General features: G+C 70.2%; 51 protein-coding genes, 2 pseudogenes and 1 riboswitch (2 of these 54 cut by a window edge). Of the genes and pseudogenes, 28 read left to right on the forward strand and 25 right to left on the reverse strand.

Features of this window, described 5'->3' with window-relative positions:
- A protein-coding gene (locus ABZ154_RS14740; protein WP_356832491.1) for an aminopeptidase P family protein crosses the window boundary here: on the forward strand, positions 1-644 show its end. It extends 838 nt beyond the left edge of the window; the window shows 644 of its 1,482 coding nt (coding positions 839-1,482); its start codon lies beyond the left edge, outside the window; the stop codon is at positions 642-644.
- 32 nt (positions 645-676) lie between these two features.
- Here ABZ154_RS14740 and ABZ154_RS14745 read toward each other — a convergent pair whose 3' ends face one another.
- Positions 677-1,318, reverse strand: coding sequence for an ATP-binding protein (locus ABZ154_RS14745; RefSeq protein WP_356832493.1), 642 nt, complete (start codon positions 1,316-1,318; stop codon positions 677-679).
- A gap of 294 nt (positions 1,319-1,612) precedes the next feature.
- On the opposite strand from ABZ154_RS14745, the gene ABZ154_RS14750 reads away from it, so the two are divergent.
- From ABZ154_RS14750 to ABZ154_RS14790, 9 genes are all read left to right on the forward strand, one after another.
- Entirely contained in the window at positions 1,613-2,476 is an 864-nt protein-coding gene (locus ABZ154_RS14750) for a hypothetical protein (protein WP_356832495.1), read from the forward strand.
- A 193-nt stretch (positions 2,477-2,669) separates the two neighbouring features.
- Positions 2,670-3,440: a YcnI family protein gene (locus ABZ154_RS14755; protein WP_356832497.1), complete on the forward strand. Its 771-nt coding sequence runs from the start codon at positions 2,670-2,672 to the stop codon at positions 3,438-3,440.
- Between the two features lie 110 nt (positions 3,441-3,550).
- Positions 3,551-4,210, forward strand: coding sequence for an SCO family protein (locus ABZ154_RS14760; RefSeq protein ID WP_356832499.1), 660 nt, complete (start codon positions 3,551-3,553; stop codon positions 4,208-4,210).
- Positions 4,207-4,656, forward strand: coding sequence for a copper chaperone PCu(A)C (locus ABZ154_RS14765; RefSeq protein ID WP_356832501.1), 450 nt, complete (start codon positions 4,207-4,209; stop codon positions 4,654-4,656). Before ABZ154_RS14760 ends, ABZ154_RS14765 begins: the two co-directional genes overlap by 4 nt.
- 10 nt (positions 4,657-4,666) lie before the next feature.
- Positions 4,667-6,571: a copper resistance protein CopC gene (locus tag ABZ154_RS14770; protein ID WP_356832503.1), complete on the forward strand. Its 1,905-nt coding sequence runs from the start codon at positions 4,667-4,669 to the stop codon at positions 6,569-6,571.
- Positions 6,572-6,614: 43 nt separating this feature from the next.
- Complete coding sequence (gene efeB / locus ABZ154_RS14775) at positions 6,615-7,895, forward strand: iron uptake transporter deferrochelatase/peroxidase subunit (RefSeq protein WP_356832592.1); 1,281 nt, start codon at positions 6,615-6,617, stop codon at positions 7,893-7,895.
- Between the two features lie 129 nt (positions 7,896-8,024).
- Positions 8,025-8,960, forward strand: coding sequence for a prephenate dehydratase (gene pheA, locus ABZ154_RS14780; protein WP_356832505.1), 936 nt, complete (start codon positions 8,025-8,027; stop codon positions 8,958-8,960).
- Between the two features lie 671 nt (positions 8,961-9,631).
- Positions 9,632-10,909: a serine--tRNA ligase gene (gene serS / locus ABZ154_RS14785; protein ID WP_356832506.1), complete on the forward strand. Its 1,278-nt coding sequence runs from the start codon at positions 9,632-9,634 to the stop codon at positions 10,907-10,909.
- Positions 10,906-11,730: an HAD family hydrolase gene (locus ABZ154_RS14790; protein WP_356832508.1), complete on the forward strand. Its 825-nt coding sequence runs from the start codon at positions 10,906-10,908 to the stop codon at positions 11,728-11,730. The genes serS and ABZ154_RS14790 overlap by 4 nt, the downstream gene beginning before the upstream one ends.
- Before the next feature lie 75 nt (positions 11,731-11,805).
- Here ABZ154_RS14790 and ABZ154_RS14795 read toward each other — a convergent pair.
- From ABZ154_RS14795 to ABZ154_RS14815, 5 genes and pseudogenes are all read right to left on the reverse strand, one after another.
- Positions 11,806-12,508, reverse strand: a pseudogene (locus ABZ154_RS14795) (hypothetical protein); the annotation flags it as partial.
- 324 nt (positions 12,509-12,832) lie between these two features.
- On the reverse strand, positions 12,833-13,552 hold the full coding sequence (locus tag ABZ154_RS14800; protein ID WP_356832510.1) for an ABC transporter permease: 720 nt from the start codon (positions 13,550-13,552) through the stop codon (positions 12,833-12,835).
- A gap of 30 nt (positions 13,553-13,582) precedes the next feature.
- Positions 13,583-14,494 (reverse strand): ABC transporter ATP-binding protein, encoded by a 912-nt coding sequence (locus ABZ154_RS14805; RefSeq protein WP_356832512.1) that lies wholly within the window; start codon positions 14,492-14,494, stop codon positions 13,583-13,585.
- Positions 14,491-15,399 (reverse strand): ABC transporter permease, encoded by a 909-nt coding sequence (locus ABZ154_RS14810; protein WP_356832514.1) that lies wholly within the window; start codon positions 15,397-15,399, stop codon positions 14,491-14,493. Before ABZ154_RS14810 ends, ABZ154_RS14805 begins: the two co-directional genes overlap by 4 nt.
- Positions 15,396-16,466, reverse strand: coding sequence for an ABC transporter ATP-binding protein (locus ABZ154_RS14815; protein ID WP_356832516.1), 1,071 nt, complete (start codon positions 16,464-16,466; stop codon positions 15,396-15,398). The genes ABZ154_RS14810 and ABZ154_RS14815 overlap by 4 nt, the downstream gene beginning before the upstream one ends.
- A 252-nt stretch (positions 16,467-16,718) precedes the next feature.
- Here ABZ154_RS14815 and ABZ154_RS14820 point away from each other — a divergent pair, with 252 nt between their 5' ends.
- The 4 genes from ABZ154_RS14820 to ABZ154_RS14835 all read left to right on the forward strand — a co-directional run bounded on the left by ABZ154_RS14820 (position 16,719) and on the right by ABZ154_RS14835 (position 21,088).
- Complete coding sequence (locus ABZ154_RS14820) at positions 16,719-17,594, forward strand: M24 family metallopeptidase (RefSeq protein ID WP_356832518.1); 876 nt, start codon at positions 16,719-16,721, stop codon at positions 17,592-17,594.
- Entirely contained in the window at positions 17,591-19,363 is a 1,773-nt protein-coding gene (locus ABZ154_RS14825; protein ID WP_356832520.1) for an SDR family oxidoreductase, read from the forward strand. Before ABZ154_RS14820 ends, ABZ154_RS14825 begins: the two co-directional genes overlap by 4 nt.
- A gap of 122 nt (positions 19,364-19,485) precedes the next feature.
- Positions 19,486-20,397 (forward strand): MerR family transcriptional regulator, encoded by a 912-nt coding sequence (locus tag ABZ154_RS14830; protein WP_356832594.1) that lies wholly within the window; start codon positions 19,486-19,488, stop codon positions 20,395-20,397.
- Between the two features lie 148 nt (positions 20,398-20,545).
- A complete protein-coding gene (locus ABZ154_RS14835) occupies positions 20,546-21,088 on the forward strand; it encodes an RNA 2'-phosphotransferase (protein WP_356832522.1) in 543 nt (180 codons plus the stop codon).
- 13 nt (positions 21,089-21,101) lie between these two features.
- On the opposite strand, the gene ABZ154_RS14840 is transcribed toward ABZ154_RS14835, so the two are convergent.
- Complete coding sequence (locus ABZ154_RS14840; protein WP_356832524.1) at positions 21,102-21,995, reverse strand: LLM class flavin-dependent oxidoreductase; 894 nt, start codon at positions 21,993-21,995, stop codon at positions 21,102-21,104.
- A 103-nt stretch (positions 21,996-22,098) separates the two neighbouring features.
- Here ABZ154_RS14840 and ABZ154_RS14845 point away from each other — a divergent pair, with 103 nt between their 5' ends.
- The 3 genes from ABZ154_RS14845 (at position 22,099) to ABZ154_RS14855 (ending at position 24,808) form a co-directional block, all read left to right on the forward strand.
- A complete protein-coding gene (locus ABZ154_RS14845; protein WP_356832526.1) occupies positions 22,099-22,458 on the forward strand; it encodes a hypothetical protein in 360 nt (119 codons plus the stop codon).
- Positions 22,418-23,623 (forward strand): hypothetical protein, encoded by a 1,206-nt coding sequence (locus ABZ154_RS14850; protein WP_356832528.1) that lies wholly within the window; start codon positions 22,418-22,420, stop codon positions 23,621-23,623. The genes ABZ154_RS14845 and ABZ154_RS14850 overlap by 41 nt, the downstream gene beginning before the upstream one ends.
- 339 nt (positions 23,624-23,962) lie before the next feature.
- Positions 23,963-24,808: a Cof-type HAD-IIB family hydrolase gene (locus ABZ154_RS14855; protein WP_356832530.1), complete on the forward strand. Its 846-nt coding sequence runs from the start codon at positions 23,963-23,965 to the stop codon at positions 24,806-24,808.
- A gap of 12 nt (positions 24,809-24,820) precedes the next feature.
- Here the strand turns inward: ABZ154_RS14855 and ABZ154_RS14860 are convergent, their stop codons facing one another.
- The 5 genes from ABZ154_RS14860 to hisC all read right to left on the reverse strand — a co-directional run bounded on the left by ABZ154_RS14860 (position 24,821) and on the right by hisC (position 34,133).
- The gene (locus ABZ154_RS14860) at positions 24,821-26,527 is read right to left on the reverse strand and encodes a GAF domain-containing protein (protein ID WP_356832532.1); all 1,707 of its coding nucleotides are present in this window, start codon (positions 26,525-26,527) and stop codon (positions 24,821-24,823) included.
- Positions 26,528-26,598: 71 nt separating this feature from the next.
- Entirely contained in the window at positions 26,599-30,156 is a 3,558-nt protein-coding gene (cydD, locus tag ABZ154_RS14865; protein ID WP_356832534.1) for a thiol reductant ABC exporter subunit CydD, read from the reverse strand.
- 90 nt (positions 30,157-30,246) lie between these two features.
- Complete coding sequence (gene cydB / locus ABZ154_RS14870; protein WP_356832536.1) at positions 30,247-31,248, reverse strand: cytochrome d ubiquinol oxidase subunit II; 1,002 nt, start codon at positions 31,246-31,248, stop codon at positions 30,247-30,249.
- Positions 31,249-31,266: 18 nt separating this feature from the next.
- Positions 31,267-32,778, reverse strand: a complete 1,512-nt coding sequence (locus tag ABZ154_RS14875; RefSeq protein WP_356832538.1) for a cytochrome ubiquinol oxidase subunit I — start codon at positions 32,776-32,778, stop codon at positions 31,267-31,269.
- 275 nt (positions 32,779-33,053) lie between these two features.
- A complete protein-coding gene (hisC, locus tag ABZ154_RS14880) occupies positions 33,054-34,133 on the reverse strand; it encodes a histidinol-phosphate transaminase (protein WP_356832540.1) in 1,080 nt (359 codons plus the stop codon).
- Positions 34,134-34,524: 391 nt separating this feature from the next.
- Here hisC and ABZ154_RS14885 point away from each other — a divergent pair, with 391 nt between their 5' ends.
- The 3 genes from ABZ154_RS14885 (at position 34,525) to ABZ154_RS14895 (ending at position 37,978) form a co-directional block, all read left to right on the forward strand.
- Positions 34,525-35,637 (forward strand): LacI family DNA-binding transcriptional regulator, encoded by a 1,113-nt coding sequence (locus ABZ154_RS14885; protein ID WP_076967683.1) that lies wholly within the window; start codon positions 34,525-34,527, stop codon positions 35,635-35,637.
- A 174-nt stretch (positions 35,638-35,811) separates the two neighbouring features.
- Positions 35,812-36,975: a metallophosphoesterase gene (locus ABZ154_RS14890; RefSeq protein ID WP_356832543.1), complete on the forward strand. Its 1,164-nt coding sequence runs from the start codon at positions 35,812-35,814 to the stop codon at positions 36,973-36,975.
- Between the two features lie 181 nt (positions 36,976-37,156).
- Complete coding sequence (locus tag ABZ154_RS14895) at positions 37,157-37,978, forward strand: hypothetical protein (RefSeq protein ID WP_356832545.1); 822 nt, start codon at positions 37,157-37,159, stop codon at positions 37,976-37,978.
- 108 nt (positions 37,979-38,086) lie between these two features.
- On the opposite strand, the gene ABZ154_RS14900 is transcribed toward ABZ154_RS14895, so the two are convergent.
- Together ABZ154_RS14900 and thiC are read right to left on the reverse strand one after the other, a co-directional pair.
- Positions 38,087-38,443 carry a DUF805 domain-containing protein gene (locus ABZ154_RS14900; protein WP_356832547.1) on the reverse strand — a complete coding sequence of 119 codons (357 nt, stop codon included), beginning with the start codon at positions 38,441-38,443 and terminating at the stop codon, positions 38,087-38,089.
- Positions 38,444-38,749: 306 nt separating this feature from the next.
- Positions 38,750-40,567: a phosphomethylpyrimidine synthase ThiC gene (thiC, locus tag ABZ154_RS14905; protein WP_356832549.1), complete on the reverse strand. Its 1,818-nt coding sequence runs from the start codon at positions 40,565-40,567 to the stop codon at positions 38,750-38,752.
- Positions 40,560-40,693: riboswitch (TPP riboswitch) on the reverse strand. Its footprint overlaps the gene before it by 8 nt.
- Before the next feature lie 70 nt (positions 40,694-40,763).
- Here thiC and ABZ154_RS14910 point away from each other — a divergent pair.
- Positions 40,764-42,116 carry a YibE/F family protein gene (locus ABZ154_RS14910; RefSeq protein WP_356832551.1) on the forward strand — a complete coding sequence of 451 codons (1,353 nt, stop codon included), beginning with the start codon at positions 40,764-40,766 and terminating at the stop codon, positions 42,114-42,116.
- A gap of 29 nt (positions 42,117-42,145) precedes the next feature.
- Here ABZ154_RS14910 and ABZ154_RS14915 read toward each other — a convergent pair whose 3' ends face one another.
- The 4 genes from ABZ154_RS14915 to ABZ154_RS14930 all read right to left on the reverse strand — a co-directional run bounded on the left by ABZ154_RS14915 (position 42,146) and on the right by ABZ154_RS14930 (position 44,377).
- Positions 42,146-42,583, reverse strand: a complete 438-nt coding sequence (locus tag ABZ154_RS14915) for an SsgA family sporulation/cell division regulator (protein WP_026241793.1) — start codon at positions 42,581-42,583, stop codon at positions 42,146-42,148.
- Between the two features lie 101 nt (positions 42,584-42,684).
- The gene (locus ABZ154_RS14920) at positions 42,685-43,455 is read right to left on the reverse strand and encodes a helix-turn-helix domain-containing protein (protein ID WP_356832596.1); all 771 of its coding nucleotides are present in this window, start codon (positions 43,453-43,455) and stop codon (positions 42,685-42,687) included.
- 270 nt (positions 43,456-43,725) lie between these two features.
- Positions 43,726-43,938 (reverse strand): DUF5326 family protein, encoded by a 213-nt coding sequence (locus tag ABZ154_RS14925; protein ID WP_356832598.1) that lies wholly within the window; start codon positions 43,936-43,938, stop codon positions 43,726-43,728.
- A 121-nt stretch (positions 43,939-44,059) separates the two neighbouring features.
- A complete protein-coding gene (locus ABZ154_RS14930) occupies positions 44,060-44,377 on the reverse strand; it encodes a cupin domain-containing protein (protein WP_356832554.1) in 318 nt (105 codons plus the stop codon).
- A gap of 87 nt (positions 44,378-44,464) precedes the next feature.
- Here ABZ154_RS14930 and ABZ154_RS14935 point away from each other — a divergent pair, with 87 nt between their 5' ends.
- From ABZ154_RS14935 to ABZ154_RS14950, 4 genes are all read left to right on the forward strand, one after another.
- Positions 44,465-44,842 (forward strand): phage holin family protein, encoded by a 378-nt coding sequence (locus ABZ154_RS14935; RefSeq protein WP_356832556.1) that lies wholly within the window; start codon positions 44,465-44,467, stop codon positions 44,840-44,842.
- A 49-nt stretch (positions 44,843-44,891) separates the two neighbouring features.
- Positions 44,892-46,016, forward strand: coding sequence for a cystathionine gamma-lyase (locus tag ABZ154_RS14940; RefSeq protein WP_356832558.1), 1,125 nt, complete (start codon positions 44,892-44,894; stop codon positions 46,014-46,016).
- Positions 46,017-46,060: 44 nt separating this feature from the next.
- On the forward strand, positions 46,061-46,540 hold the full coding sequence (locus ABZ154_RS14945; RefSeq protein ID WP_356832560.1) for an NUDIX hydrolase: 480 nt from the start codon (positions 46,061-46,063) through the stop codon (positions 46,538-46,540).
- Between the two features lie 125 nt (positions 46,541-46,665).
- A complete protein-coding gene (locus tag ABZ154_RS14950) occupies positions 46,666-47,589 on the forward strand; it encodes a GNAT family N-acetyltransferase (protein WP_356832562.1) in 924 nt (307 codons plus the stop codon).
- A gap of 87 nt (positions 47,590-47,676) precedes the next feature.
- Here the strand turns inward: ABZ154_RS14950 and ABZ154_RS14955 are convergent.
- Both ABZ154_RS14955 and ABZ154_RS14960 read right to left on the reverse strand, forming a co-directional pair.
- Positions 47,677-47,811 (reverse strand): annotated as a pseudogene (locus ABZ154_RS14955) (heme-binding protein); the annotation flags it as partial.
- Between the two features lie 110 nt (positions 47,812-47,921).
- Positions 47,922-49,133 (reverse strand): MFS transporter, encoded by a 1,212-nt coding sequence (locus tag ABZ154_RS14960; protein ID WP_356832564.1) that lies wholly within the window; start codon positions 49,131-49,133, stop codon positions 47,922-47,924.
- Positions 49,134-49,274: 141 nt separating this feature from the next.
- Here ABZ154_RS14960 and ABZ154_RS14965 point away from each other — a divergent pair, with 141 nt between their 5' ends.
- Together ABZ154_RS14965 and ABZ154_RS14970 are read left to right on the forward strand one after the other, a co-directional pair.
- Positions 49,275-49,733: a MarR family transcriptional regulator gene (locus tag ABZ154_RS14965; RefSeq protein WP_356832566.1), complete on the forward strand. Its 459-nt coding sequence runs from the start codon at positions 49,275-49,277 to the stop codon at positions 49,731-49,733.
- A 28-nt stretch (positions 49,734-49,761) separates the two neighbouring features.
- Positions 49,762-50,214 carry a GNAT family N-acetyltransferase gene (locus tag ABZ154_RS14970; protein ID WP_356832568.1) on the forward strand — a complete coding sequence of 151 codons (453 nt, stop codon included), beginning with the start codon at positions 49,762-49,764 and terminating at the stop codon, positions 50,212-50,214.
- A 101-nt stretch (positions 50,215-50,315) separates the two neighbouring features.
- On the opposite strand, the gene ABZ154_RS14975 is transcribed toward ABZ154_RS14970, so the two are convergent.
- On the reverse strand, positions 50,316-51,695 hold the full coding sequence (locus ABZ154_RS14975) for a serine hydrolase domain-containing protein (RefSeq protein WP_356832570.1): 1,380 nt from the start codon (positions 51,693-51,695) through the stop codon (positions 50,316-50,318).
- Between the two features lie 243 nt (positions 51,696-51,938).
- Positions 51,939-53,417, reverse strand: a complete 1,479-nt coding sequence (gene dnaB / locus ABZ154_RS14980) for a replicative DNA helicase (RefSeq protein WP_030563034.1) — start codon at positions 53,415-53,417, stop codon at positions 51,939-51,941.
- Positions 53,418-53,875: 458 nt separating this feature from the next.
- Between dnaB and ABZ154_RS14985 the strand changes: the two genes are divergently transcribed.
- Positions 53,876-55,213 (forward strand): MATE family efflux transporter, encoded by a 1,338-nt coding sequence (locus ABZ154_RS14985; RefSeq protein ID WP_356832573.1) that lies wholly within the window; start codon positions 53,876-53,878, stop codon positions 55,211-55,213.
- 150 nt (positions 55,214-55,363) lie between these two features.
- Here ABZ154_RS14985 and rplI read toward each other — a convergent pair whose 3' ends face one another.
- The 3 genes in view from rplI to ABZ154_RS15000 are tightly spaced (at most 43 nt apart) and all read right to left on the reverse strand, a layout consistent with a single transcriptional unit that may run on beyond the window.
- Positions 55,364-55,810 (reverse strand): 50S ribosomal protein L9, encoded by a 447-nt coding sequence (gene rplI, locus ABZ154_RS14990; protein ID WP_018513854.1) that lies wholly within the window; start codon positions 55,808-55,810, stop codon positions 55,364-55,366.
- Between the two features lie 18 nt (positions 55,811-55,828).
- Positions 55,829-56,065, reverse strand: coding sequence for a 30S ribosomal protein S18 (rpsR, locus tag ABZ154_RS14995; protein ID WP_003967857.1), 237 nt, complete (start codon positions 56,063-56,065; stop codon positions 55,829-55,831).
- Between the two features lie 43 nt (positions 56,066-56,108).
- A protein-coding gene (locus ABZ154_RS15000) for a single-stranded DNA-binding protein (RefSeq protein ID WP_355122469.1) crosses the window boundary here: on the reverse strand, positions 56,109-56,628 show its 3' portion. Its footprint extends 119 nt past the window's final position; the window shows 520 of its 639 coding nt (coding positions 120-639); its start codon lies beyond the right edge, outside the window; it ends in the stop codon at positions 56,109-56,111.

Consider the following 56,628-nt stretch of genomic DNA (forward strand, 5'->3'; position numbering starts at 1 on the left):
CGATCTGCGCCGCCGGACCGCACGCCACCACCCTGCACTGGGTCCGCAACGACGGTGCCGTCCGCTCCGGCGATCTGCTGCTCCTGGACGCCGGCGTGGAGACGAACGAGCTCTACACCGCCGACGTGACGCGCACCCTGCCGATCAACGGCACGTTCTCGCCGCTGCAGCGCAAGATCTACGACGCGGTGTACGAGGCCCAGGAGGCGGGCATCGCCGCCGTGAAGCCCGGTGCCACCTTCCGCGACTTCCACGACGCCTCGCAGCGCGTGCTCGCCGAGAAGCTCGTCGCGTGGGGCCTGCTCGGCGACCTGTCCGTGGACAAGGTCCTGGAGCTCGGCCTCCAGCGCCGCTGGACCCTGCACGGCACCGGTCACATGCTCGGCATGGACGTCCACGACTGCGCCGTCGCGCGCACCGAGGCGTACGTCGACGGCATCCTGGAGCCGGGGGTCTGCCTGACCGTGGAGCCGGGCCTCTACTTCCAGGCCGACGACCTGACCGTGCCCGAGGAGTACCGGGGCATCGGCGTCCGGATCGAGGACGACATCCTCGTCACCGAGGACGGCAACCGGAACCTGTCCGACAAGCTGCCCCGGCGGGCCGACGAGGTCGAGGCCTGGATGGCTCAGCTGAAGGGCTGACCCCTTCTCCGCCTGACGGCAGGGCGCGCTGCTCACACCATGAGCAGCGCGCCCTCCCGCCATTTCAGGACCTTGTCGAAGCTGACCACCGCGCCCCGGCCCGGCCGGTTGCCGAACTGGACGTGGTCGGCGAGCTGCTCGATGAGGTCCAGCCCGCGGCCGCTCTCGGCGACGCAGGGGATGTACGGGGCGAACGTGGGCTGGGCACCGACGGGCTCGGGGTGATGGGACCGTTCGACGTACTCCGGTTGCTGGGCCCGTTCGATGTGCTCCGGCTGCTGGGCCCGTTCGACGTACTCCGGTTGCTGGGCCCGTTCGATGTGCTCCGCGTGTTCGGTGTGCGCGGCTGGGCGAAGCGCGCGCCGGGCGGGGAAGCCCGGGCCCGAGTCGGCCACCTCGATACGGCATTTCTCGCCGTCCAGATAGGCCGTGACCCGGTACTGCCCGGAGTCCGCCGGGGGCCTTTCGGGTCCGCGATCCCCGTGCTCCTCCAGGCCCGGCCGGTCGCCGCCGTGTTCGACGGCGTTGGCACAGGCCTCGCTGAGCGCGACCGAAAGGTCGAAGGAGATGTCCGGGTCCACCCCCGCGGTTTCCATGGTGCCGAGCAGAAAACGACGGGCGAGCGGAACACTCGCAGCTTCGCGCCGCAAATGGAGTGACCACCAGATGCTCATGCTCCAGCCTCCTGGCTGCGGCTCGACGTACCGATACGTATTGCCGCACAAGGCACTTCGTAAGCACGGATCGGCCGTGAGAGCCCTCATTCGGCGGATGCGGATATTCCGCGCACCCGTGTATGGCCGCCCCGTGGGCCACCCCGGCGGAGGTGGGGGCGGGTTCCGGAAGCGGCGCGTCCACAGTCCGTACATCCCCCGCCAACAGCCACAACAAGCGCGCTTGTGGACGGAGACTGATCTTCCGGACCTGCCGTACCGCGGAGGGGTGCGCAGTGCGATGATGTTCGGGCCATGTCCACGCCTGTCGCACACGCCGGAGCCGGTCTGCGGCTCATGAGGGCCGCGGTGTTCACCGCGGTCTGCGTCGTGCTGTCCGCGGCGGGGCACGCGTTCGCCGCCGGGGCGCCCGTCCCCGCGTGGACCCTGCTCGCCGGATTCCTCGGCGTCCTCGCCGTGGCTTCGGCCCTCGCCGGACGGGAACGCTCCCTGCCGTCGATCGCGGGTGCGCTGGCGGGCGGACAGGTCGCCCTGCACGTCCTCTTCGCGTACGGCAGCCACGGCAGCACGCATGCCGTCGCCGCCGCGGCACCCCGGGGCAGCGGCGAGAACCCCTTGATCCGTTTCGCCGCCGGGCTGGTGTGCGGCGGAGGACCGGGGCAGATCGACGCCGCCGACGCCCATCGCATCGTCACCACGGCGGGCATAGACCCCTCCGTGGTCGCGGGCCACAGCCACCTCGCATCGGCGGGGGCTGCGGGAGCCGCCACCGCGGCGGCTCCGGACGGTGGTTCCGGCGTGGCCGCGGCGTACGCCTCGGCGGCCGCGCTGCTGCCGGGCCTGCCGATGTTCCTGGCTCACCTGCTGGCCGCGCTCGCCGCCGGCTGGCTGCTGCGACGCGGCGAGGCCGCCCTCTTCCGGCTGGCCCGGCTCTCGGCGTACGGCGCCCAGGCGCTGGCGGCCGGCGCCCGGCTGCGCTCCCTGCGCGCCGCGCTCGCGCTCGTACGCGCCCTGCGCGCCGGAGCGCGTGAGCAGCTCGCGAACGGCCCGCGCGCCCTGCGTACGGCCGACGACGAACCGGCACCGGCCACCGGGGACCCTCTGCAGCACCTGGTGATCAGGCGCGGGCCTCCGGCCCCGTACGCCCTCGCAGCCTGACGCGACACCTGCGCCCACCGCCGTACGGACCATCACCGTGCACAAGGGGCCTCCTTCATGGACGGCTCTCGCGGACATGGCCGGATTCCTCACGGACCGGACGAGGTGTCGTGCCACCGTCGCGCACCCGCGCGCCGGACCACTGTGTTCCTCTTCCGCCGTATTCCTCTTCCTCCGTGGAGTGATTCCTGCCATGAGCGCCACCAACGTCTCCCGCATCGCCATCGCCGCCGGCGTCGCCGCGTCCAGCGTCCTGCTGCTCGCCGGTCCCGCCGCCGCGCACGTCACCGTCCAGCCGCAGGGCGAGGCGGCCAAGGGCGGTTACGCCACGCTCAACTTCAAGGTCCCCAACGAGCGGGACCAGGCCTCCACGGTCAAGCTCGAGGTGAACTTCCCGGCCGACCACCCGCTCTCCTCCGTCACCCCGGAGGCCGTGCCGGGCTGGAAGATCGCGATCACCAAGGGCAAGCTCGACAAGCCCCTGGAGGTGCACGGCCGGAAGATCACCGAGGCCGTCACCAAGGTGACCTGGACCGCCGACGGCTCCGAGATCGCGCCCGGCTACTTCCAGCAGTTCCCGGTCTCCGTCGGGCGGCTTCCCGAGGACGCCGACCAGCTGGTCTTCAAGGCCGTCCAGACGTACGACAACAAGGAAGTCGTCCGCTGGATCGAGGAGCCCAAGGGCGGCGAGGAGCCGGACAGCCCCGCCCCGGTCCTGAAGCTGACCGCCGCGACCGAGGACCACCACGGCGGCGCGGCCGACAAGGCCGGCGACGACGAGCCCGAGGCCGGCCACGAGGCCGATGACAAGGCCGCGTCGGCGGAGGGTGACAAGAAGGAGACGCACGCCGCGTCCTCCTCCTCCAGCGACACCACGGCCCGCACCCTGGGGATCATCGGCATCCTCATCGGCGTCGCGGGCGTCGCGTTCGGCGTGCTCGCCGGCCGCCGCCGTACGACCTGATCCAACGGGTCGCGCCGTCGCCGTACGGCCCGACGCGCCCGGGTCCGGCCGTCGCCGTACGGCCGGGCCTGCCGGTTCCACCACCCGCACCACATTCAGGACACCCTCACATGCGCAACAGAAATGCAGTGACGGCCGTGGCGTTCGCCGCCGCGGCCGCACTGGCCCTCTCGGCCTGCGGCAGCAGCGGTGACAAAGCGGGCTCCTCGTCGATCGCCGATGTCGAGGCCTCGCCGAAGACCCAGGCCGCGACCGTTCTCGACCGGCCGTTCACCAAGCCGGACCTCGTCCTCACCGACACGGACGGCAAGGAGTACGACCTCCGCGAGGTGACCAAGGGCAAGCCGACGCTCATCTACTTCGGCTACACCCACTGCCCCGACGTCTGCCCGCTGACCATGAGCAACATCTCCATCGCCAAACGGGGCCTGCCCGAGGCCGACCAGGACAAGCTCCAGGTCGTCTTCGTCACCACCGACCCCGAGCGCGACACCCCCGCCTCGCTCGGCGAGTGGCTCAAGGCCCAGGACCCCACCTTCACCGGTCTCACCGGCGACTTCCCCACCATCCAGGCGGGGGCGCGCCAGATCGGCATCGGTATCGAGCCGGCGACGAAGGACAAGGACGGCAAGCCCGTCTCGATGCACGGGGCACAGGTCGTCGCCTTCTCCCCGAAGACGGACGGCGGATACGTGCTGTACGGCGAGGACACCACCGCCGAGGAGTACGCGAAGGATCTCCCCAAGCTGCTCAAGGGGGAGAACCCGTGAACCGGCGTACGGTCCTCGCCGGCGCCCTCGCCCTCACCACGGGGCTGGCGCTGGCGGGGTGCTCCACGGAGAGCGACGAGCCCGAGCTGAAGGTCGTGGGCGCGTATCTGCCGCAGCCCGTCAGCGACATGGCCGCCGGCTTCCTCGTCGTACAGAACAGCGGTTCCTCCCCCGACCGGCTCACCTCGGTGACCAGTCCGCTCTCCGACGACGTCACGATCCACGAGACGAAGAACCAGCAGATGCGCGAGGTCGCGTCGTTCGAGGTGCCGGCGAACGGCGAGCTCGACCTCGAACGCGGCGGCAACCACATCATGTTCATGAAGCTCAAGAAGAAGCCCAAGCAGGGCGAGAAGGTCTCCGTCGAGCTGCACTTCGAGAAGGCCGACCCCATCACGGTCGACCTGCCGGTGAAGGAAACCACCCACAACCCGAAGAAGCAGTGAGGGTCCGACCGTGACGACTGCCACCGCCCCGCGCCCCGGAGCGTCCCCGATACGGCGGCCGTTCGCCGCCGCCGCGCTCGTCGCCGCCCTCGTCAGCCTGGTGTTCGGGCTGTTGCTGGCCGGCGCCGGGCCGGCGTCCGCGCACGCCGCCCTCACCGGGAGCGACCCGCGGGACGGGGCGGTGGTGGCCACCGCGCCGAAGGAGGTCACCCTCACCTTCTCCGAGGCGATCGCCGTCGGCGACGGGTCGATCCGGGTCCTGGACCCCAGCAGCAAGCGCGCCGACACCGGAGCCGAGCCGAAGGACCTGTCCGACGGCTCCACCGTCCGGTACGGCGTGGAGCTCCACTCCGGCCTGCCTGACGGCACCTACACGGTGGCCTGGCAGGCGATCTCCGCCGACAGCCACCCCATCTCCGGCGCCTTCACGTTCTCCATCGGCGCCCCCTCCGAGACCACCGTGGCCCTGCCCTCCGACGAGGTGGGCGGCGGCCCGGTCGGCACGGTCTACGGCGTCGCACGGTACGCCGCGTACGCCGGGTTCGTCCTGCTCGTGGGCGGGGCGGCCTTCGTCCTGGGCTGCTGGCCCCGGGGGGCGACCGCCCGGCCGATGCAGCAGCTCGTGGTCCGCGGCTGGATCACGCTGACCGCGGCGACCCTGGTCATGCTGCTGCTCCGCAACCCTTACACCGGCAGCGGCAAGTTCGCCGACGCCTTCGACCTGGAGGGGCTCCAGGCCGTCCTGGACACCAAGCCGGGCGCCGCCCTCGTCTCGCGGCTGCTGCTGCTCGGCGCGGCCGCCCTGTTCATCGCCGTCCTGTTCGGTACGTACGCCCGGCGCGAGGACGCCGTCGAGAAGAGGGACCTCACCTTCGGCCTGGCCGTCGGCGGCGGGGTAGTCGCGGCGGGCATCGCCGCCACCTGGGCCATGTCCGAGCACGCGTCGACGGGCATCCAGGCGGAGATCGCCATGCCGGTGGACGTGTTGCACCTGCTGGCCGTCGCCGCCTGGCTCGGCGGTCTCGTCTCGCTCCTGGTGGCGCTGTACCGGACGCCGGACATCGCAAGTGATGCCGTACGGCGGTTCTCCCGGGTCGCGTTCGGCAGCGTCCTCGTCCTCGCGGCGACCGGGATCTACCAGTCGTGGCGGCAGGTCGGATCCTGGTCGGCGCTGACCGGGACGCGGTACGGGCAGCTCCTGATCATCAAGGTCGCGCTGATCGCGGTCCTGCTCGCCGTGGCGTGGTTCTCACGGCGGTGGACGGGGCGGCTGACGGATGCCGGGTCTTCCCGGCCTCCCGAGGAGGCGGCCGGCCCGGTGGAAACCGTGGACGACGTCGCCCCCGAACGCGCCGCCCAACTGGCTCGTCAGCAGGCCGTCCTGACCGCGACGAAGAAGAAGCGGATACGGGACGCCGACCCGGAGCGTTCCGGGCTGCGCCGCTCGGTCCTGGCCGAGGCGGCGATCGCCGTGGTCCTGCTGGCAGTCACCACCGTGCTGACGTCGACCGAGCCGGGACGTACGGAAGAGGAGGCCGCGAGCGCATCCACCGCGGCGACCACCCCGGCGGCGGGGCCCGTCAACCTGAGCCTGCCCTTCGACACCGGCGGCCGGAAAGGCAAGGGAACCGTCCGGATCGACATCGACCCCGCGCGCACCGGCTCCAACGAACTGCACGTGTGGATCGACGGCAGCGACGGCAAGCCGATGGATGTCCCGGAGCTGAAGGTGGCCCTCACCCTGGAGGCGCAGGAGATCGGCCCGCTGCCCATCGCACCCGACCGGCTCGCCGAGGGGCACTGGTCGGCGAGCGGCGTCCAGATCCCCATGGCGGGGGAGTGGAAGGTCGACGTGACGGTACGGACGTCGGACATCGACCAGGTCACCATCGACAAGAACGTGAAGATCGGCTGAGTACGTGAGCAAGACCAGGAAGCAGAACCAGGACCCGGGCGGAATGGGTACGGCCTCCTCCCCGGAAGCCGGCCCCTCCGGTGTATCGCGGCGGCGGCTGCTGGGCGGTGTGGGCGCGGCGGGTGCCACCGGGCTGGTGCTGGGCGCTGCGGGCGGGGCGGCCGGATACGCCGCGACCCGTTCCGAGGCACCGACCGCGCTGACGGCTGTCGGCTCCACCGAGGCGATGTTTCACGGGAAACATCAACCGGGGATCACCACTCCGCTTCAGGCCCGGGGCCACCTCATCGCCTTCGATCTGGTGCCGGGCGCGGGCCGCAAGGAGGCCGTGGCCCTGATGCGGCGCTGGTCGGCGGTGGCCCGGGAGCTGATGGCGGGCCGCCCGGCGGCGGGTTCGGCGGACGGGCCCGGCCACGACACCGGCATCGCGCTGGACGCGGGGCCCTCGTCCCTCACGGTCACCTTCGGCTTCGGCCGTACGTTCTTCGCGCGTACGGGCCTCAGCTCCCGGCTGCCCGCCGCGCTCGACCCGCTGCCCGCGTTCTCCTCCGACCAGCTCGACGCGAGGCGCTCCGACGGCGACCTGTGGGTGCAGATCGGCGCCGACGACGCACTGGTCGCCTTCCACGCCCTGCGGGCCGTACAGAAGGATGGCGCGGGAACAGTAAAGGTGCGGTGGCAGATGAACGGCTTCAACCGCACCCCTGGGGCCACGGCCCGGCCGATGACCGCCCGCAACCTGATGGGCCAGATCGACGGGACCGGCAACCCGAAGCCGGCCGACGAGGACTTCGAGCGGCGCGTGTTCGTGCCGGCCTCCCCCGGTACCCCGCATGCGTGGCTGGAGGGCGGTTCGTACGCCGTCGTCCGCCGGATCAGGATGCTGCTGGACGACTGGGAGAAGCTCCCGGTGGACCGGCAGGAGCGGGTCATCGGGCGGCGCAAGGCGGATGGGGCCCCGCTGAGCGGCGGGAGCGAGACCACGGAGATGGATCTCGACAAGGCGGGCCCGGACGGCCGGCTCCTGATCCCCGACAACGCCCACGCCCGGATCTCCTCCCCCGAGAAGAACAGCGGGGCCGCCATGCTGCGGCGGCCGTTCTCGTACCACGACGGGATCTCGGAGGACGGCACCCCGGACGCCGGGCTGCTCTTCGTCTGCTGGCAGGCGGACCCGTTCAAGGGGTTCGTGCCCGTGCAGCGCAAGCTCGACCGGGGCGACGCGCTGTCGCCGTTCATCCGGCACGAGGCGAGCGGGCTGTTCGCGGTGCCGGGCGGGGCGGCGGAGGACGAATACGTGGGACAGCGGCTGCTGGAGTCCTGAGGCCGGGGCGCCTCATGGGGCCGGGGCACCTCATGGGGCCAGGGGCGCTCGGCCCTGACCGGATTCCGCTGCCCCGACCGGATTCTGAGACGGCAAGGCCCCCGTCGTACGGCGCAATAGGGTGAGCGTATGTCAGCCACGCGCTACGCCTATCTCGGTCCCGAGGGCACCTTCACCGAGGTCGCCCTCCGCACGCTCCCGGAAGCCGCCACCCGCGAGCTCGCCCCGATGGTCTCCGTACCGGCGGCCCTGGACGCCGTACGCAACGGGGAGGCGGCGGCGGCTCTCGTGCCGATCGAGAACTCCGTCGAGGGCGGCATCACGGCCACGCTCGACGAGCTGACCAGCGGCGAGCCGCTCATGATCTACCGCGAGGTGCTGCTCTCCATCACCTTCGCGCTGCTCGTGCGGCCGGGCACCAAGCTGTCGGACATCAAGACGGTCACCGCGCACCCGGCCGCCCAGCCGCAGGTGCGCAACTGGATGGCGGCCCACCTCCCGCAGGCCGCGTGGGAGTCGGCGGGGTCCAACGCGGACGGCGCCCGGCTGGTCCAGGAAGGGCGTTACGACGCCGCGTTCGCCGGTGAGTTCGCCGCCGCCACCTACGGGCTCGAGCCCCTGGTCACGGAGATCCACGACGCGGAGAACGCCCAGACCCGCTTCGTCCTGGTGGGGCGCCCGGCCCGGCCGTCCGCCCCGACCGGGGCCGACAAGACGTCCGTGGTGATCTGGCTGGGCGACGACCACCCCGGTGCGCTGCTGGAGCTGCTCCAGGAGTTCGCGGTGCGCGGCGTCAACCTGATGCTGATCCAGTCGCGCCCGACCGGCGAGGGGATCGGCAACTACTGCTTCGCCGTGGACGCCGAGGGGCACATCGCGGACCGGCGGGTGGGGGAGGCCCTGATGGGGCTGAAGCGGATCTGCCCGAAGGTGCGGTTCCTCGGTTCGTACCCGCGGGCGGGCGTATCCGCCGACGAGGTCCGGCCGCTGCGGGCGGGCACCTCGGACAGCGCCTTCACCGAGGCCTCCGACTGGCTGGCGCGCAGCCAGGACGGGCGGATCTGACGGCGCTCGGCGGCGACTCATCCCCGGAGTGGAGCGTTCCGCTCCGGGACGCTCCGTGCGCTGCGCTGTGGTCCTACCTACAGATAGTCATTCACCCACAGAGTTATCCACAGGCTGGCTTCTCGACCTGGGGACAAGTCGACACCCCAATGCGACATCGTCGACAAATCAACGCCGTGGCTTTGGGTGCGTCCACAGAGGGTGGCCTCGGCACGAACCTTCCCGGATCGCGCGAATTCCCTTGATCAACTCCCCAGAGCGACGAATTGCCACTCGAATGAGCGTACGGGGGAGGTTTCGACTGTGCAGACAGGGGGGTCGACGCACCTTCGCCCGGCTGCCGGAACATTCCGTTCCATCATCCACAGAACTTCTTCACAGCCTGTGGATAACTATTCGGGAGCACCCCCTCCTGTGGACAACGCTCGGCAGAACGCCTCCAACTCCCCCTCCGCCCAAGGCTCGTACGCCAAGAGGGCCTGCACCTTCTGCCCTGTTCAGGGGAGTTAACCGCCGTTATCGACGCAGGCCGGACGCACGTCCCGGGCGCAAGCCCGGGATCGCACCTCGGGATTCACCCTCAGGAATATCAATTCTGGCAATTCGGTCAAAGTGACACGCGCGGCAATATCGGTTCGAGTGCGAGATCCACGCACCGGTAGCCTGGTGGGGTGATTGACCTTCGCCTGCTCCGTGAGGACCCCGACCGTGTTCGCGCCTCCCAGCGCGCCCGTGGAGAGGACGTCGCGCTCGTCGACGCCCTGCTCTCCGCCGACGAGCTGCGCAGGTCGTCCGGCGTCCGCTTCGACGAACTCCGCTCCGAGCAGAAGCAGCTCGGCAAGCTGATCCCCAAGGCCACCCCCGAGGAGCGCGCCGAGCTCCTCAAGAAGGCCGATCAGCTCAAGGCCGGCGTCAAGGCGGCCGACGCCGCCCAGGACGAGGCCGACGCCGAGGCCAAGCGGCTGCTCCTCCAGCTCGGCAACATCGTCCACGAGGACGTGCCGGTCGGCGGCGAGGAGGACTTCGTCGTCCTGGAGACGCACGGCACCATCCGTGACTTCGGCGCCGAGGGCTTCGAGCCCAAGGACCACCTGGAGCTCGGCGAGGCGCTCGGCGCCATCGACATGGAGCGCGGGGCCAAGGTCTCCGGTTCGCGGTTCTACTACCTGACAGGCGTCGGCGCCCTCCTGGAGCTCGCCCTCGTCAACGCGGCGATCGTCCAGGCCACCGAGGCCGGTTTCATCCCGATGCTGACCCCCGCGCTGGTCCGCCCGCGCGCCATGGAGGGCACCGGCTTCCTCGGCCAGGCCGCGGAGAACGTGTACCACCTGGAGAAGGACGACTACTACCTGGTCGGCACGTCGGAGGTGCCGCTCGCCGCGTACCACATGGACGAGATCGTGGAGGCGGACAAGCTGCCCCTGCGCTACGCGGGCTTCTCCCCCTGCTTCCGCCGCGAGGCCGGGACGTACGGCAAGGACACCCGCGGCATCTTCCGCGTCCACCAGTTCGACAAGGTCGAGATGTTCTCGTACGTCGACCCGGCGGACGCCGAGGCCGAGCACCGCAGGCTCCTGGAGTGGGAGAAGCAGTGGCTCACCGGCCTCGAACTGCCCTTCCAGGTCATCGATGTCGCCACCGGCGACCTCGGCGCATCGGCCTCGCGCAAGTTCGACTGCGAGGCCTGGATCCCGACCCAGGGCAAGTACCGCGAGCTGACCTCCGCGTCGAACTGCGACAGCTTCCAGGCCCGCCGTCTCTCCGTCCGGATGCGCGAGGGCAAGAAGGTCCAGCCGCTCGCCACACTGAACGGCACCCTCTGCGCCGTCCCGCGCACGATCGTGGCGCTCCTGGAGAACCACCAGCTGCCCGACGGTTCGGTCCGGGTGCCCGAGGTGCTCCGTCCGTACCTGGGCGGGCGCGAGGTCCTGGAACCGGTCGCCAAGTGACCTTCCCCTTCAAGCTCGTCGCGACCGACCTCGACGGCACCCTGCTGCGCGGAGACGACACGGTCTCCGAGCGCACGCGCGAGGCACTGAGCGCCGCCACGTCGGCCGGTGCCGCGCACATCATCGTCACCGGGCGTTCGGTCCCCTGGACCCGGTACATTCTGGACGACCTGGGTTACGACGGCCTCGCCGTCTGCGGCCAGGGCGCGCAGGTCTACCACGCGGGCGAGCACAAACTGCTGACCTCGCTGACCCTGGACCGGCAGCTCGCCGGGCTCGCGCTGTCCAAGATCGAGGCGGAGGTCGGCCCACTGGCGCTGGCGGCCAGCCGCGACGGCCTGGCGGGCGAGGTGCTGGTCGGCCCCGGCTACCACGTACAGGAGGGGCCGCTGCCGTACGTCTTCGTGGACGACACCACCGAGATGTGGACCGCTCCCCTGAACAAGGTCTACCTCCAGCACCCGGAGCTCGACGACGACTCCCTGGCCACCGCCGCGCGGGCCGCCGTCGGCAATCTGGTCGACGTGGTCATGGCGGGCCCCGGCGTGGTGGAGATCCTGCCGCTCGGGCTGAGCAAGGCGACCGGCCTCTCGCTGGCCGCCCGCCGGCTCGGGGTGAAGGCCGCCGACACCATCGCCTTCGGTGACATGCCGAACGACATCCCGATGTTCGGCTGGGCGCAGCACGGCGTGGCCATGGCCAACGCCCACGACGCCCTGAAGGCCGTGGCGCACGAGATCACCGCGTCCAACGAGCACGACGGCATCGCGGTGGTCCTGGAGGAACTGCTCCGCACGGGCTGCCTCGCCGCGCCCCACTGACGTGACTCTGCAGTCGGCCCTGTCCGGCCGCCGCTGGACCCCGACGGCGGCCGGACAGGGCCTTTTCACGGCTCGGCGACGCCCGGTACGGCGCCGCAGGTCCTTCATCTGGTGCGCGAAGGCCTCCATCCGCGCGTCGGAACGGGCGTCCATCCGTACGACGTCCCGCGACAGGTCCGAGAGCCGCACGTTCATCGCGCCGACCAGCTGACGCGTCACCTCCGCCTTCCGGTCCAGGCTGTCCAGCCGCTCGGACATCCGGCAGAGCACCGGCCCGAGCTCCTGGAGCACACTGCCGACGTCGGCGAGGCAGCTCTCGATCCGGGTGACCCGCGTATCGAGCGTGTCGTACTGGGCCCGCAGCGATTCCTCCGCGTCGAGGAGGTAGGTGCGCACGCAGCGGGCGACGTCGCTGTCGCGAAGGAGCATGGCGACGTTGAGAACGGTCCGGCGGGTGTGGAGGCGCAACCGCGTGGCCGTCTGTGGATAATTCCACCCCCTCCCCCTTCCATAGCGACATCATGTCGCTATGGAAGGATTGCACTTCAGAGCCGCTTAGAACGCGCAGACCATTCTCAGCGAACTCCTCCTGATGCCGTTCGGTGAGTCTCCTGACCGAGGCTGTGGATACTTCGAAGTAACGTGCCACATCCTCTGTGCGAACGTGAATCCCGTCCGGGAGCATGACAAGGCTCTTCACCTTGTCGAGGATGTCGACGCGCCCCATCTGCTCGACGCGCAGCGCCCGCGATTCGAGCAGGGCGACTTCCGTGGGCATGGGCATGCCTTCCGTACGAGGGGATGACCAGGAACGGCCCCTACCCCGGGCTGCGGGGGTGGAGGACGCTCACGGTGGCCACTCACCCGATGACCGGACCGGTGGGCTGAGACTCACCCGGGTCCGGCACTCCCAGATTTCACGAACGCTACGACGTCACGGATACCAGTTGCCTCCACGCACCCTGCCCAGCGACCCGATAAACGTACGGTTACGCGCACATCTGTCCCGCTCATACGACTGCCCCTGTCACAACGACAACCCCCGCCCCCGGAGGACCGGTGGGCGGGGGCTGCGTGGACGGCGTACCGGATCAGGCCGGGCTCACTCCTCCCCGGCCAGCTTCAGCGCGCGCAGCTTCTGGCCCGCGTACCAGGTGGCGGCCACGGTGACGGTGGCCAGCAGGACGGTCGCGAGCGGCAGTCCCACCTCCGAGGTGACCATGCCCTGGCCGGCCACCTTCTCGGCGACGGCGAGGGACCACTGCTGGACGCTGAGCGTCCGCGCCCCCGGCACCAGGCTGCCGAAGAGCGCCTCCCAGACCAGCGCGTACACCAGGCCGATGACCACCGCGTGGCGGCTGACCGTACCGAGAAGCAGGAACAGCGCGCTGTACGCGATCGAGGCGACCAGCGCCGCGATCGTGTAGGCGATCGCGATCTGCTGCCCGTTGCCGTTCAGGATCAGCCCCGCGAGCAGCGTCGGCACGGCGGAGAAGACCATGGTGACCGCGATGGCGACGATCAACTTGGTGAAGATGATCGTGGGGCGCTTCACCGGCTTGGCCAGCAGGTAGACGATCGAGCCGTCGTCGATCTCGGGACCGATCGCCCCCGTACCGGCGATCACCCCGATCAGTGGCACCATCGTGGCGATGGCGAACCCGCCGAGGACGTTGGCGGCGACCTGGTCATCGGCTCCGGCGAACATGCGGACCGCCGCCGCGAGGAGCAGCAGCAGCGCGGGAAGGACGAACAGGATGGCGGCCCGGCGCCGGCCGAGCAGGGCCCGGTAGGTGAGCCGGGCGACTGTGGGGTCGTACATGACGGTGCACAGCTCCTTTCAGGCCACTACTCAGGCCGCTACGAGGTAGGAAAAGACCGATTCGAGGGACTCGTCGGACGGAGAGACGGTCAGCAGCCGGATGCCCTGCTCGCGGGCTACCTTCGGCAGCAGTTCGGTGAACCGTCCGAAGTCGACGGCCTGGATCCGGAGGGCCTTCTCGGTCAGGTCGACCTCGATACCGGCCGTCGACGGGTCGGCGATGAGTGCGGCCGCGAGCGCCCGGTCGTCGCTGGAGCGGACCAGGTAGCGGTGCGGCCGGTCCGTCATCAGGCGGCGGATCTTCCGGAAGTCGCCGGAGGCGGCGTGCCGTCCCGCCACGATCACCTCGATGTGCGAGGCCAGCTGCTCGACCTCTTCGAGGATGTGGGAGGAGAACAGGACCGTACGGCCCTCGGCCCCCATCCGTCGCAGCAGCTCCATCAGCTGCATCCGCTGGCGCGGGTCCATCCCGTTGAAAGGCTCGTCCAGCAGCAGCACCGAGGGCTCGTGGACCAGCGCGGACGCCATCTTCACGCGCTGGCGCATGCCCTTGCTGTACGTGGAGATCTTGCGGTCCTGCGCGTACTCCATCTGGACCGTGGCCAGCGCCCGCCGGGCCTCGGCTCCCCCCAGGCCCTGAAGTTCGGCGTTGGCGACGACGAACTCCTTGCCGGTCAGGAAGTCGTACATCCCTTCCCGCTCCGGGACGATGCCGATCTTCTTGTAGACGCTCTCGTTGCGCCAGATCGGCTGCCCGTCGAGCGTGACCTTCCCCGTCGAGGGGGCGAGGAATCCGCCCATCATGTTGATGAGCGTGGACTTTCCGGCACCGTTCGGGCCGAGCAGGCCGGTGACTCCGGGTCCCACCGTCATGGAGACGTCGTTGACGGCGACCACATTGCCGAACCAGCGCGAGGTGTGGTCGATCTCAATGGTGGTCACAGCCCGACCCTCCGGTAGCGGCGCATCAGGACGGCGTACGAGCCGGCGACGAGCGCGAGAACAACGAACAGGTAGACCACGCCCGTACCGGCCCCCGGGCCTTCCCCTCCGGGGAAGGCGGAGGTGGCGCCGAGGAACGCGGTCTGTACGCCGTCGATCAGCGTGATCGGCGAGAAGAGGCCGAGCCACTCAACGGCCCCGGAGGATCCGGTCTCCCAGGCGATGGCCTGGACCGTGGAAACGGCGCCGTAGGAGATGGTGAGCACCGCGATGACCGCGGCGACGCCGAAGCCCCGGCGCGGGGTCAGGGCGGCCATCACCAGGCCCAGACCGGCGAAGAGCACGGACAGCAGCGCCACCGACACCAGCCCCTGGCCGAACCACTTGGTCTGGTCGACGAAGTCGAACTTCGCGAGCAGAGAACCCACATAGAGGATGAGCAGCGGCGCCCCGGTGAGGATGAAGAGCGCGGACGCCGTGGCGGCGAGCTTCGCCAGCACGTAGTCGGCGCGCTCGATCGGCCGCGAGAAGTACAGGGGGACGCTCTTGAAGCGGAGGTCCCTGGAGACCGCCTGCGGGGCCTGCGCGGCGATGAAGAGGCCGATGACCGCCTGCAGATAGATCGCGTACGACGTGTACTCGACGACGAGTTTGGTGGCGTCCGGCGCAGCCATGGAGACCGCCACCAGGATCGCGGCGACCAGGGCCATCACGCCGAACAGCAGCATGGGCAGCACCTTCGACTTGGCGGAACGGCCGAGTCCGAAGGAGCCCCGCAGGGTCTGCGAGTAGAGCGAGCGGCGGGCGTAGGCCCGGCCGAGCCGCCTGCCGTCGTAGGAGCGGTAGCCGATGTTGTGGATCCGGGAGGTGTCGCGCCCGGCCGCGGCCTTGGTCTCGGTGCTCATCGCGACCGCTCCCCTTCTTTCTGGTACGGCCCCGGCGTGGCGGCCTGCTGTACGGCACCGGCCTGGGCCGTGGCGGCCTGCGCCGGGACGGCATCGGTGCGCGCCCCACCCTGTTCGGTACGGAAGACCTCGGCGATGTGGTGACGGCGCTGCTCCATGCGGACGAGGCCGAGACCGAGCCCGGCGACGCTGTCGCGGACCAGGTCGTACGTCTCCTCGCCGGTGGCCTCGACCAGCAGGATGTGGCCCGCGCCCGGCAGCCCTTCCGCGTCGAGCCCGTCCTGGCCGACCAGGGCGACCCCGGCCTCCGTGAGGATCCGGCGCAGGGCGTCGGTGCCGTCGGGGTGGGTGTCGCTGTCGGTCACCTCGACCGCGAGAGTGGTGGTGATCTGGGTGAAGTCGCTGGTGGAGCTGGAGCGCAGGAGGGCTCCGCCGTCGATGACGACGACGTGGTCGCAGGTGCGTTCCAGCTCGCCCAGGAGGTGGGAGGTCACCAGGACGGAGATGCCGAAGTCGGTGTGGATGCGGCGGATCAGGCCGAGCATCTCGTCGCGGCCGACCGGGTCCAGGCCGTTGGTCGGCTCGTCCAGGAGGACCAGCTGGGGGTCGTGGACCAGGGCCTGGGCCAGCTTCACCCGCTGCTTCATGCCGGTCGAGTATCCGCCGATGGGGCGGTAGCGCTCCTCGTAGAGGCCGACGTGGCGCAGGGTGTCGGCGGTGCGCTCACGGGCCGCGGTGGGCGGCAGCCCCGACATCCGGGCCATGTGCACGACGAATTCGGTGGCCGACACATCGGGCGGGAGGCAGTCGTGCTCCGGCATGTACCCCACCCGCTCCCGGATGGCGGCACCGCTGGTCGCCACATCGAGCCCGAGCACCGCGGCCCGGCCTTCGGTGGCGGGGGAGAGACCCAGAAGGATCTTGATCAGCGTGGACTTGCCGGCTCCGTTGGAACCCACCAGACCGGTCACACCTGGTCCGATGTCCAACGTGAGCCGGTCGAGCGCGGTCACCCGGGGGAACCGCTTGCTCAGGGCTTCGGTAGCGATAACGGCAGTCACAGACATGACGCTAGTGGCGCGGGCCACAGGGATCGTCAGCCCTGACGGCTGGATCGGCATCAGACTCCAGGCGTACGGCCCCGTAGGGGGACCCCGCGAAGGAGGAGTTCCGGCCTCCGGGGGGCGGGAGCGAAAACGGCCCGGACCGGAGTTGTCCACAGGCCGTGCACCCCCCTTGACGTAGCCGCTGGACATTGTCACATTCATCAGTGTCACGTTACGGGCACGTACCGCACACGGCAGGGAACGGACGGCGGCATGGACTCGGCAGTGCAGGACGAAAGCGTCCCGGAGCCACGGGGGTCCAGGGCCCCGGAACTGCAGGGGTTCCGGGAGGTGCAGCGCCTCGCCTACGCCTGCGCCGAGGCCGTCGCCGGTCAGCTCAGATTGGGCGTGACCGAGCGCGAGGCGGCCCGGATGCAGCGGGTGTGGCTGCGGGAGCGGGGCGTGCGGGACTGGTTCCACCTCCCCTTCGCCTGGTTCGGGGACCGGACGGCGTTCGCCGGGTTCAAGGTGCCCCTCCAGTTCTTCCCGACCGACCGGAAGCTGGAGCCGGGCATGCCGTTCATCCTGGACATGGCCCCGGTCTACAAGGGATACACCGCCGACATCGGGTACTCGGGCTGCCTCGGCCTCAACCCGCTCCACGACAGGCTGCTTGCCGACCTGGGGGCGCACCGCGAGCTGATCCTGCGGGAGGTGCGCGAGCGCCGTTCGCTCCGCGAGATCTACGAGGACGTCGAACGCCTCATGGCCGCCCAGGGGTACGCCAACAGGCACCGGGCCTACCCCTTCGGCGTGATCGCCCACAAGGTGGACCGCGTCGCCGAACGGCGTTGGTCCCCCAGCGTGTTCGGGTTCGGCACGCAGTCCCTCAAGGGGCTGGTGAGCGACGCGGTGCGCGGCCACCGGGACGGCTGGTCGCCGCTGTGGAGCCCGTACCGCTTCTCCGACCACCCCCCGCGGCCAGGTCTGTGGGCGGTCGAACCCCACCTCGGATTCCGGGGTACGGGCGCCAAGTTCGAGGAGATCCTGGTCGTCACCGACTCCAAGGACACCGAGCAGAGCGCTTTCTGGCTGGACGACGATCTGCCGCATGTGCGGCGCTGGGCCGAGGAGAAGGTGGCGGCGTGAATCTGCCGGGAGCGCGCGAGCGCCGGATACGTACGGGTGGCGTCGAGCTGTGTGTCGCCGAGCTGGGGGACGGGGACCGGCCGACGGTCGTGCTGGTCCACGGGTATCCGGACAGCAAGGAGGTCTGGTCCGAGGTCGCCCTGCGGCTGGCCGAGCAGTGGCACGTCGTGCTGTACGACGTCCGGGGCCACGGCAGGTCGACGGCGCCCAAGCCCCTGCGGGGCGGCTTCACCCTGGAGAAGCTGACCGACGACTTTCTCACGGTGATCGACGCCGTCAGCCCGGACCGGCCGGTCCACGTGGTCGGGCACGACTGGGGGTCGGTGCAGTCCTGGGAGTTCGTCACGGTCCGGCGGACCGAGGGCCGGATCGCCTCCTTCACCTCGGTGTCCGGTCCGTCGCTGGACCACTTCGGGCACTGGATCAAACAGCGGATGGCCCGGCCGACCCCGCGCCGGGTCGGTCAACTGCTGGGCCAGGGCGCCAAGTCCTGGTACGTGTACATGCTCCATACGCCTGCGCTGCCGGAGCTGGCCTGGCGCGGCCCTCTCGGCAAGCGGTGGCCCGGGATCCTCCAGCGGCTGGAGAAGGTGCCGGCGGGCGACTACCCGACCGCCTCCCTGCCCGACGACGCCGCTCACGGGGCCTGGCTCTACCGGGACAACGTCCGCGCCCGGCTGGGCAGGCCGCGCTCCGACGCCTATGCCCACGCACCGGTCCAGCTCATCACACCGACCGGCGACTCCTTCCTCTCCGAGCGGCTCTACGACGACCTGGAGCAGTGGGCCCCACGCCTCGTGCGCCGGTCGCTGCCGGCCAAGCACTGGGTGCCGCGCACCCGGCCCGATCAGCTGGCCGCGTGGATCGGCGAATTCGCCGCCGCCCATGAGGCGAACGGCCAGGAGGGGCCGCCGGCCCAGCAGCCGGCGGCGAAGGGGCGGTACGCGGAGCGGTTCAGCGGTCAGCTGGTCCTGGTGACGGGAGCCGCCTCCGGGATCGGGCGGGCCACCGCCTTCGCCTTCGCCGAGGCGGGCGCCCGCGTGGTGGCCGTCGACCTCGACGCGCAGGGGGCCGCCAGGACGGCGGAGCTGGCCCGGCTGGTCGGAGCTCCGGCGGCCTGGGACGAAGCGGTCGACGTCAGCGACGAGGCGGCGATGGAGAAGCTCGCCGACAAGGTCGCCACCCAGTACGGCACCGTCGACGTCCTGGTCAACAACGCCGGCATCGGCCTCTCCGGCTCCTTCCTGGAGACCACGGGCGAGGAGTGGAAGAGGGTTCTCGACGTCAATCTCTGGGGTGTCATCCACGGCTGCCGGATCTTCGGCAAGCAGATGGCCGACCGGGGCCAGGGCGGCCATATCGTCAACACCGCATCGGCCGCGGCCTTCCAGCCCTCCCGGGCTCTGCCCGCGTACAGCACGTCGAAGGCGGCCGTGCTGATGCTGAGCGAGTGCCTGCGGGCCGAGCTGGCGGAGAAGTCGATCGGTGTGAGCGCCATCTGCCCCGGCATCGTCAACACCAACATCACCGCCACCGCCCGGTTCGCCGGGGCCGACGCCGCGGAGGAGCAGCGGCTGCGGAAGCGGGCCACCCGGCTCTACGGACGGCGCAACTACCCGCCTTCGAGGGTCGCCGACGCGATCCTGGAGGCGGTCGTGCGCAACCGGGCCGTGGTGCCGGTGACTCCGGAGGCCCACGGTGCCCGGCTGCTCTCCCGCCTCAGCCCCAGGGTGCTGCGGGGGATCGCCCGGCTGAAGCCGCCGCTGTGAGCGGCCGTGAGGCGGGAGCGCTGAACGGGAACAAGGCCGGCGCCGTGAGCGGGCGTGAGGCCGGCGCGGGCTCCGGACCGGGGCCCGCGCCGGCGGGGGGCCAGAGCGCCACCGAGTACCGGATCGAGGACCTGGCCCGTGCCGGCGGGGCGACGGTGCGCACGATCAGGGCGTACCAGGACCGGGGGCTGCTGCCGACACCCGAGCGGCGCGGGCGCGCCAATGTGTACGGGGAGGCGCATCTGGCCCGCCTGCTGCAGATCGCGGACCTGCTGGAGCGCGGCTACACCCTGGCCAGCATCAAGGAGCTGCTGGAGGCGTGGGACGCGGGGCGGGGGCTGGGCGGGGTGCTCGGCCTGGTCGCCGAGGTGCACGGGCCCTGGACCGACGAGAAGGCCGACCGGATCACCCGCGAGGAGCTGGACGCGAAGTTCGGTGGTTCGCAGGACGATCAGGCGATCGCCGAGGCGGTGGCGCTCGGGGTGCTGGAACGCGTACCGGGCCGGCCCGACGAGTTCCTCGTACCGAGCCCGCAAGAGCTCGCGGTGGCGGTCGAGTTGCATGCCGCGGGTGTCCCACTGCTCGCCATCTCCGGGCACCTCAAGGAACTTCGCGGCCAGGTCGAGCACATAGCCTCACGCTTTCTGGAGTTCACCACCGAGCACGTCTTCGCCCGCTATCTCGGCCACCGGCCGCCCACGGACTCCGATGCGGCCGAGGCGGCGTCGATGGTGCGCCGCCTGAGACCGCTCGCGCGACAGGCTGTGGACGCCGAACTGGCTCGAGCGATGCGCACGTTCGCCACCCGACATCTGCATCACCACCTCGCCTCGGGGGAAAGCGCCGTCGAGGAAAGCGAGACCCGCCCGGTGCTGCTTCCGGTGAGGACAATGCAGGCCGTGCAGGACCTTGTTGGCGTCGACCAGGTAGCGGCCTTCGTCAGCGCGGCTGCTGAACGCGAGGTGCGGGCACGGACTTTGGACGCGCTGGCCGCATCCCACGCGATAGTCGACAAAGTCGCGGAAAAAGGGTGAGCCAATCGCCTGTTGTCCACAGGGCCGCCAAATGACCTGTGGATAAGCCGAGTTGGCTGCGGATCAAACCTGGGCGCAGAGAAAGACGAAAAGAAGTCTGTAAGAAATCCGGATGCACCGGTGAACAGCCCACGGGCACTCTGGCGGGATGGACGAACGTCGCACCGTCAAGGTGTCCAAGTACCTCTCGAAGCATCTGCGGCATCAGCCGGAGCGCATCGGCATCGCCCTCGACGACAACGGCTGGGTGGGCATCGAGACGCTGCTGGGCGCGGCGGCCCGGCACGGTTTCGTGCTCACCCGCGCCGAGCTCGACCACGTCGTCACCGTCAACGACAAGCGCCGCTTCACGGTGGACGGCGACCGCATCCGCGCCAACCAGGGCCACACCGTCACCGTGGACCTGGGCCTGCCGCCCGCGGAGCCGCCGGCATACCTCTACCACGGCACGGTGGCCCGGGTGCTGGACGCGATCCGGGCCGAGGGCCTGCGCCCCATGGCCCGTCACCATGTCCACCTCTCCCCCGACCGCGAGACGGCCACCCGGGTCGGCGCCCGGCGCGGCCGCCCGCTGGTGCTCACCGTGGACGCGGGCGCCATGCACCGCGCCGGCCATGTGTTCCGGGTCAGCGCGAACGGGGTCTGGCTCGCCGACGCCGTACCGCCTCAGTTCCTGCGCCTGCGGGAGTGAACTCCCCCGGCTGTCAGGAAAGCTGGGCGGGCGCCTCGGTCGCGATGCGCTCGTAGACCGCCGGATCGATGTCGAAGTCGGAGTCCGGGATCGGGGCGTGGATGGCGATCTCGGTGAAGCCGAGCTCCGCGTGGCGTCCCGCGAACTCGACGAAGGCGTCCACCGACTGCATCGGGGCGTTGCGGTCAGGGGTGAACCCGGTGAGCAGGATCCGGTCCAGCTCCGAGATGTCCCGGCCGACCTCCTCGCAGGCGGCGGCGAGCTTCCTGCTCTGCTCCCGGAGGGCTCCCACCGACTGCTCGGGGGTGCCGGTCTCGTACAGCTTCGGGTCGCCGGTGGTGACCCACGCCTGCCCGTAGCGGGCAGCCACCTTCAGACCGCGCGGGCCGGTCGCGGCGACCGCGAAGGGCAGCCGGGGGCGCTGGACGCAGCCCGGGATGTTGCGGGCCTCCACGGCGGAGTAGTGCGTCCCCTGCTGGGTCACCGCGTCCTCGGTGAGCAGGCGGTCCAGGAGCGGTACGAACTCGCCGAAGCGGTCGGCACGCTCCCTCGGGGTCCACGCCTCCTGCCCCAGCGCGGTGGCGTCGAACCCGCTGCCTCCGGCGCCGATGCCGAGGGTGATCCGGCCACCGGAGATGTCATCCAGGGAGATCAGCTCCTTGGCCAGGGTCACGGGGTGGCGGAAGTTCGGCGAGGTGACCAGTGTGCCGAGGCGCAGCCGGCTCGTGGCCGTCGCGGCGGCGGTGAGCGTGGGGAGCGCGCCGAACCACGTACGGTCGCGGAAGCTCCGCCACGAGAGGTGGTCGTAGGTGTAGGCGGTGTGGAAGCCGAGGTCCTCGGCCCGCTGCCAGATCTTCTGTCCTTCGGCCCACCGGTGGATGGGGAGGATCACCGTGCTCAGACGCATGGGTCCGACGATACGCGGGCTTCCCCGCCACGGATGTGCAGACCGACAGCCCTGGCCCGGGAAGCCACCCCGGCGTCGAGACGGGGGTCGCTACCGTGGCCTCATGAGCGCGTTGGGTAGAGCTGAACTCGAGGCCCTGATCGAAGAGGCGACGGTGGACGCCTACGGCGAGGACGAGCAGCTGACCGGTCTGTTCACCATGCTTGAGGAGCATCTCGATGTGCCCTTCGCCACCGTGGTTCTCGGCGTCGAGGTGACGGTGCGTGGCGTAGACCTGACGGCCGACGGCAGGATCGTCGCCCTGTGCTCGCGTGGCCGTGTCCGGCAGTCGCTCGGCATCCTGGACCTGCCGTTGCCCGCCTCCGCGCCCAGCGGCGCGGAGTGGATCGGAGCGAGAACTGGTTCTCAGGAAAGGACTGAACGTGATTCAGGCAGTGCAGGGCGCGCGCCAGGGCGCCGCTGAGCCGTCCCTGACCGATCTCATCGAGCGCGGTGCCGAGCTGAAGCGTGAGCTGGTCGCCTTCGCTCAGAGTGCCCGCTTCGACCGGTGGTTGACGCCCCTCCTGTCGGAGGCCGCAGGTACCGCACGGCAGTTGGAGGAAGGTGAGGCCATCCGGATCACCGACCACTTCATCCTGCGGTACCGCCTGCCGGACGGTTCGACCGTCGTGGACCGGTTCGTCGCCGGACGGCCGGACCTGCCCCCGTCCGACCGGGAGATGCTGCTCGGCTGGGGTCACCCGGTCGAGGGCATCTTCGAGATCCAGCGCAAGGACGGCGACGCCGTCGTCCTGCTGAACCTGGTCGACGACCTGGAGTACCGCACGTACTCGAATGCCGGGCGGGTGGCGTTCCGTGGAGTGTCCAAGGGGGGATTCCTTCATACCTGCCTGGTACCCGTCCACTCGGCCGACGGGGCGTGGCTGGTGTCCGGAGCGATGTCGTACTACCCCAGGTCCAGTGCCACCGGCATCGCACAGGCGGCGCTCGAACTGGCCGCCGGCCGACCCGAGCTGGTCTTCCGCAACCCCGCCAAGATCGAGCAGGGATGGCAGCGGATGCGGGAGGACCGGGCCGCGTTCGTCGAGTTCTGCGGCGGCGACGAACTGGTGCTCTCGCCTGCTGAAGCGGAGGATCTCCTCAACGCCTACTACTGCCACCGCCAACAGGCCGCCATCGCCGCACAGCCCAACCGCGCCCGACGCAGGCGGCTCCCCGGCCCGGATCTTCCCTTCTTCGAACTTCCGCCGGAACTTGAGGAATCGGACACCGTCGGCGTCATTTACGATCAGATCGAGGGGCTCAACTTCTACGCCGACTACGGGATGCTGCGGGACCTCTTCGCAGACCCCGCCCTCAAGGGCCGCAGGCGGCATCAGGACCACCTGCACACGTACCTGCGCGAGGAGTCGATCACGCCCTTGCCCATCCGTCGTCTGGTCACCGCTCACCCGGAGACGGCTGACGAGGTGTTCCGGAAGCTCCTGCGGAAACCCGGCTTCACCTGGAGCGAGCATGGTGAGACGCTGCTGCGCCGGCGCAAACCCTGGTACTACGAGAACGAGCCCCGTCCGGGCGTCTCCGTCATCGGCGACCGTCTGAACAGGCTCGCCGCCGGCCACCGGTAGTCACCGCGGAGGCCAGTGGATCAGCAAGGTGCGCCCCGTCACGGAGGAGAGCGCACGTGCGGCAAGCAGACTGCTCGCCGCAGAAAGCCTGCACGGTCCCAGTACGCCATCGATGCGATGCTCGCGGCCACGGCCCACGGGGAGCGGAGCACTCACCGCCACCCGGGCCGTCCACGAGGCGCGCTGACCCAGCGGGCGTGTGGTGTTCATGGTGAAGCAGCTGAGGAGCACCCGCCCTCTTGGCATATGCCGAAGGAATGTTCTGCAGATCAGGGGCGCGCTCACTCACATGTGCGCCCCTCCGCACGTACGTGCACCCGGGTGGGCGAGAATGGCCAGGTGACCTCAGCTACCGATGCGCCTCTGCCTGCCGTGACCCGGCTGATCGCTACCGACCTCGACGGCACCCTGCTGCGTGACGACAAGACGCTCTCCGCGCGCACCGTCGCAGCGCTCGCCGCGGCCGAGGAGGCCGGGATCGAGGTCTTCTTCGTCACCGGCAGGCCGGCCCGCTGGATGGGCGTCGTCAGCGACCATGTGCAGGGCCACGGGCTGGCGATCTGCGCGAACGGAGCCGTGGTCACCGATCTGCGGGCCGACCGCGAGCTGCTCACCGTACGGGCGCTGGAGCGCGAGGCGGCCCTGCACGTCGTGCACACCCTGCGCGATGCCGCCCCCGGCACCTCTTTCGCCGTCGAGCTGACCACCGGCATCAACTACGAGCCTTCCTACCCGCCCTTCCATCTGGACCCGGGCGCCACGGTCGCCATCGCGGAGAAGCTGCTGCACGAGGACGTGCCGGGCGGCGGCGCCCCCGTACTCAAACTCCTCGCCCACCACACCGAGATGCCCCCGGACGCCTTCCTCGCCCTGGCCCGCACGGCGGCCGGTGAGAGGGCCTCCATCACCCGGTCCAGCCCCTCCGCGCTCCTGGAGGTCAGCGGGCTCGGAGTCTCCAAGGCCAGTACGCTAGCCGCCTGTTGTGATGAGCGCGGCATCTCCGCCGCCGAGGTGGTCGCCTTCGGTGACATGCCGAATGACGTCGAGATGCTCGGCTGGGCCGGCACCTCGTACGCGATGGGCAACGCCCACCCCGCCGCACTGGCCGCCGCTTCGGGGCAGACCCTCACCAACGAGGAGGACGGTGTGGCCGTGGTCATCGAGAAGATCCTCGCCACCCGCTGACGGCTCGCCGGCTCACAGCGGCGCCTCCCACACCACCGTCGTACCGCCCCCGCCCTCCCCGATGCCCGGGCCGAACCAGCTCGCCCCGCCCAGCGACTCGGCCCGTCGCGCCAGATTGCGCAGACCGCTGCGGCGGCCGCCCTCAGGGATGCCCACCCCGTCGTCGGACACCGTAAGACGCACCGCGGCCCGGCCGTCCGGCAGGGCCGCCGTGGCGTCGACGACCACGTCGATGACCGAGGCTCCGGCGTGCCGGAAGGCGTTGGACAGGGCCTCGCGCAGCGCTGCGACGAGGTTCTTGCCGGTCAGCTCGCCGACGAGCGAGTCCACAGCGCCCAGGAAGCGGTGCGAGGGCCTGAAGCCGAGCGGGACCGCCGCCATGTTGATCTCCCGCAGGACGCGGGTGCGGAGCCCCGAAGGGGCCTCGGCCGGTTCCTGCTGGAGCGCGAAGATGGCGGTACGGATCTCCTGGATGGTCACGTCCAGCTCGTCGGCCGCCCGGCCCACCCCGGTCCGCACCTCGGGGACCAGCGACCGGCGCTGAGCGCTCTTCAGCATCATCCCGGTGGCGAACAGCCGCTGGATGACGAGGTCGTGGAGGTCACGGGCGATCCGGTCGCGGTCCTCGTAGACCGCGAGCCGCTCCCGGTCCCGCTGCGCCTCGGCCATCATCAGCGCGAGGGCGGCCTGCGAGGCGAACTGGGTGGCGAGCGTCCGCTCGGTCCGGCTGAACGGGCGTGCCCCCCGCGCCCGGGGCGTGGCCAGGGCGCCGAGCACCCGGCCGCCGCTCTGCAACGGCAGCAGCATGCTGGGCCCGAACCGGCCGGCCAGTCTGGTGACCATCCGGCTGTCGGTGGCCGAGTCGTCGATGAAGACCGCCTCGCCCGCCAGCAGCTTCGCCACCACCGTGGAGCGGGCCGGAATGATCACCCCGAGGGAGTCCGAGGGGTCGTCGGCGGAGACGGCGACGATCTCCAGACCGCCCTCCTCCGTGGGCAGCAGCACGATCCCGGCAGCCGAATCGGCGAGGTGGCGGGCCTGCTCGGCGACGACGGAGAGCGCGTCGTCGGCGTCCCCGCCCGCGAGCAGGGCGGTGGTCACCGCCACCGACCCGTCGATCCAGCGCTCCCGCTGGCGTGCCGCCTCGTACAGCCGGGCGTTGCCGATGGCGATGCCGGCCTCGGTGGCGAGCACCCGCACCATGTGCAGGTCGTAGTCGCTGAACTCGCCGCCGTCCTGCTTCTCGGTCAGGTAGAGGTTGCCGAAGACCTCCCCCTGGACCCGGATCGGTACGCCGAGGAAGCCCTGCATCCGAGGGTGGCCCGCCGGGAATCCGGCGGACCGGGGATCGGCGGTCAGATCGGCCAGGCGTACGGGTTCGGGGTCATGGATCAGCGCGCCCAGCAAGCCCCGGTGGCCGTCGGGCCTGCGCCCGATCGCCCGGTCCACGTCGTCCGGGGCCCCATGGGTGACGAAGTCGCAGAGCGCCTCGCCCGCCTCGTCGACGACGCCGATGGCGGCGTACCGGGCGTGGGCGAGCTCGGCCGCGGTCGCACAGATGCGGTCCAGGGTGGAGTGCAGCTCCAGCCCCGTGCCGACCGAACGCATGGCCTCAAGGAGCTGCGGGATCCGGGCGGTGAGCTCGGTGGAGAGGCCCTGCAGGCTGCGGGCGGCCTGGGTGGCGGCATCGAGTGAGTCCTGCGCATCCGGCTCTGCCATGCCCTGAGCCTAGTTAGTGGCGATTAGGGAGGAAAGTCGGGTTTTCCCCTACGCGGGGCAGCCTGCAGGGGTCACGTCCCCGCCACGACTGTCTCCGCCTCCCGATCCAGCATCCGGCGCAGCGGACCGTCCTCGGCGGCGAGCTTGGCGTACGGGCCGCGCTGCGCCACGCGGCCCGCGTCCAGCACCAGCACCTCGTCCACCGCTTCGACCCCGGCCAGCCGGTGGGTGATCAGCACGGTCGTCCGCCCTTCGGTCGCCGCCAGCAGGTCGGCGGTGAGCGCGTCGGCGGTCGCCAGGTCGAGGTGCTCGGCCGGCTCGTCCAGGACGAGGACCGGGAAGTCGGCCAGCAGTGCCCGGGCCAGGGCGAGGCGTTGGCGCTGGCCGCCGGAGAGCCGGGCGCCGTGCTCACCCACCGGGGTGTCGAGCCCCTCCGGCAGGGAGCGGACCCACTCCAGCAGCCGGGCTCGGGCAAGCGCGTCGTCCAGCTCGGCGTCGGTCGCCCCGGTACGGGCAAGCCGCAGGTTCTCCCGGATGGAGCTGTCGAAGACGTGGGCGTCCTGGGCGCACAGGCCGACGGAGCGCCGTACGGTGTCGCCGTCCAGGCGGGCCGCCTCCACACCTCCGATGCGGTACGTCCCCGAGGACGCGTCCAGGAAGCGGAGGAGGACCTGGGCGAGCGTTGTCTTGCCGGAGCCGGAGGGGCCGACGACCGCGATGCGGCGGCCGGGCACCAGCGTCAGGTCGAGCGACTGCAGGGCGTTCTGGTGGGCCCCCGGGTAGCGGGCCGACAGCCCCCGCACCTCCAGCGGGAACGGCGAGGCGGGCGCATCGGCCGGGGCGGCGGGCTCCCGTACGGGTACGGGGGCGTCGAGCACCTCGTACACCCGCTCCGCGCTCCGCAGGACCCGCTGACGGTACTGCACCGCGAGCGGCATTCCGGCGACGGCCTCGAAGGCGGCGAGCGGGGTGAGCACCACCACCGCGAGCGCGACACCGGCCAGCCGGCCGTCGTTCACGGCGGGGACGGCTACGAGCGAGGCGGCCACCACCGTCAGCCCGCAGACCAGGGCGGAGAGCCCGCCGCCCAGGGCCGTCGCGGTGGCCGCGCGGGAGGCGATCCGGGTCAGCAGGCCGTCGGCGGCCCGCATGTGGGCCTGCCGGGCCGGGAGAGCGCCGGCGACGGTCAGCTCGGCCGTTCCGCCGAGGAGATCGGTGACCCGGGTGGCCAGGGCAGCGCGCGCGGGGGCCAGCTGGCGCTCGGTTCGGCGGGCGAAGGCACCGCTCACCAGCGGCACGCCGACCCCGGTCACCAGCAGCCCGACCGCCAGGATCAGGCCCGCCTCGGGCAGCAGCCAGCCGGTGAACCCGGCTGCGGCCACGGAGACCGTGAGCGCGGTCCCGGCGGGCAGCAGCCACCGCAGCCAGTAGTCCTGGAGCGCGTCCACGTCGGCGACGAGCCGGGAGAGCAGGTCGCCCCGGCGCACCGTGCGCAGACCGGCGGGCGCGACGCGTTCGAGGCCCCGGTAGACCGCCACCCGGAGTTCGGCGAGCAGCTTGAGCACGGCGTCGTGGGAGACGAGGCGCTCCGCGTACCGGAAGACCGCCCGGCCGATACCGAAGGCGCGCGTCGCGGTGACGGCCATCATCAGGTAGAGCACCGGCGGTTGTTCGGAGGCGCGGGAGATCAGCCAGCCGGAGACGGCCATGAGCCCCACGGCCGACCCCACAGCTAGGCTGCCCAGCAGCAGCGCCAGGGCCAGCTGACCCCGCTGCGCACCCGCCGCCTCACGGACGCGGGCGAGGACCCGCCCGGAGCGGGCTTCGGCCTTCCGCGGCAGTCCGGCGTCGGGGTCCCCGTCCGCCTCGCGCACGTCCGCCGCCTCCAGCACATCGCCGGGGCGCCGCGCGTCCAGCGGCTCACCCCCCGCGAGGGGCTGCGGAACGGGCGGTCCGGGCGCCGCGACCACCGCGACCGGCTCCTGGGCCTCCGTGGCCCGCGGCTCCAACGTCACCACACGGTCCGCCACCGCCAGCAGCGCCGGACGGTGGACGACCAGCAGCACGGTCCGGCCCGCCGCCAGTCTCCGTACGGCGTCGACGATCCCCGCCTCCGTCTCCCCGTCCAGACTCGCGGTCGGCTCGTCCAGCAGCAGCAACGGCCGGTCCGCCAGAAACGCGCGGGCCAGGGCGAGGCGCTGGCGCTGGCCCGCGGAGAGCCCGGCCCCGTCCTCACCCAGCAGGGTCCGCTCCCCGTCGGGCAGCCCCGCGACGAAGTCGTACGCCCCCGCGTCCCGCAGCGCCGCCACCACCGCCTCGTCGTCGGCGCCGGGCCGGGCGAGGCGTACGTTCTCCGCGATCGTGCCCGCGAAGAGGTGCGGGCGCTGCGGGACCCAGGCGATCCGGCTCCGCCAGTGCTCCAGGTCCAGCTCCGCGAGGTCCCGGCCGCCGACGCGGATGTGCCCCTCGTCGGGTACGGCGAACCCCAGGACAACGTTCAGCAACGTGGACTTGCCCACGCCGCTCGGGCCGACCAGCGCGACGGTCTCCCCCGGCTCGACGGTGAGGCACACGGCATCCAGCGACGGGTCGGTGCGGCCCTCGTGGCGTACGGTCACGCCCTCCAGCTCCAGGCGCGTGGAGCCCGGGACATCCTCGGTGCCCGCTCCCCGGGGCTCGGTCTCCAGGACCGCGAAGATCTCCTCGGCGGCCGAGAGCCCCTCCGCCGCCGCGTGGTACTGCGCCCCGACCTGCCGGATCGGCAGATACGCCTCCGGGGCCAGGATGAGGACCACCAGACCGGTGTAGAGGTCGAGTTCCCCGTGCACGAGCCGCATGCCGATGGTGACGGCGACGAGGGCGACCGACAGGGTCGCGAGCAACTCCAGGGCGAACGAGGAGAGAAAGGCGATCCGCAGGGTGCGCAGGGTGGCCCGGCGGTACTGCGTGGTGATGGTGCGGATCGACTCGGCCTGGGCCTTGGCGCGGCCGAAGACCTTGAGCGTCGGCAGCCCGGCGACGACGTCCAGGAAGTGGCCGGAGAGCCGGGAGAGCAGCTGCCACTGCCGGTCCATCCGGGACTGGGTGGCCCAGCCGATCAGGATCATGAAGAGGGGGATGAGCGGCAGTGTGACCACGATGATCGCCGCCGAGACCCAGTCCTCGGTGACGATCCGGGCCAGCACGGCCACCGGCACGACGACCGCGAGCCCGAGCTGCGGCAGATAGCGCGCGAAGTAGTCGTCGAGCGCGTCGACCCCGCGGGTGGCCAGCGCTACCAGGGAGCCGGTGCGCTGCCCGCTCAGCCAGCCGGGGCCGAGGTGCGCAGCCCGCTCCAGGAGCCGGCCGCGCAGCTCGGACTTGACCGCCGCACTCGCCCGGTGGGCCGCCAGCTCGGTGAGCCAGGCGACCAGGGCACGGCCGAGGGCGACCGCCGCGAGCAGGAGCAGGGGGGTACGGAGCTCGGTGACCGTAAGCCCGTCCTCGAACCCGCCCACCACGATCTCCGCGATGAGCATCGCCTGGGCGATCACCAGCGCGGCGCCGACCAGGCCGAGGGCCACCACGGCCGCCAGGAAGAGGCGGGTGGCCCGGGCGTACCGCAGTAGACGCGGGTCGATCGGTTTCACGTGAAACATCCCCCAGCGGGATCGGCAGGATCAGCGAGGTGAGCCGGGCGGTGTTTCACGTGAAACACCGCCCGTCGGGGCCGACGCGAATCAGTGCGCGTCGGCAATGTGCTGGGTGCCGATCCGCTTGCGGAACACCCAGTACGTCCAGGTCTGGTACAGCAGCACCATGGGTGTGGCGATGCCGGCGCACCAGGTCATGATCTTCAGCGTGTAGGGCGTGGACGAGGCGTTGGTGACCGTGAGGTTCCACGCCTCGTCCAGCGAGGACGGCATGACGTTCGGGAAGAGCGTCAGGAACAACATCCCCACCGCTGCCACGATCGTCAGCCCCGAGAACGCGAAGGACCAGCCCTCGCGCCCCTTGGCGATGGCGCCGATCGCCGCCACCAGCGCCACCACAGCCACGATCAGCGCCATCAGGCTCCAGCGGTCACCGCTCGCGGCCTGGGTCCACACCAGGAAGCCCAGCGCGAGCACCGCCGTGGCCAGGCCCAGCTTCAGGGCCAGCGAGCGCGCCCGTATCCGGATGTCCCCGGCCGTCTTGAGCGCGGCGAACACCGCGCCGTGGAACGTGAAGAGGAAGAGCGTGACGAGCCCGCCGAGGATCGCGTACGGGTTCAGCAGGTCGAAGAACGTGCCGACGTACTCCATGTCGGCGTCGATCTTCACCCCGCGCACGATGTTGCCGAACGCCACGCCCCACAGCACCGCGGGGATCAGCGAGGTCCAGAAGATGGCGTTCTCCCAGTTGGTCTGCCACCGCTCCTCGTTCCGTTTGGCGCGGTACTCGAAGGCGACCCCACGCACGATCAGGCAGAGCAGGATGATCAGCAGAGGGAGGTAGAAGCCGGAGAACAGGGTGGCGTACCACTCGGGGAAGGCCGCGAAGGTCGCGCCGCCCGCGCTGAGCAGCCAGACCTCGTTGCCGTCCCAGACGGGCCCGATCGTGTTGATGAGGACCCGCCGCTCCTTGCGGTCGCGGGCGAGCAGCTTGGTGAGGACCCCGATGCCGAAGTCGAATCCCTCCAGGAAGAAGTAGCCGATCCAGAGGACGGCGATGAGCACGAACCAGATGTCGTGGAGTTCCATCTCTCAGCTCCTGTGCTCTCAGTACGAGAAGGCCATGGGCCGGTCGGCGTCTTCGTCGTCGTGGCCGTTGATCCGTGTGGGCGGATTGAGGTCGGACTCGGTCAGTTCCGGCGGCCCGGCCTTGATGTACTTCACGAGCAGCTTGACCTCGATGACCGCGAGCGCGGCGTAGAGGAGGGTGAAAAAGATCATCGACGTGAGGATCTCGCCCTGCGATACACCGGGGGAGACCCCGTCGCGGGTCTGGAGCACTCCGTAGACCACCCACGGCTGGCGGCCCATCTCGGTGAAGATCCAGCCCCAGGAGTTGGCGATGAGCGGGAAGAGCAGGGTCCAGAGCGCGGTGAGCCAGTAGAGCTTGGTGAACTTCGGGCTGAGCGCCTTGTTCCGGAAGAGGACCAGGTTCGGGACCTCGTCCTCGCCGGTCCGCATCGCCGGTGGCAGCAGGAACTTCCTCCGGGTCAGCCAGAGCCCCAGGATGCCGAGGCCGAAGGAGGCCATCCCGAAGCCGATCATCCAGCGGAAGCTCCAGAACGCGACCGGGATGTTGGGCCGGTAGTCGCCGGGGCCGTACTTCTCCTCCTGGGCCTTGTTGATGTCGTTGATACCGGGGACGTAGGAGTTCGGGTCGTTGTCGGCGAGGAAGGAGAGCACTCCGGGGAGCGAGATCTCGACGGAGTTGTGGCCCTCGCTGACATCCCCGTACGCGAAGATCGAGAACGGCGCGCCCCTCTGCCCGTCCCACAGAGCCTCGGCGGCGGCCATCTTCATCGGCTGCTGGCGGAACATCACCTTGGCCAGCGAGTCGCCGCTGACGGCGGTGAGCAGTCCGGCGATGACGACCGTGACGAGCCCCAGACGCAGCGAGGTCCGCATCACCGGGATGTGCTTCTTGCGCGCCAGGTGGAAGGCGGCGATCCCGACCATGAAGGCCCCGCCGACCAGGAAGGCCGCCGTGATGGTGTGGAAGAACTGGGTCACCGCGGTGTCCTGGGTGAGCACCTTCCAGAAGTCGGTGAGCTCGGCGCGGCCGCGCTCCTCGTTGATGCGGTAGCCGACCGGGTGCTGCATCCAGGAGTTGGCCGCCAGGATGAAGTAGGCGGAGAGGATCGTGCCGAGCGAGACCATCCACATGCAGGCGAGGTGGATTTTCTTGGGCAGCCGGTCCCAGCCGAAGATCCACAGTCCGATGAAGGTGGACTCGAAGAAGAAGGCGATCAGCGCCTCGAAGGCGAGCGGAGCGCCGAAGACATCGCCGACGAAGCGCGAGTAGTCCGACCAGTTCATACCGAACTGGAACTCCTGGACGATGCCCGTCACGACGCCCATGGCGATGTTGATCAGGAACAGCTTGCCCCAGAACTTGGTCGCCCTGAGGTACTTCTCGTTGTTCGTCCGCACCCAGGCGGTCTGCAGGCCGGCGGTGAGCGCGGCGAGCGAGATCGTCAGCGGAACGAAGAGGAAGTGGTAGACGGTGGTGATGCCGAACTGCCAGCGCGCCAGGGTCTCCGGCGCCAGAGCGAGGTCCACGTCGTCTTTCTCCTTACGTCGCCGTGGTGACACCACGTCGCCGTGGCCACACCGGGCACTCCGCCCCTTTAATCCCACTGATCACGGGACCAAACGGGGCACGCTTGTGAACGCGTTCACATTCACAAGCAATTATGGCGCACACACTTTCGAGCCGTTCGCCGGGGGTACCCCTTTCCGGCCGGAGGTGCCTCCGGCCGGAGCGCAGAAGGCCCCGGACCTCGTCGATCGAGGTCCGGGGCCACCGGCCGTTAAGGCGCCGAGGCGCCGGGTTGCTACAGCTCCGAGCGGAACGCCTCCGCCGCCTTCAGAAAGAGGTCGTTGCCCTCGCTCTCCCCGATCGAGACCCGCACGCCCTCGCCCTTGAACGGTCGCACCACCACACCGGCCCGCTCACAGGCGGCGGCGAAGTCGAGGGTCCGCTCGCCCAGCCGCAACCAGACGAAGTTGGCGTGCGACTCCGGAACGGTCCAGCCCTGCCGCACCAGCTCCTCGCTCACCCGGCTCCGCTCGGAGACCAGCGAGCCCACCCGGCCGAGCAGCTCGTCCTCGGCGCGCAGCGAGGCGACCGCCGCATCCTGGGCGAGCTGGCTGACGCCGAAGGGGACGGCGGTCTTGCGCAGCGCCGCGGCCACCGGCTCGTGGGCGACGGCGAACCCGACCCGCAGCCCCGCGAGGCCGTACGCCTTCGAGAAGGTCCGCAGAACCGCCACATTGGGCCGGTCCCGGTAGATCTCGATGCCGTCGGGCACGTCGGCGTCGCGGATGAACTCCTTGTACGCCTCGTCGAGCACCACCAGCACATCGCTCGGCACCCGGTCCAGGAACCGCTCCAGCTCGGCCCGGCGCACCACGGTCCCGGTGGGGTTGTTGGGGTTGCAGACGAAGATCAGCCGGGTCCGGTCGGTGATCGCCGCGGCCATCGCGTCGAGGTCGTGCACCTCACCCGTGGTCAGCGGAACCCTCACCGAGGTCGCGCCGCTCACCTGCGTGATGATCGGGTAGGCCTCGAAGGACCGCCAGGCGTAGATGACCTCGTCCCCCGGACCCGAGGTGGCCTGGAGCAGCTGCTGGGCCACCCCGACCGATCCGGTGCCGGTGGCGAGGTGCGAGAGCGGCACACCGAACCGTTCGGACAGCTCGTTCATCAGCCCGGTGCACGCCATGTCCGGGTAGCGGTTGAAGCTGCCCGCCGCGGCGAGCGCCGACTCCAGGACGCCCGGCAGCGGCGGGTAGGGGTTCTCGTTGGAGGACAGCTTGTACGCGACCGGTCCGCCGGCCGCCGCAGGCTTGCCCGGCACATAGGCAGGAACGCCGTCCAGCTCGGCACGCAGCTTGGGGCTCGTCTCGCTCACCGCAGGTCCTCCTCGACCGTCGTACACATCAATACTGCTCACCTTATGAGGATTGGGCGCCGCTGCGAATGGCCCGGGCGCGGAATCTCCCGCAGTGCCAGGAATGGTCCGCACGGTGGGGCCTCGCAGGGGGGAGCGTTTCCGGTTCTGGCGCGCGCCGGTGTCTCACGCCGTGGCGCGCGTCCCTCGAAGTGGTGAGTTGAGACCTCTTCGAGACATCGGCCATTCAGCAGGCCGGCGGCCATCAGCACCTGACACGCTGAAGCCCAGACCAGCAACAGCCTCTCTTTGCGAGGCATTTGACACTCAACGATCATGCAGAAACGTGCCTGCCGATGGGTGCATATGCGACCGGACCGACCGCCCCCGGGAGCCCTACTATCGGCTCGCCATGACAGCAGCAGGGAAGCACCAGGTGAGCCGGACGGAGACCCCCCGGCGCAGCGGCCGGCCAGGACGGGCGGGGATCCGCGACGTAGCCGCTGCGGCCGGAGTCTCGATCACGACCGTCTCCGACGCGCTCAACGGCAAGGGCAGGCTCCCGGACGCCACCCGCAGCCATGTCCGCGAGGTCGCAGAGCGCTTGGGCTACCGCCCCTCCGCAGCGGCCCGAACCCTCCGTACGGGCAAGTCGGGGCTGATCGGCCTGACCGTGACCACGTACGGGGATGAACCTTTCACCTTCACCGAATTCGCGTACTTCGCGGAGATGGCGAGAGCCGCGACCTCGGCGGCGCTCGCCCGGGGCTACGCCCTCGTCATCCTCCCCGCCACCTCCCGGCACGACGTCTGGTCGAACGTCGCGCTCGACGGGACCGTCGTCATCGACCCCTCCGACCAGGATCCGGTCGTCACCGAACTCGTCCGCCAGGGGCTGCCCGTCGTCTCGGACGGTCGCCCGGCCGGGACACTCCCCGTCACCGCCTGGGTCGACAACGACCACCGGGCCGCCGTGCTCGACCTCCTCGACCATCTCGCCGCCGCCGGAGCCCGCCGCATCGGCCTGCTGACCGGCACCACCACCGACACGTACACCCGGCTCTCCACCACCGCCTATCTCCACTGGTGCGAGCGGGTCGGCCAGGATCCCGTCTACGAGTCCTACCCGGCGCACGACCCCTGCGCGGGCGCGGTCGCCGCCGACCGCCTGCTCGCCCGCCCGGACCGCCCCGACGCGGTCTACGGGCTCTTCGACCCCAACGGGACCGATCTCCTCGCGGCCGCCCGCCGCTACGGCCTGCGGGTCCCCGAGGACCTGCTGCTGGTCTGCTGCAGCGAGTCCACCGTGTACGCGGCCACCGAGCCGCCCATCACGACGCTCTCGCTGAAGCCCCGACGCATCGGCACGGCCGTCGTCCAACTCCTCATCGACGCCATCGAAGGCGTGGAGCACGACGGGCCGGTGGAACAGGTGATACCGACGGAGCTCATCGTCCGGACCTCCTCGCAACGCCGTCCGCCGCGCACCACGGTCAGCGCGCCACGCTCCCCGAGCAGGGACTGATCGTCTCTTTTCGGACCAATCGGCCGGTGAATCGTACGTGCGCCCGGATTCACCACCCCTGGTGCGTCACACAGATCGATCCGCATTCCTATGATGGGCGCACGACACCGCGGACCACCTCTACCAGGCAGGGCCCGTCAGGTGTACGGCGGCGCGACGGTGGTGGAGGGGTCGATGACTCAGGGGGCCGGTCAGGAACCCGTGGTGCGGACGGCGACGTTGCGTGACTTCAGAGTTCCGCCGTACGCGCAGACACCCGTACCACCGCAGACGCCCGGTGCGGCGCCGCACCCGCCCGTGCTCCCGCACGCGCCGGCGCCGCCCGCCCCGGTACCGCACGCCTCCACGCCCCTGCACGCGCCGGCGCCGCCCCACCTGCCGCACCCCGGCAACGCGAACGTCGGCGACGAGCCCCCGGAGGGGTACACCCCCACCGAGCGCGACCTGCCCGTCATCAACCGCGGCGACACCGTCCAGGTTCAGGCCGTCCCCGAACCCCGCCCCGTCACCGTGGAGGGGCGCGGCCCGCTCTTCGTCGTCGGCGACGTCCACGGCTACCTGGACGAGCTGGTGGCCGCCCTCGCCGCCCAGGACCTCATCGACGCCGACGGCAACTGGGCCGCGGGCAACGCCCGGCTCTGGTTCCTGGGCGACTTCACCGACCGCGGACCCGACGGCATCGGGGTCATCGACCTCGTCATGCGGCTCTCCGCGGAGGCGGCCGCCGCGGGCGGTTACTGCAAGGCCCTGATGGGCAATCACGAGCTCCTTCTCATCGGCGCCAAGCGGTTCTCCGACACTCCCGTCAACTCCGGTGCGGGCACCGCCACCTTCCAGGCCGCCTGGCTGCTCAACGGCGGCCAGAGGAGCGACATGGACCGCCTCCAGGACGTACACCTGCAGTGGATGTCCCGGCTCGACGCGGTCGTCGAGGAGGACGGGCATCTGCTGATGCACTCCGACACGACGGCCTACCTCGATTACGGCTCCACCATCGAGGACGTCAACGACACCATCACGGCCATTCTCACGCGCAACGACGCCGACGAGTGCTGGGACCTCTTCCGCAAGCTCACCAAGCGCTTCGCCTTCCGCGACGAGGGCGGCGCCGAAGCGGTGCGCGAGCTCCTGACGACGTACGGCGGACAGCGCGTCGTCCATGGTCACAGCCCCATTCCGTACCTCCTCGGCGAGGTCGGCACGGAGGACGGCGAGAACGGTTCGGGGCCGGTGGTGAACGGCCCGCACGTCTACGCCGACGGGCTCGCCATCGCCATGGACGGCGGAGTGACCATGGCCGGAAAGCTACTGGTCGTCCAACTTCCCCTGCATGACTGACCTTCGGCGGGAAAGACGCTTCTGGATCGGACCGCACCGATCATCGGGCCTATTTCCGGAAACACCCTGTCACCCCGTGCCGTGAGCGCTCTACCATCGGCTCATCAGTAGCAGGCTCTCCTCCGTTTCCGCCCGATCGCCCGGTCAACGCGGGCTGCCGGGCCCGACGGAGCATCGGGGGATGCAGATGACAAGCGCTCCGCACCTGCAGGCCGAGGACCGTCCCGAGTACGCCCGGATCCTGGGCGACGCGCTGCGGCACGCCCATGAACGCCCGGACCTGGAAGGCGTCGGTGACCGGCTCAACACCGAACAGCTGCGCACGATGGCGCTCAACGCCACCGCACTGATCACCGCGGCAGCGGCCACCGAGTACGAGCACTACGTGAAGGCCCGTGCCGAGCTGCGCACGGCGAGCGCCACCGTCCCGGAGGGCGAGCAGTACGCGGACACCTCATCGGCGGCCGGTCCGGGCGCCGGCATAGGAGCGGTCCTCACGGTCCTGACGCCGATCCTGGCGGGCACCGCCGCCGCCATCTTTCTGCTCGTCGGCTATCTGCTGAGGGCGGTGAGCCCGTCGGTCGCCTTCGGTACCACCATGATCGCGGCCGGGTGGATCTTCGCGGCCGTCGCCGCCGCCGCCATCCTGGTCGCCGCCGTGGGGCTGCTCGTCACCGCCCTGCGCAACGGGTCCACCTCGCGGGCCGCCGAGGACGAGGAGGACGAGCTGCCGGAGGAGGTCGCCCGGGCCAGGGAAGCCTGGCGTCACGCCCTGCTGGAGCGCGGAATCCTGCCGTTCCTGCGGGACGCCCTGGCCGACCCGAGCGCGGGCCCCGCCGCACGGACCCCGCACCGCTCGCCCAACCGCATCCCGAAGGTCGGCTACAGCCGGCCGGACTTCTCCGGCCCTGAGGACGGCCCGTCGGCCGGGCCCCGGCCTACGTTCACGAGCCCCGACTTCACCAGCCCGGACTTCGGCGGCCCGGACCACCGGCCGGAGTAGGGCCCGAGGGTTCCGCACAGGGCACGCCGGTTCCGGAAACGCCACAGGCCGGGGCGGCGAGTGCCGCGCCCGGCCTGTGCGGTGCTCCGGCTCTGCCGGAGCGGTGGATCAGCCCAACTGCGGGGCGAGCTTCGGGTTGGTGCCGTACTGGTTCGGCTCCTGCTTGCCCTCGGAGGCGAGGAAGACGATCAGGATGATGAAGCCGACCAGCGGGATCAGCGCGATCAGGAGCCACCAGCCGGAGCGGCTGGTGTCGTGCAGGCGGCGCACACCGACCGCGAGCGACGGGATGAAGACCGCGAGGAGGTAGATGTAGTACGGCACCTGCGTACCGATCGCACCACCGACGACCGAAAGGACGAGGCCGATGACGAAGTTGAAGAGCGCGAACATCCAGTACTCCTTGCGGCGCGCGCGACCGCTGAAGCCTGCGTAGTTCTTGAGTACGTCGACGTACCAGTTCACTGTGATTCCCTCCCCGGGCCCCCGTGCGAGGGCCGCCAAATTTCAGCCAAGCAAGCCGGAAAGTAAGCCACAGATAAGGAACAGGTCAAGCCCAGTTGACGCAACCGCGAAACGTACATCCACCTGCCACACGACTGTGTCCATACTGTCGCCTGACAACGGGACCTACCAGGCCCAATGCTCCTGAAGGGCACAAGGCGCGCATAAGGTACGGGCGCTGGCGTCACGTCACCGAGCCCGCACCTGCACAGAGACCGCCCCCGGCACCGCGATCCGGTGCCGGGGGCGGGTGGTGAAGGGGGCGTTCTAGTCGGCGATGGGCAGGTAGACCCGGTTGCCGGCCGCCGCAAACTCCTTCGACTTCTCGGCCATGCCCTCCTCGATCTCCTCCTGCGAACCGCCGTGCTGCCGGCGGATGTCCTGGGAGATCTTCATCGAGCAGAACTTCGGCCCGCACATGGAACAGAAGTGCGCCGTCTTCGCCGGCTCGGCGGGCAGCGTCTCGTCGTGGAACTCCCGGGCCGTGTCCGGGTCGAGGGCCAGGTTGAACTGGTCCTCCCACCGGAATTCGAACCGCGCGTCGGAGAGCGCGTCGTCCCACTCCTGCGCGCCTGGGTGCCCCTTGGCGAGGTCGGCCGCGTGGGCAGCGATCTTGTAAGTGATCACGCCCGTCTTCACGTCGTCCCGGTTGGGCAGCCCCAGGTGCTCCTTGGGCGTGACGTAACAGAGCATCGCGGTGCCCCACCAGGCGATCATCGCGGCGCCGATGCCCGAGGTGATGTGGTCGTAGGCGGGCGCGACGTCCGTGGTGAGTGGGCCGAGCGTGTAGAACGGCGCCTCCTCGCAGATCTCCTGCTGGAGGTCGATGTTCTCCTTGATCTTGTGCATCGGGACGTGCCCGGGGCCCTCGATCATCGTCTGGACGCCGAACCGCTTGGCGATGGTGTTCAGTTCGCCCAGCGTGCGCAGCTCGGCGAACTGCGCCTCGTCGTTGGCGTCCGCGATCGAACCGGGGCGCAGCCCGTCACCGAGCGAGTAGGTGACGTCGTACGTCGCGAGGATCTCGCAGAGCTCCTCGAAGTGTTCGTAGAGGAACGACTCCTTGTGGTGCGCCAGGCACCACGCCGCCATGATCGAGCCGCCGCGCGAGACGATGCCGGTCTTTCGGCGGGCCGTCAGCGGGACGTACGGCAGGCGCACTCCGGCGTGAACCGTCATGTAGTCCACGCCCTGCTCGGCCTGCTCGATGACCGTGTCCTTGTAGATCTCCCAGGTCAGCTCCTCGGCCCGGCCGTCGACCTTCTCCAGGGCCTGGTAGAGCGGGACGGTGCCGATGGGCACGGGGGAGTTACGCAGCACCCACTCGCGGGTCGTGTGGATGTTGCGGCCGGTGGACAGGTCCATGACCGTGTCGGCGCCCCACTTGGTCGCCCAGGTCATCTTGTCCACCTCCTCCTCGATGGAGGAGGTGACGGCCGAGTTGCCGATGTTGGCGTTGACCTTCACCAGGAACCGCTTGCCGATGATCATCGGCTCGATCTCGGGATGGTTGACGTTGGCCGGCAACACGGCCCGGCCCGCCGCGATCTCCTCGCGGACGACCTCGGCCTCGACGTTCTCCCGTATCGCGACGTACTCCATCTCCGGGGTGATCTCCCCGCGCCGGGCGTACGCGAGCTGGGTGACGGGTCGTCCGTCGCGGCTGCGGCGCGGCTGGCGCGGGCGGCCGGGGAAGACGGCGTCGAGGTTACGCAGCCCGCCGCGCGGCGAGGTGTGCTTGAGCCCGTCGTCCTCGGGACGGACCGGGCGACCCGCGTACTCCTCGGTGTCGCCGCGCGCGATGATCCAGTTTTCCCGCAGGGGCGCGAGGCCCCGGCGGACATCGGTGTCGATTCCGGGATCGGTGTACGGCCCCGACGTGTCGTACAGCGTCACGTCCTTGCCGTTGGTGAGATGCACCTGCCGGACCGGCACCCGGAGGTCCTGGCGTGAGCCCTGGACGTACCCCTTGTGCCAGCCGATGGACTTTCCGGCCTCGTCGTTCGGCGCCCCGACCGGCGTCGTGCCGTCCGGCGTTCCGTCGTTCTGTTTCGAGGCAGGCGTGCGTGCGTCCGCTGTGGTCATGAGACCTACTCCCTACGCCGGCATTACCCGGTAACAGGTTCGGCGGTCGGCGCAGCGTGCCCCGTACGGATGTACGGCGGTCAGCGCCCTCTCAGCCCGGTGCTCCGAGCTCCCGCGTGTGCAAAGGTGCCTCCACGCTAGCGTCCTTTCCGGCGAGCTGACCAGAGGGCCCTCCTGTTCTTGCGATGATCGCCCCGTGACCTCCCCCCAAAGCGACCCCGCGCCCCAGCCGCCTCAGCCGCCCCAGGGCCACTCCCACGGCCACACGCACAGCCACGGACCCGCCGCCCCCGTCTCCAAACACCTGCGCAAGGTCATCGCCGCCGTGGTGATCCCGTTCGCCACGGCGGTCGTCGTCGGCCTGATCGCGTTCTGGCCCGGTGGCGTTCCCGACCACGAGCGCACCGGCGTCGGTTTCGACCGGCAGACCCAGGACGGCAAGGTCGTCCAGGTCGTCAAGGTCGACTGCGCCGACGTCAACGCCGCGCAGGTCCCCCCCACCGGTGACACCTCGACGCCCTCCGGCCGCGAGGCAGTCGCCGAGCAGGAGGGGGAGTGTGCGAAGGCCACCGTCGAGGTGACCAGCGGCGACGACAAGGGCCGTAAGTTCGTCGAGGTGGTCCAGCCGGACGCGCCCCGCCAACTGCGCGAGGGCCAGGGCGTGGTCGTGGCGTACGCCCCCGACGCGCCCCGCGACCTCCAGTACAGCGTCACCGATGTGAACCGGAAGATCCCGATGACGCTGCTGGCCGCGATCTTCGCGCTGGCGGTGATCGCGGTGGGCCGGCTGCGCGGGGTGATGGCGCTGGTGGCGCTGGCCGTCTCGTTCGCCGTACTGACCCTGTTCATCCTGCCGGCGATCCTGCAGGGTTCGAATCCGCTGGTGGTGGCGGTGATCGGCGCCAGTGCCATCATGCTGGCGGCGCTCTACATGTGCCACGGGGTGACGGCCCGTACGTCTGTCGCGGTCGTCGGCACGCTGATCTCGCTGCTACTGATCGGGCTCCTCGGCTCCCTGTTCATCGGCTGGGCGGACCTGAGCGGCAACACCGACGACAACACCGGGCTGATCCACGGTCTTTATCCGGACATCGACATGAGTGGTCTCCTGCTGGCCGGTGTCATCATCGGATCGCTCGGGGTGCTCGACGATGTGACGGTCACCCAGACCTCCGCCGTCTGGGAGCTGCACCAGGCGGACCCGCGGATGGGTTGGCGCGGGCTGTACCGGGCAGGTATCCGCATCGGACGGGACCACATCGCCTCGGTCGTGAACACCCTGGTGCTGGCGTACGCGGGCGCGGCGCTGCCGTTGCTGCTGCTCTTCTCCATCGCCCAGAGCAGCGTGGGGACGGTGGCCAACAGCGAGCTGGTCGCCGAGGAGATCGTCCGGACGCTGGTCGGTTCGATCGGTCTGGTCGCCTCGGTGCCGGTGACGACGGTGCTCGCCGCGCTGGTGGTCTCCGCGGACCGCCCGGGCGCCGACACCTCCTCGTCCACGGCCGCCGCCCCCGCACGGACCGGCAGGGGCCGCCGCCGTAAGCCGTGAGAGGCGCGAGGCGGGCAGGTACGGGCCGCTCAGCCCGCGTTCTGCTCCTCGGCGAGGATGCGGCCGAGCGCCTCCTCCAGATTCCCGTCGAAGTCACCCAGCGTGTGCTCCTGACCGAGGGGCACCAGCTTGTCGGTCCGGTCGAGAAACGCCACCAACGGTGCCGTACCGGCCCGGAAGAGCGCGCGGTCCGCGCCGACCTGGAGACGGATGTGCACATCGCAGAGACCCTCGGGTTCGGTCGGCCCGATGTGCACATCGCCGTCGCCACTGGGGCTGTTGAGCCCGTCCAGCAATAGCTCGCGGCCGAATGCCCAGGTCACCGGGGCGTCGCCGGGCAGGTGGAACGTCATCCGGATGGCATAGGGATCAGCCACCTCGTACCGGAGCTCCACCGGAATACGGAACGAGAGCTCCTCGGAGACGAGGAAGCTCATCATGACCTCTGCTTGAACCGACTCGCGCATCGTTCAACCCCGCAGTAGATGAAACTGGCCAGGAATGATCCCCTATGGCCCTATTGACGCCATCGTGGTGCACGCGATAGCAGATCACAAGGAGTGATTTTTCAGATACTGATAGAGAACACGAACGAACGCAAGAGGCTCGCCACTTCGCCACGTAGCTGTTCGACTGCGGGCAGTAACCGTTCTTCCCGGTCCAGGGGTACGGAAATGGCCATCGCCGCAATGGTGGCACCGGCCGTGACGGGAATCGCGGCGCAGACGGTCCCCAGTGCGTACTCCTGGCGTTCGATGACCGGTTCACCCCGCCGCAATGTTCGCAGCCGCTCCAGAAGTGCCGCGCGATCTCGCACTGAGTAACGAGTGAGGGGCCGTACGGGGTGCCGGTCGAGGTGATCCTCGCGGTCTTTCTCGTCGAGCTGGCCGAGAAGGCACTGTCCGATCGCATGCGCGTGGCCGGTCTCGCGGAAGGAGGCCCACTCGTCGACCGCCGGAGCCTCGGGGGCGTCCGCAACCGCGATGAGCTCGATCTCGCCCTCGCGGTAGACGGCGCAGTACACCGGAACTCCGATGGCGTCCCGCCAGTGCGCGAGGGAGTCGGTGACGGTGGAGGGGCGGCGTCTCGGACCCTGGGCCGCGGCCAGGTTCTCGGCGGCCGCACCGAAGTGGAAGACGCCGTTCTCCCGGCGGAGATATCCCTCATGGGTGAGGGTGCGCAGCAGGTGGTAAGCGGTCGGCAGCGGAAGGCCCGCCTCCCGTGCGAGTTGCTTGGCGGGCGCCCCGTCCCGATGGGTGCCCACAGCCTCCAGCAGCCTCAACGCCCGCTGAACCGAACCGATCAGCGTCGGGACAGCGGTGCTCGATGCCGTGGTCAAAGGCCACCCCCAGGCATGGTGACGGGCCGTCAGCCCACCCGTGGAGGCCGCCCCCACGGGCCTGCCGCACCCACGACCGGACTGTCGTTCAAACCACTGGTCACTCGGTCGGTTCGGTGACAGAAGGTCACATTCCAGATGGCGGCAGCGTTATGTCACTGTATCGGCCCCCTCCGGCCGGAGGGGGTTTTCCTCCTGGACTTAGCTCAGCTGGGCTAATCCGCAGGCCTGTGCGTATTCCCGGTCCCGCACGGGCCTGCGGCGGCCTTCCTACCAGTCACCACGCGAGGACGAAGAGGACATGAACCTGCGTACGACGAAGACCAGGCCGCCGACCAGGACGACGAAGACCAGCGCCTTGAAGAGCAGGCTGATCACGAAGCCGATCACGCTGGCGATCAGACCACCGAACACGAAGATCGCGATGACGGGCACCGCGATCCACTTCACCCACCAGGGCATCCCCGCGTATATTTCCCGCACGGCCATCGCCATCTACCTCGTCTCTCTGGGTTCCTGCCTCGATGCTAAGGGCGCGAGAGACCCCGGCGGGGGCCTCGCAGCCCTTGAAGACCCCTGATCGAACCCTTAGGGAACCCGGGGTTCAGCCCTCCGGAGGCGAGAAGACGACCATCACGCGCAGGTCCTCGGTGATGTGGTGGAACTTGTGGGCCACTCCGGCCGGCACATAGACGACGCTCCCCCGGCCGACCTGCGTCGTCTCCGTCCCGACCGTGATCGCCGCACGACCGCTGACGACGAAGTACACCTCGTCCTGCTGGTGCGGCTGCTGCGGATCGAGTTCGCCCGCGTCCAGGGCGTACAGGCCGACGGACATGTTCCGCTCCCGCACGAACTGCAGGTAGGCGCCGTCGTTGGCGGCCCGTTCCGCCTCCAGCTCGTCCAGTCTGAATGCCTTCATGGCCCGTCCGCCCCTTGTGACCCGTGCTCCGGGTTCCGCATGTGCTGTCGGTGTCCACCACCGATCATGTCTGCCACGATCAGACACATGAAGAATTTCGTAGTCAAGACGATCGCCAACGCGGGTGCGCTGGCCGTGGCCATCTGGCTGATCGGGAACATCACGCTGGAGGGCGGCTCCACCGGCCGCAAGGTCCTCACGCTGATCCTGGTCGCGCTGATCTTCGGTGTGGTGAACTTCCTGGTCAAGCCGCTGGTCCAGCTCCTGACGTTCCCGCTGTTCATCCTGACGCTGGGGCTGATCACCCTGGTGGTCAACGCCCTGATGCTGCTGCTGACCTCCTGGCTGGCCGGCGTCTTCGATCTCAGCTTCCATGTCGAGGGCTTCTGGACCGCGGTACTCGGCGCCCTGATCATCTCGGTCGTCTCCTGGGCCCTCAACATGGTCCTGCCGGACGAGGACTGAACACGGCCTCTCCCCGGGCCGTCCGACCACTTACGGATTACGGAGCATCATGAGCACCCTGGGCGACGGAACGCGCGCGGTACGCGCCGGACTTCCCGAACCGGAGCAGTACGAACCGACCCTGCCCGGGCCGGTCTTCGCCGCGCACTTCCACCTCTCCGGCGAACCGGTGGGCCCCTATACCTACGGCCGGGACACCAACCCGACGTGGACCCACCTGGAGCGGGCCATCGGCGAGCTGGAAGCGCCCGGCGAGGACGTGAGCACCACGGTGTTCGCCTCCGGCATGGCGGCGATCACCGCCGTACTGCTCTCCCAGGTCCGCACCGGCGACACCGTGGTGCTGCCGGAGGACGGCTACCAGGCACTGCCGCTCGTACGGGAGCAGCTGACGGCCTTCGGCGTCAGGGTCCGGACCGCGCCGACCGGCGGCGACTCCCAGCTGGCGCTGCTCGATGGGGCGAAGCTGCTGTGGATCGAAAGCCCCTCCAACCCGGGCCTGGACGTCTGCGACATCCGCCGGCTCGTGGCCGCCGCGCACGAGGCTGGTGCGCTGGTAGCCGTCGACAACACCCTGGCCACCCCGATCGGCCAGCGCCCGCTGGAGCTCGGCGCGGACTTCTCGGTCGCCAGTGACACCAAGGGCATGACCGGGCACGGCGACATCCTGCTGGGCCATGTCACCTGCCGTGATCCCCGGCTGACCGCCGATGTACGGCGCTGGCGCAAGGTGGTCGGAGCGATCCCGGGCCCGATGGAGGCCTGGCTCGCCCACCGCTCGCTCGCCACCCTCCAGCTGCGCATCGACCGGCAGTGCACCACGGCTCTGGCCCTCGCCGAGGCCCTGGCCGAGCGGGCCGAGATCACCGGGCTGCGGTATCCGGGTCTGCCCGCCGACCCGTCGTACGCGATTGCCGTGCGCCAGATGCGGCGCTTCGGTTCGGTGGTGTCATTCGAGCTGGCCGACCGGGAGACGGCGGAGCGCTTCCTCGCCGCGCTGCGACTGGTCGACGACGCTACGAGTTTCGGGGGTGTACGTTCCACCGCCGAGCGCCGGGGCCGCTGGGGCGGCGACGCCGTGCCGGAAGGCTTCATCCGCTTCTCGGTCGGTGCGGAGGACCCGGAGGACCTGCTGGCGGACGTCGAGCGGGCGCTGGACGAAGCGGTCCGGTAGGCCGGAGGAGTTTCAGACGGGCCCGCGCGGGCCACTCTCTTGCCATGACCGAACGTCCTGTGGTCAAGCGCACCGCACGCGCCATCCTGCTCGACGGGGACGACCTCGTCCTCATCAAGCGCACGAAGCCGGGGGTCGATCCGTACTGGCTCACGCCCGGCGGCGGGGTCGAGCCGGAGGACGCCACCGTCGTCGACGCGCTCCACCGCGAGGTCGACGAGGAGCTCGGTGCCAAGATCGTCGATGTGGTGCCCTGCTTCGTCGACACCGTCGAGCACATCGCGGACGGCGGCGTCACCGGGGTGAAGGTCCAGCACTTCTTCGTCTGCCGGCTCGTGTCGATGGACGTCACACAACGGCACGGCCCGGAGATCGACGAGCCCTGCGGGGAGTACGAGATCGTCCGGGTGCCGTTCAGCCGGGTCGGGATCGCCGCCGTCCACCTCGTACCGCTCTCCCTGCGCCACTATCTGGACGGCAACATCGAGGGCGTACGGGCGATGCACGCACCCGACCTGAGCTGACGGGCCCGGACTCGCACGCTGCCGCGCTTCATGTTTCACGTGAAACCAGGCGAGGGCACTTCGGTTCTCGGCCAGTTCCGGGAAACCGGTGGACGGGCGATCATCACGTCGGACAGCCTGGCCCCATGCACAGCCCCTCACCTCTGCCCCTCGTCGACCTGCCCGTACGCCGCCTCACCCGGAAGGACCTGGCCTCCTGCGCCGACCTGTCCGAGGACCGGGGCTGGCCACGCGACGAGCACCGATGGGGGCTGCTGCTCTCCGCGGGTACGGGGTACGGGATCGCGGAACCCGATGGGACGGGTCTGGTCGCGGCCTGCGTGTTGACGTCGTACGGGCCCCGCCTGGCGACCGTCGGCATGCTGCTCGTCGCCGCACGCCACGCCCGCCAGGGGATCGCCCGGCGGCTCATGCGCCATGTCATGGAGGAGGCCGGGTCCACCCCGCTCGCGCTGTACGCCACACCCGAGGGGCAGCGGCTCTACGAGGAGCTCGGCTTCGCCCGCGTGGGCCGGGCCGAGCGGGTTCTCGGCCGGTTCCGGGCAGAGGAGGCCCCGTCTTCGGTCGTAGCCCGCAATTCGGCGGCGGCTCGGGATTCGACCGCGGCTCGGAATCCGGCGGTGACCATCCGTCCGGCCACCGCGGACGACCTCCAGGCGATGGTCCGCCTCGACCTGCCGGTCTTCGGTATCGACCGTACGCACATCATCGCCCGGCTCCCGGCCTTCTCCGACCGGCTCCAGGTCGCGGAGAAGAGCGGCGAGCTGACCGGCTACGCGGCCCTCTGGCCGAGCGGCGACGCCCATGTCGTCGGCCCGCTCATCGCGCGCGACACGGCCACCGCGAAGGCCCTCGTCACCGCGCTGGCCGCCACCACGGACCGGATGCTGCGGGCCGATGTCGACGTGCGCCACGAGGAGTTGCTCGGCTGGCTGGTGGAGCGCGGTCTCGAACCGGGCTCCCGTACCGCGGTGATGACGTACGGCATCGCGGGCCTCCCGGGCGACGCCACCCGCCGATTCGCCCCCCTCACCATCGCGACCGGCTGACGCCCGGCAGCCGGACCGCCGGAACGGGCGGTGAGGGCTGCCATGCGGTCCTCCAGCGGCTCGGGTCCTGATTCCGGCTGCCAGGCCTCAGACGAGGGAGTCCGCCGCAGCGGACGCGAACCCGTGGTCCTGCTCCGGCGCTCCCCCGCCGACCCCGATGGTGCCGAACAGCCGGCCGCCGCGGTGCAGAGGGATGCCAGCGGCGAAGAAGAGCAGCGGGCGGCCGTGACGAGAGCCTCGGCGTCCTGGATGGTCAGCGGAGCGACAGCGGTTGAGGCGGTGCTCATGGAACTGCTCCTGATCGTTGTGTGGGGAGGCTCTGTGGCGGATGCTCAGTGCCGGACCCGGACGGCGACCGGCGCGGGACTGTTCCCGGCGACGATCCGGCCTTCGGCTCCGGCGGTACGGCGCTCCAGCAGGCTGGAGATCACGGCCAGCACCAGGGCGGAGGCGGCGAGGACCGCGCCGACCCAGTTGGGGGCGGTGTAGCCGAGACCGGCGGCGATCACCAGGCCGCCCAGCCAGGCGGAGAGGGCGTTGCCGAGGTTGAAGGCTCCGATGTTGACCGCGGAGGCCAGGGTGGGAGCGCCCGCCGCCTGGTCGAGAACCCGCTTCTGCAGCGGGGGCACGGTCGCGAAGCCCAGGGCACCGATCAGGACGATGGTGACGGCTGCGGCGACCTTGTTGTGGGCGGTCACGGTGAACAGGCCGAGGACGAGGGCGAGCGCGCCGAGCGAGACGTACAGCATCGGCATCAGATGACGGTCGGCGAACCGTCCGCCCACCAGGTTGCCCCCCACCATGCCGAGGCCGAAGAGGACCAGCAGCCAGGTGACGGAGGAGGCCGAGTAGCCGGCGATCTCGGTCATCATCGGGGTGATGTAGGTGAGCGCGGCGAAGACTCCGCCGAAGCCCAGGACGGTCATGGCCATCGCGAGCAGGACTTGGACGTTGCGGAACGCGGCCAGCTCGTGGCGGATGCGTACGCCTTCGGACTTGGGCTGCTCAGGGACGAGCTTCGCGACTCCGATGAGCCCGATCACGCCGAGGAGCGCCACGAGGACGAACGTGGTCCGCCAGCCGGCGGACTGCCCGATGTAGGTGCCGAGCGGGACGCCGACGACATTGGCGACGGTGAGTCCGGTGAACATCATGGCGATGGCCACGGCCTTCTTCTGCGGAGCCACGAGATCGGCCGCGACCACCGAGCCGATGCCGAAGAAGGCGCCGTGCGCGAGGGAGGCGATCACCCGGCCGGTGAGCATGACGCCGAGGACGGGGGCGAGGGCGGACACGACGTTGCCCACGATGAACAGCCCCATCAGGAGCATCAGCATCCGCTTACGGGTGACCCGGGTGCCCAGCAGGGTCATCAGCGGGGCACCGAGGACGACCCCGAGCGCGTAGCCGGTCACCAGGAAGCCTGCGGTCGGGATCGAGACCTGGAAGTCCGCAGCAACCTCGGGGAGCAATCCCATGATCACGAACTCGGTCGTTCCGATCCCGAATGCCCCGATGGCCAGGGCGAGGAGCGCGAGCGGCATGGGCTTTTCACCTTCCCTGAGAATTGCGCCTGCGTCTTACGAGCGTTCACAATAATTGCAGACGCTGACTAATTGCAAGCGCGGGCTATTGCAGACGTCCCCTATCCTGGAGCCACGCAGCTCCCGCCCGGAGGAGAGACCATGACCGCGACCGACCCCGCCCTGACCGCCCTCGCCCAGAGCTGGTGCGCCCTCTCCCTGCTCCACGGGAAGATCGAGGCCCGCATCGAACGCGCCCTCCAGTCGGGCCACGGGCTCAGCGCGCGGGAGTATTCGCTGCTCGACGTGTTGAGCCGGCAGCACAGCGGCCCCGGCGGCCATCTCCAGATGAAGCAGGTCGCCGACGCCGTGGTCCTCAGCCAGAGCGCCACCACCCGGCTGGTCACGAGACTGGAGGACCGCGGGCTGTTGACCCGGTATCTGTGCGACACCGACCGGCGGGGCATCTACACCGATGTGACCGAGGCCGGTCTCGCCCTGCTGGCGGAGGCCCGTCCGACCAACGACCGCGCCCTGCGGGCGGCGCTGGACGAGGCGTCGGAGAACCCCGAGCTCGCCCCCCTGGTCCGGGCGGTCGAAGAGCTGAAGGCCCCTGCCTGAGACCTGCGGAGCGCGTACGCTGCCGATCATGAGCGATCTTGAGATACGCCCTGCCGCCGAGACCGATCTCGACGCCGTGGTGGCCATGCTGGCCGACGACCCGCTCGGCGCGCAGCGCGAGTCGCCGGACGACCTCGTCCCGTACCGCGCCGCGTTCCGACGACTGGTGGACGACCCGAACCAGCACGTCGTCGTTGCCGTCCGCGAGGACCGCGTGGTCGGGACGCTCCAGCTGACCGTGGTTCCCGGCCTGTCCCGGCGCGGCGCCACCCGCTCGATCATCGAGGGCGTCCGTATCCACGCCGACGAGCGGGGCAGCGGGCTCGGTACGCAGCTGATCCAGTGGGCGGTCGACGAATCCCGTCGCCAGGACTGCCGGTTGGTGCAGCTCACCTCGGATGTCACCCGCGAGGACGCGCACCGCTTCTACGAGCGGCTCGGATTCACGGCCAGCCACGTGGGCTTCAAGCTCACTCTCTGAGGGGCTCGCTCTCTGAGAGGCTCGCTATCTGAACGCCAACGGCCGGTGGGGTTGACGTTTCACGTGAAACATCAACCCCACCGGCCGCCACGGACCGGGCGTCAGCCGCCGAACCCCCGCCAGCCCGCCGGGTCCAGCCCGCCCGGAACATCGGAGCCCGCCTCATAGGGCTCACGGGTGAAGGTGAACGAGCCGAGGTCGAGGTGGTCGACCGAGCCGTCCTCCCTGCGTACGACACGAAGGGTCTCCCCCGCGTAGTAGTCGTCCAGGCCCGTCCAGGTGCCGTCCGGCCGGGGGACGAACGAGGCTCCGCGTCCGGTACCGCCCAGGGGCCTGAGCTCAAGACCCCGGCCGCCGGTCAGCCTCAGCGCGAACGTGTGGGTCCCCCAGTGCCAGATCCCGGTCAGGGCCAGCAGTTCCTCGTCGACCTCGGAAAGCGGGCGCCAGGGCACCGGGATCCGCGGCTCCGCATCCGCGACGATACTCAGCAGCTCGGCGGCCACCGTGGCGGCGGGCAGCCCCGAGGTGGCGTTGGCGAGGGCGACCGCAGCGATGTCGTCGTCCTCGCTGAACCACAGGCCGGCGACGAACCCGGGCAGCGAACCCGCGTGACCGAAGAGCACGCGGCTGCCGGTCTTCACCACCTGCAGGCCGAGGCCGTATGCGTTGCCCCCACCCTCGGCGGCGGGCGCGGCGGGCGTCCTCATCTCCCGTACGGAAGTGGCCGACAGGACCCGGTCGTCACCCTCCGCCAGGAATGCCGCGAAGCGCAGCAGGTCGGCCGCGGTCGACCAGAGCTGACCCGCGGGCGCCATCAGTCCCAGATCCTCGGCAGGCTCGCTCACCACCACATCGGCCCAGGGATGAACGGCCCAGCCCTCCGCGTACGGAGCGACCGGCTCGCCTGTCGTACGGTGCATGCCCAGCGGCTCCAGGACCTCGCGGCGCAGCGCCACCTCCCAGGAGACTCCGCGTACCGCTTCGATCAGCGAACCGAGCAGGGTGTAGCCGGGGTTGGAGTAGTGGAAGCGGTGGCCCGCCGGGTGCATCTGCGGCCGCTCGCCGAGTACGTCGGCGAGCTCCGGCCGCAAGGCCCCCGGGGTCCGCTCCCACCAGGGGGCGGGCGCCTCGGCGCCCAGCCCCGCGCTGTGGCCGAGCAGTTGGAAGACGGTTGCGCCGCCCGCCCCGGTGCCGGGGAGGTACTTCTCCAGCTGGTCGTCCAGGTCGATCAGTCCCTCGTCCCGCAGCCGCAGAACCAGGACCGCGGTGAACGTCTTGGTGATCGAGCCGATCCGGTACTGCGTATCGGCGTCCGGCCCCTGCCCCTCCAGGCCCGTACGGCCCCCGCTCCAGGCGATCCGTCCCTCCCGCTGCACGGCGGCCGCGAGGGAGGGCGCCCGGCCTTCCCGCTGCGCTGTGGCGACGCGGTGGACGAGAGAACGCCGGGTGCTGGGGAGCAGTTCTTCACTGGGAGAAGTCATGGTCAACCCTTACCCGACGGGCTGCCGCCTGACGAGGGGAATTCCAGGCGCGAAGCCACTTCCACGCCTGCCGTGGAGGGCACGCGGTCAGTGAAGTTCCCTGGGCCCGTAGTGAGCGACGGCCGCTCCTTCCTTCAGGGCCCAGTAACGGCCGCAGCCTTCGGATCGGACATCAGAACGATCTCAGGCATGAAGCGATCATCTCCTGGCCTGGAGAGGGCTCACAGCAGAGCCCGGCCACCCTCAGGTCTGCGCCATGTCCACGAAACGCGAGTAGTGGCCCTGGAAGGCCACGGTGATGGTGGCCGTCGGGCCGTTACGGTGCTTGCCGACGATGATGTCGGCCTCGCCCGCGCGCGGTGACTCCTTCTCGTACGCGTCCTCGCGGTGGAGGAGGATGACCATGTCGGCGTCCTGCTCGATGGAGCCGGACTCACGCAGGTCGGACACCATCGGCTTCTTGTCCGTGCGCTGCTCCGGGCCACGGTTCAGCTGCGAGAGTGCGATCACCGGGACCTCCAGTTCCTTGGCCAGCAGCTTGAGGTTTCGGGACATGTCCGAGACCTCCTGCTGACGGCTCTCGGACCGTTTCGAGCCGCCGGCCTGCATCAGCTGCAGATAGTCGATGATCACGAGCTTGATGTCGTTGCGCTGCTTGAGCCGCCGGCACTTCGCCCGGATCTCCATCATCGACAGGTTGGGGGAGTCGTCGATGTAGAGGGGGGCGGCCGAGACCTCGGGCATGCGGCGAGCGAGCCGCGTCCAGTCCTCGTCCGTCATCGTGCCGGACCGCATGTGGTGCAGGGCCACCCGTGCCTCGGCCGACAGCAGACGCATCGCGATCTCGTTGCGCCCCATTTCGAGGGAGAAGATGACGCTGGGCAGGTTGTTCTTGATCGACGCGGCGCGTGCGAAGTCCAGCGCCAGCGTGGACTTGCCCATGGCGGGGCGGGCCGCGATGACAATCATCTGGCCCGGGTGCATGCCGTTCGTCAGGGCGTCGAGGTCGGTGAAACCCGTCGGGACGCCGGTCATCTCGCCGCTGCGCGACCCGATGGCCTCGATCTCGTCGAGCGCGCCCTCCATGATGTCGCCGAGGGGGAGGTAGTCCTCGCTGGTGCGCTGCTCGGTGACCGCGTAGATCTCGGCCTGCGCGGAGTTGACGATCTCGTCGACATCCCCGTCGGCCGCGTATCCCATCTGCGTGATCTTCGTGCCGGCCTCCACGAGCCGCCGGAGGACCGCCCGCTCGTGGACGATCTCCGCATAGTACGAGGCGTTGGCCGCGGTCGGCACGGACTGCACCAGGGTGTGGAGGTACGGCGCCCCGCCGACCTTGGTGATCTCCCCGCGCTTGACCAGTTCGGCGGCGACCGTGATCGGGTCGGCCGGTTCGCCCTTGGCGTAGAGGTCGAGGATGGCCGTGTAGACGGTCTCGTGCGCCGGGCGGTAGAAGTCGTGACCCTTGATGATCTCCACGACGTCGGCGATGGCGTCCTTGGACAGCAGCATGCCGCCGAGCACCGACTGCTCCGCGTCCAGGTCCTGGGGGGGGACCCGCTCGAATCCGGGGGAGCCGCCGTCCCAGCCGTCGTCCGAGCCCCGGTCGTGCCGGTCCTCGCGGTTCCCCTTGCGCTCCCCGCGGCGCGGGCGGGAGACAGGCAGACGGTCGCCGGGACCAGCCTCGGTCCAGGGGTCGTCCAAAGGCTCGGGAATGCTCACCGGCCCACCTCCTCCCGTCCGCTTCGCGGACCTAGCCGTGCCACTCTTTCTTACGGCACGGCACCGACAAACAAGTCGCCCGACTCCGCTTCCGGCGCATCTGGTTCTGCAGATTCCGGAGCCGGAACGGAGTGCGGGCGCCGGACCACGGTAGGCCTGTCTCCACCGTCAGCCAATCTGGTTATCCACAGGGCATGTGGATGACGGACCAGATGTTGTGGAGAACTCCTCAGAACCTGTGCACGGAACGGGGGACAGCACTGTGGACAAACTCATAGCAGGACTACCATCACCCGCTTGACCTGCATGTTCTCCGTCCACCGACTGTGGGGGAGAAAAACTTTCGCCGCGATTCCAAGATCACTGCAAACGGCTCCCGGATCCACGCTCCAGCCGCGCCAAGGTAAGGGACGCAACCCCATTGCATCTCTTACCTGTGGAAGATTAGATTAGCCCTCATGACTCCGGCCCCCACCACCCCCCGAACAGGCCGCCGACGGCACGACCGCGAGATCGTCGCCCTCGCCGTACCGGCGTTCGGCGCGCTGGTCGCCGAGCCCCTGTTCGTGATGGTCGACAGCGCCGTCGTCGGCCACCTCGGCACCCCGCAACTGGCCGGTCTCGGGATCGCCGCAGCCCTGCTGATGACCGCCGTGAGCGTCTTCGTCTTCCTCGCCTACGCCACCACGGCAGCCGTCGCCCGCCGTGTCGGGGCTGGCGATCTGCCCGCCGCTATCCGCCAGGGCATGGATGGCATCTGGCTCGCCCTGCTGCTCGGCGCCGTCGTCGTGGCACTCGCCATCCCCTCGGCCCCCTGGCTCGTCGACGTCTTCGGCGCCTCCGACACCGCCGCCCCGTACGCCGTCACGTATCTGCGGATCTCCAGCTTCGGCATCCCGGCGATGCTCGTCGTCCTGGCAGCCACCGGCGTGCTGCGAGGACTCCAGGACACCCGCACCCCGTTGTACGTGGCCATCGGCGGTTTCACGGCGAACGGCATCCTCAACGTGACCCTCGTCTACGGGGTCGGCCTCGGCATCGCCGGATCCGCCTGGGGCACGGTGATCGCCCAGATGGGCATGGCCGTCGCCTATCTCATCGTGGTCGTACGCGGAGCCCGTAGACACGGCGCCTCCCTCCGCCCCGACGCCGTCGGCATCAGGGCCAGTGCCCGCGCGGGCGTGCCCCTCCTGGTCCGGACCCTGTCGCTCCGGGCCGTCCTGATGATCGCCACCGCCGTGGCCGCCCGGCTCGGCGACACCGACATCGCCGCGCACCAGATCATCCTCTCCCTATGGAGCCTGACCGCGTTCGCGCTCGACGCCATCGCCATTGCGGGGCAGGCAATCATCGGCCGGTACCTGGGGGCGAACGACGTGAAGGGCGCCCGCGAGGCCTGCCGTCGCATGGTCGAGTGGGGCATCGGCTGCGGCATCGCACTCGGGGTGCTGATCATGCTCGCCCGGCCGCTCTTCATCCCACTCTTCACCAGCGATCCTGCGGTGAAGGACACCTTGCTCCCGGCGCTCCTGGTCGTGGCGGTCTCGCAGCCGATCGCCGGAGTGGTCTTCGTCCTGGACGGCGTACTGATGGGAGCCGGAGACGGACGCTACCTCGCGTGGGCCATGCTGGTGACGCTGGCCGTCTTCGCCCCCGTCGCGCTTCTGGTGCCTGCCCTCGGCGGCGGCCTCACCGCCCTCTGGTGGGCGATGACACTGATGATGGCCGTCCGGCTGATCACCCTCTGGGGGCGTACCCGCTCCGGCCGGTGGATCGTCACCGGAGCGACCCGCTGATACACAGGCTCCACGGGCCGTTTCACGTGAAACGGGCACGGACCAGAAAATGCCCCCGCCGTTTCACGTGAAACAGTCCACCCGGCACACAGTGAAGGGCCGCATCCCCGACGGGATGCGGCCCTTCACCTGCTCTGCTGAGCTCTGCCCTTAGGCAGCAACGACCTCGACTGCGAGCTTCGCTGCGACCTCGGGGTGCAGACGGACGGACACCTGGTGCCCGCCGAGCGTCTTGATCGGCGAACCGAGCTCGACGCGACGCTTGTCGACGTCGGGACCACCGGCGGCCTTGATCGCCGAAGCGACGTCAGCCGGGGTGACCGAGCCGAAGAGACGGCCGGCGTCGCCGGAGCGAACGGCCAGACGGACCTTCACGCCCTCGAGCTTGGCCTTGATCTCGTTGGCCTGCTCGATCGTCGCGATCTCGTGGATCTTACGGGCGCGGCGGATCTGCGCCACGTCCTTCTCGCCGCCCTTGGTCCAGCGGATGGCGAAGCCACGCGGAACCAGGTAGTTACGGGCGTACCCGTCCTTGACGTCGACGACGTCGCCGGCGGTGCCGAGGCCGGAGACCTCGTGGGTGAGGATGATCTTCATGCTGTTGTCACCCTTCCCTTATCGCGCGGTGGACGTGTAGGGCAGCAGCGCCATCTCACGGCTGTTCTTGACAGCCGTGGCGACGTCACGCTGGTGCTGCGTGCAGTTGCCGGTGACGCGGCGGGCACGGATCTTGCCGCGGTCGGAAATGAACTTCCGCAGCATGTTCGTGTCCTTGTAGTCCACGTACTGGGTCTTGTCCTTGCAGAACGCGCAGACCTTCTTCTTAGGCTTGCGCACAGGCGGCTTCGCCATGGTGTTTCTCCTGTGTGATCAAGAAGTGGGGGTACGAGCCGCCCTAGAAAGGGGGCTCGTCCGAGTAGCCGCCGCCAGAGCCGCCGGAGCCACCCGAGCCACCGGAACCACCGGGGCTTCCGCCCCAGCCGCTCCCGCCGCCCTGCTGGCCACCGCTCTGCGGACCGCCTGCCGGCGCGCCGGTCGCCCACGGGTCGTCGGCGGGAGCACCGCCGCCGCCCTGCTGGCCACCGCCACCGGGACCGCCGCCCCAGTTGCCGCCACCCTGCTGGCCGCCACCGCCGCCGTACCCGCCCTGGCCGCCCTGACCGCCGCGACCGGTGGTCTTGGTGACCTTGGCCGTGGCGTTCTTGAGGCTGGGGCCGACTTCCTCGACGTCCAGCTCGTAGACCGTGCGCTTGACGCCCTCACGGTCCTCGTAGGACCGCTGCTTCAGCCGGCCCTGCACGACGACGCGCATGCCTCGCTGGAGCGACTCCGCGACGTTCTCCGCCGCCTGTCGCCAGACCGAGCAGGTGAGGAACAGGCCTTCGCCGTCCTTCCACTCATTGGTCTGCCGGTCG

This window comes from Streptomyces sp. NPDC006261, from assembly GCF_040613515.1.
Taxonomy (GTDB): Bacteria; Actinomycetota; Actinomycetes; order Streptomycetales; family Streptomycetaceae; genus Streptomyces.

Bases quoted from the DNA above. Each gene is read 5' to 3' on its own strand.
- ABZ154_RS14745 (WP_356832493.1), bottom strand. From the start codon at position 1,318: ATGAGCATCTGGTGGTCACTCCATTTGCGGCGCGAAGCTGCGAGTGTT.
- ABZ154_RS14750 (WP_356832495.1), top strand. From the start codon at position 1,613: ATGTCCACGCCTGTCGCACACGCCGGAGCCGGTCTGCGGCTCATGAGG.
- ABZ154_RS14755 (WP_356832497.1), top strand. From the start codon at position 2,670: ATGAGCGCCACCAACGTCTCCCGCATCGCCATCGCCGCCGGCGTCGCC.
- ABZ154_RS14760 (WP_356832499.1), top strand. From the start codon at position 3,551: ATGCGCAACAGAAATGCAGTGACGGCCGTGGCGTTCGCCGCCGCGGCC.
- efeB (WP_356832592.1), top strand. From the start codon at position 6,615: ATGGGTACGGCCTCCTCCCCGGAAGCCGGCCCCTCCGGTGTATCGCGG.
- pheA (WP_356832505.1), top strand. From the start codon at position 8,025: ATGTCAGCCACGCGCTACGCCTATCTCGGTCCCGAGGGCACCTTCACC.
- ABZ154_RS14800 (WP_356832510.1), bottom strand. From the start codon at position 13,552: ATGTACGACCCCACAGTCGCCCGGCTCACCTACCGGGCCCTGCTCGGC.
- ABZ154_RS14810 (WP_356832514.1), bottom strand. From the start codon at position 15,399: ATGAGCACCGAGACCAAGGCCGCGGCCGGGCGCGACACCTCCCGGATC.
- ABZ154_RS14815 (WP_356832516.1), bottom strand. From the start codon at position 16,466: ATGTCTGTGACTGCCGTTATCGCTACCGAAGCCCTGAGCAAGCGGTTC.
- ABZ154_RS14820 (WP_356832518.1), top strand. From the start codon at position 16,719: ATGGACTCGGCAGTGCAGGACGAAAGCGTCCCGGAGCCACGGGGGTCC.
- ABZ154_RS14835 (WP_356832522.1), top strand. From the start codon at position 20,546: ATGGACGAACGTCGCACCGTCAAGGTGTCCAAGTACCTCTCGAAGCAT.
- ABZ154_RS14840 (WP_356832524.1), bottom strand. From the start codon at position 21,995: ATGCGTCTGAGCACGGTGATCCTCCCCATCCACCGGTGGGCCGAAGGA.
- ABZ154_RS14845 (WP_356832526.1), top strand. From the start codon at position 22,099: ATGAGCGCGTTGGGTAGAGCTGAACTCGAGGCCCTGATCGAAGAGGCG.
- ABZ154_RS14860 (WP_356832532.1), bottom strand. From the start codon at position 26,527: ATGGCAGAGCCGGATGCGCAGGACTCACTCGATGCCGCCACCCAGGCC.
- cydB (WP_356832536.1), bottom strand. From the start codon at position 31,248: ATGGAACTCCACGACATCTGGTTCGTGCTCATCGCCGTCCTCTGGATC.
- ABZ154_RS14885 (WP_076967683.1), top strand. From the start codon at position 34,525: ATGACAGCAGCAGGGAAGCACCAGGTGAGCCGGACGGAGACCCCCCGG.
- ABZ154_RS14890 (WP_356832543.1), top strand. From the start codon at position 35,812: ATGACTCAGGGGGCCGGTCAGGAACCCGTGGTGCGGACGGCGACGTTG.
- ABZ154_RS14895 (WP_356832545.1), top strand. From the start codon at position 37,157: ATGCAGATGACAAGCGCTCCGCACCTGCAGGCCGAGGACCGTCCCGAG.
- thiC (WP_356832549.1), bottom strand. From the start codon at position 40,567: ATGACCACAGCGGACGCACGCACGCCTGCCTCGAAACAGAACGACGGA.
- ABZ154_RS14915 (WP_026241793.1), bottom strand. From the start codon at position 42,583: ATGCGCGAGTCGGTTCAAGCAGAGGTCATGATGAGCTTCCTCGTCTCC.
- ABZ154_RS14930 (WP_356832554.1), bottom strand. From the start codon at position 44,377: ATGAAGGCATTCAGACTGGACGAGCTGGAGGCGGAACGGGCCGCCAAC.
- ABZ154_RS14935 (WP_356832556.1), top strand. From the start codon at position 44,465: ATGAAGAATTTCGTAGTCAAGACGATCGCCAACGCGGGTGCGCTGGCC.
- ABZ154_RS14940 (WP_356832558.1), top strand. From the start codon at position 44,892: ATGAGCACCCTGGGCGACGGAACGCGCGCGGTACGCGCCGGACTTCCC.
- ABZ154_RS14945 (WP_356832560.1), top strand. From the start codon at position 46,061: ATGACCGAACGTCCTGTGGTCAAGCGCACCGCACGCGCCATCCTGCTC.
- ABZ154_RS14950 (WP_356832562.1), top strand. From the start codon at position 46,666: ATGCACAGCCCCTCACCTCTGCCCCTCGTCGACCTGCCCGTACGCCGC.
- ABZ154_RS14960 (WP_356832564.1), bottom strand. From the start codon at position 49,133: ATGCCGCTCGCGCTCCTCGCCCTGGCCATCGGGGCATTCGGGATCGGA.
- ABZ154_RS14965 (WP_356832566.1), top strand. From the start codon at position 49,275: ATGACCGCGACCGACCCCGCCCTGACCGCCCTCGCCCAGAGCTGGTGC.
- ABZ154_RS14970 (WP_356832568.1), top strand. From the start codon at position 49,762: ATGAGCGATCTTGAGATACGCCCTGCCGCCGAGACCGATCTCGACGCC.
- ABZ154_RS14975 (WP_356832570.1), bottom strand. From the start codon at position 51,695: ATGACTTCTCCCAGTGAAGAACTGCTCCCCAGCACCCGGCGTTCTCTC.
- ABZ154_RS14985 (WP_356832573.1), top strand. From the start codon at position 53,876: ATGACTCCGGCCCCCACCACCCCCCGAACAGGCCGCCGACGGCACGAC.
- rplI (WP_018513854.1), bottom strand. From the start codon at position 55,810: ATGAAGATCATCCTCACCCACGAGGTCTCCGGCCTCGGCACCGCCGGC.
- rpsR (WP_003967857.1), bottom strand. From the start codon at position 56,065: ATGGCGAAGCCGCCTGTGCGCAAGCCTAAGAAGAAGGTCTGCGCGTTC.